This window comes from Nitriliruptor sp. (assembly GCF_040882075.1).
Classification (GTDB): Bacteria; Actinomycetota; Nitriliruptoria; order Nitriliruptorales; family Nitriliruptoraceae; genus Nitriliruptor.
This window is the reverse complement of record NZ_JBBEBZ010000013.1, coordinates 1,578-46,712: the sequence shown is the minus strand read 5'-3', so window position 1 is coordinate 46,712 and position 45,135 is coordinate 1,578. Positions and strand designations below refer to the sequence as shown.

At 71.6% G+C, this 45,135-nt stretch carries 40 protein-coding genes, 1 tRNA gene and 1 other RNA gene; 17 read left to right on the top strand and 25 right to left on the bottom strand.

Annotation, left to right across the window (positions count from 1 at the left end; genetic code table 11):
• Positions 1-128: 128 nt before the first annotated feature.
• Positions 129-1,685, top strand: a complete 1,557-nt coding sequence (gene selA, locus WEB03_RS01030) for an L-seryl-tRNA(Sec) selenium transferase (RefSeq protein ID WP_368069113.1) — start codon at positions 129-131, stop codon at positions 1,683-1,685.
• Positions 1,682-3,634, top strand: coding sequence for a selenocysteine-specific translation elongation factor (gene selB, locus WEB03_RS01025; RefSeq protein WP_368069115.1), 1,953 nt, complete (start codon positions 1,682-1,684; stop codon positions 3,632-3,634). Before selA ends, selB begins: the two co-directional genes overlap by 4 nt.
• A gap of 228 nt (positions 3,635-3,862) precedes the next feature.
• On the opposite strand, the gene WEB03_RS01020 is transcribed toward selB, so the two are convergent.
• The 5 genes from WEB03_RS01020 to WEB03_RS01000 form a co-directional block, all read right to left on the bottom strand.
• On the bottom strand, positions 3,863-4,339 hold the full coding sequence (locus WEB03_RS01020; protein WP_368069112.1) for a hypothetical protein: 477 nt from the start codon (positions 4,337-4,339) through the stop codon (positions 3,863-3,865).
• 25 nt (positions 4,340-4,364) lie between these two features.
• Positions 4,365-4,832 carry a RidA family protein gene (locus WEB03_RS01015; RefSeq protein WP_368069111.1) on the bottom strand — a complete coding sequence of 156 codons (468 nt, stop codon included), beginning with the start codon at positions 4,830-4,832 and terminating at the stop codon, positions 4,365-4,367.
• Between the two features lie 68 nt (positions 4,833-4,900).
• Positions 4,901-5,041 carry a hypothetical protein gene (locus WEB03_RS01010; protein WP_368069110.1) on the bottom strand — a complete coding sequence of 47 codons (141 nt, stop codon included), beginning with the start codon at positions 5,039-5,041 and terminating at the stop codon, positions 4,901-4,903.
• A gap of 63 nt (positions 5,042-5,104) precedes the next feature.
• Complete coding sequence (locus WEB03_RS01005; RefSeq protein WP_368069109.1) at positions 5,105-5,425, bottom strand: WhiB family transcriptional regulator; 321 nt, start codon at positions 5,423-5,425, stop codon at positions 5,105-5,107.
• Between the two features lie 161 nt (positions 5,426-5,586).
• Positions 5,587-6,966: a nodulation protein NfeD gene (locus tag WEB03_RS01000; RefSeq protein WP_368069108.1), complete on the bottom strand. Its 1,380-nt coding sequence runs from the start codon at positions 6,964-6,966 to the stop codon at positions 5,587-5,589.
• 63 nt (positions 6,967-7,029) lie between these two features.
• Here WEB03_RS01000 and WEB03_RS00995 point away from each other — a divergent pair, with 63 nt between their 5' ends.
• From WEB03_RS00995 to WEB03_RS00985, 3 genes are read left to right on the top strand one after another with little or no spacing between them, the layout of a single operon-like run.
• The gene (locus WEB03_RS00995; protein ID WP_368069107.1) at positions 7,030-8,091 is read left to right on the top strand and encodes an ArsA family ATPase; all 1,062 of its coding nucleotides are present in this window, start codon (positions 7,030-7,032) and stop codon (positions 8,089-8,091) included.
• Positions 8,088-9,293: an ArsA family ATPase gene (locus WEB03_RS00990; RefSeq protein ID WP_368069106.1), complete on the top strand. Its 1,206-nt coding sequence runs from the start codon at positions 8,088-8,090 to the stop codon at positions 9,291-9,293. The genes WEB03_RS00995 and WEB03_RS00990 overlap by 4 nt, the downstream gene beginning before the upstream one ends.
• On the top strand, positions 9,290-10,045 hold the full coding sequence (locus WEB03_RS00985; protein ID WP_368069105.1) for a hypothetical protein: 756 nt from the start codon (positions 9,290-9,292) through the stop codon (positions 10,043-10,045). Before WEB03_RS00990 ends, WEB03_RS00985 begins: the two co-directional genes overlap by 4 nt.
• Positions 10,046-10,075: 30 nt before the next feature.
• On the opposite strand, the gene WEB03_RS00980 is transcribed toward WEB03_RS00985, so the two are convergent.
• Entirely contained in the window at positions 10,076-10,315 is a 240-nt protein-coding gene (locus WEB03_RS00980; RefSeq protein WP_368069104.1) for a WhiB family transcriptional regulator, read from the bottom strand.
• 323 nt (positions 10,316-10,638) lie between these two features.
• Between WEB03_RS00980 and WEB03_RS00975 the strand changes: the two genes are divergently transcribed.
• From WEB03_RS00975 to WEB03_RS00960, 4 genes are all read left to right on the top strand, one after another.
• Positions 10,639-13,431: a transglycosylase domain-containing protein gene (locus tag WEB03_RS00975; protein WP_368069103.1), complete on the top strand. Its 2,793-nt coding sequence runs from the start codon at positions 10,639-10,641 to the stop codon at positions 13,429-13,431.
• A complete protein-coding gene (locus WEB03_RS00970; protein ID WP_368069102.1) occupies positions 13,428-14,333 on the top strand; it encodes a metallophosphoesterase in 906 nt (301 codons plus the stop codon). Before WEB03_RS00975 ends, WEB03_RS00970 begins: the two co-directional genes overlap by 4 nt.
• 157 nt (positions 14,334-14,490) lie before the next feature.
• Positions 14,491-14,567 (top strand) — tRNA-Pro (locus tag WEB03_RS00965).
• Between the two features lie 34 nt (positions 14,568-14,601).
• Positions 14,602-14,889: a MazG nucleotide pyrophosphohydrolase domain-containing protein gene (locus WEB03_RS00960; protein ID WP_368069101.1), complete on the top strand. Its 288-nt coding sequence runs from the start codon at positions 14,602-14,604 to the stop codon at positions 14,887-14,889.
• A 39-nt stretch (positions 14,890-14,928) separates the two neighbouring features.
• Here the strand turns inward: WEB03_RS00960 and WEB03_RS00955 are convergent, their stop codons facing one another.
• From WEB03_RS00955 to WEB03_RS00945, 3 genes are all read right to left on the bottom strand, one after another.
• Positions 14,929-16,650: a BCCT family transporter gene (locus WEB03_RS00955; protein ID WP_368069100.1), complete on the bottom strand. Its 1,722-nt coding sequence runs from the start codon at positions 16,648-16,650 to the stop codon at positions 14,929-14,931.
• A gap of 288 nt (positions 16,651-16,938) precedes the next feature.
• A complete protein-coding gene (locus WEB03_RS00950; RefSeq protein ID WP_368069099.1) occupies positions 16,939-17,994 on the bottom strand; it encodes an aspartate-semialdehyde dehydrogenase in 1,056 nt (351 codons plus the stop codon).
• Positions 17,994-19,241 (bottom strand): aspartate kinase, encoded by a 1,248-nt coding sequence (locus tag WEB03_RS00945; RefSeq protein WP_368069114.1) that lies wholly within the window; start codon positions 19,239-19,241, stop codon positions 17,994-17,996. Before WEB03_RS00945 ends, WEB03_RS00950 begins: the two co-directional genes overlap by 1 nt.
• Before the next feature lie 334 nt (positions 19,242-19,575).
• On the opposite strand from WEB03_RS00945, the gene WEB03_RS00940 reads away from it, so the two are divergent.
• A complete protein-coding gene (locus WEB03_RS00940) occupies positions 19,576-19,860 on the top strand; it encodes a hypothetical protein (RefSeq protein ID WP_368069098.1) in 285 nt (94 codons plus the stop codon).
• 136 nt (positions 19,861-19,996) lie between these two features.
• Positions 19,997-20,800: a hypothetical protein gene (locus WEB03_RS00935; RefSeq protein ID WP_368069097.1), complete on the top strand. Its 804-nt coding sequence runs from the start codon at positions 19,997-19,999 to the stop codon at positions 20,798-20,800.
• A gap of 220 nt (positions 20,801-21,020) precedes the next feature.
• Here WEB03_RS00935 and WEB03_RS00930 read toward each other — a convergent pair whose 3' ends face one another.
• From WEB03_RS00930 to ffs, 5 genes are all read right to left on the bottom strand, one after another.
• Complete coding sequence (locus WEB03_RS00930) at positions 21,021-21,926, bottom strand: type IV toxin-antitoxin system AbiEi family antitoxin domain-containing protein (RefSeq protein WP_368069096.1); 906 nt, start codon at positions 21,924-21,926, stop codon at positions 21,021-21,023.
• Positions 21,927-22,141: 215 nt separating this feature from the next.
• The gene (recR, locus tag WEB03_RS00925; protein WP_368069095.1) at positions 22,142-22,738 is read right to left on the bottom strand and encodes a recombination mediator RecR; all 597 of its coding nucleotides are present in this window, start codon (positions 22,736-22,738) and stop codon (positions 22,142-22,144) included.
• A gap of 96 nt (positions 22,739-22,834) precedes the next feature.
• Entirely contained in the window at positions 22,835-24,028 is a 1,194-nt protein-coding gene (locus tag WEB03_RS00920) for an MFS transporter (protein ID WP_368069094.1), read from the bottom strand.
• A 5-nt stretch (positions 24,029-24,033) separates the two neighbouring features.
• Positions 24,034-26,157, bottom strand: coding sequence for a DNA polymerase III subunit gamma/tau (gene dnaX, locus WEB03_RS00915; RefSeq protein ID WP_368069093.1), 2,124 nt, complete (start codon positions 26,155-26,157; stop codon positions 24,034-24,036).
• A 203-nt stretch (positions 26,158-26,360) separates the two neighbouring features.
• Positions 26,361-26,459: signal recognition particle sRNA small type (ffs, locus tag WEB03_RS00910), an RNA gene on the bottom strand.
• Positions 26,460-26,704: 245 nt separating this feature from the next.
• On the opposite strand from ffs, the gene WEB03_RS00905 reads away from it, so the two are divergent.
• The 4 genes from WEB03_RS00905 (at position 26,705) to WEB03_RS00890 (ending at position 30,690) form a co-directional block, all read left to right on the top strand.
• The gene (locus WEB03_RS00905; protein WP_368069092.1) at positions 26,705-27,268 is read left to right on the top strand and encodes a hypothetical protein; all 564 of its coding nucleotides are present in this window, start codon (positions 26,705-26,707) and stop codon (positions 27,266-27,268) included.
• A 12-nt stretch (positions 27,269-27,280) separates the two neighbouring features.
• Positions 27,281-28,681, top strand: a complete 1,401-nt coding sequence (locus WEB03_RS00900) for a flotillin family protein (RefSeq protein ID WP_368069091.1) — start codon at positions 27,281-27,283, stop codon at positions 28,679-28,681.
• Positions 28,682-29,032: 351 nt separating this feature from the next.
• Positions 29,033-30,247 (top strand): serine/threonine-protein kinase, encoded by a 1,215-nt coding sequence (locus WEB03_RS00895; protein WP_368069090.1) that lies wholly within the window; start codon positions 29,033-29,035, stop codon positions 30,245-30,247.
• Positions 30,244-30,690 carry a hypothetical protein gene (locus WEB03_RS00890; RefSeq protein ID WP_368069089.1) on the top strand — a complete coding sequence of 149 codons (447 nt, stop codon included), beginning with the start codon at positions 30,244-30,246 and terminating at the stop codon, positions 30,688-30,690. Before WEB03_RS00895 ends, WEB03_RS00890 begins: the two co-directional genes overlap by 4 nt.
• 11 nt (positions 30,691-30,701) lie before the next feature.
• Here the strand turns inward: WEB03_RS00890 and WEB03_RS00885 are convergent, their stop codons facing one another.
• From WEB03_RS00885 to WEB03_RS00875, 3 genes are all read right to left on the bottom strand, one after another.
• Positions 30,702-31,115, bottom strand: coding sequence for an arsenate reductase ArsC (locus tag WEB03_RS00885; protein WP_368069088.1), 414 nt, complete (start codon positions 31,113-31,115; stop codon positions 30,702-30,704).
• Positions 31,112-32,230 carry an ACR3 family arsenite efflux transporter gene (arsB, locus tag WEB03_RS00880; RefSeq protein ID WP_368069087.1) on the bottom strand — a complete coding sequence of 373 codons (1,119 nt, stop codon included), beginning with the start codon at positions 32,228-32,230 and terminating at the stop codon, positions 31,112-31,114. The genes WEB03_RS00885 and arsB overlap by 4 nt, the downstream gene beginning before the upstream one ends.
• A gap of 69 nt (positions 32,231-32,299) precedes the next feature.
• A complete protein-coding gene (locus WEB03_RS00875) occupies positions 32,300-32,755 on the bottom strand; it encodes an ArsR family transcriptional regulator (RefSeq protein WP_368069086.1) in 456 nt (151 codons plus the stop codon).
• Positions 32,756-33,152: 397 nt separating this feature from the next.
• On the opposite strand from WEB03_RS00875, the gene WEB03_RS00870 reads away from it, so the two are divergent.
• Positions 33,153-35,495, top strand: coding sequence for a choice-of-anchor B family protein (locus tag WEB03_RS00870; RefSeq protein ID WP_368069085.1), 2,343 nt, complete (start codon positions 33,153-33,155; stop codon positions 35,493-35,495).
• 251 nt (positions 35,496-35,746) lie between these two features.
• Here the strand turns inward: WEB03_RS00870 and WEB03_RS00865 are convergent, their stop codons facing one another.
• From WEB03_RS00865 to WEB03_RS00835, 7 genes are all read right to left on the bottom strand, one after another.
• Positions 35,747-36,358, bottom strand: a complete 612-nt coding sequence (locus WEB03_RS00865) for an RES domain-containing protein (protein ID WP_368069084.1) — start codon at positions 36,356-36,358, stop codon at positions 35,747-35,749.
• Entirely contained in the window at positions 36,355-36,885 is a 531-nt protein-coding gene (locus WEB03_RS00860) for a hypothetical protein (RefSeq protein ID WP_368069083.1), read from the bottom strand. Before WEB03_RS00860 ends, WEB03_RS00865 begins: the two co-directional genes overlap by 4 nt.
• A gap of 286 nt (positions 36,886-37,171) precedes the next feature.
• Entirely contained in the window at positions 37,172-37,669 is a 498-nt protein-coding gene (locus tag WEB03_RS00855; protein WP_368069082.1) for a hypothetical protein, read from the bottom strand.
• Positions 37,670-37,818: 149 nt separating this feature from the next.
• Positions 37,819-38,259, bottom strand: coding sequence for a DUF4234 domain-containing protein (locus WEB03_RS00850; protein ID WP_368069081.1), 441 nt, complete (start codon positions 38,257-38,259; stop codon positions 37,819-37,821).
• 355 nt (positions 38,260-38,614) lie between these two features.
• Positions 38,615-39,010 carry a VOC family protein gene (locus WEB03_RS00845; protein WP_368069080.1) on the bottom strand — a complete coding sequence of 132 codons (396 nt, stop codon included), beginning with the start codon at positions 39,008-39,010 and terminating at the stop codon, positions 38,615-38,617.
• The gene (locus tag WEB03_RS00840; protein ID WP_368069079.1) at positions 39,003-39,923 is read right to left on the bottom strand and encodes a carbon-nitrogen hydrolase family protein; all 921 of its coding nucleotides are present in this window, start codon (positions 39,921-39,923) and stop codon (positions 39,003-39,005) included. Before WEB03_RS00840 ends, WEB03_RS00845 begins: the two co-directional genes overlap by 8 nt.
• Positions 39,920-40,768, bottom strand: coding sequence for a class I SAM-dependent methyltransferase (locus WEB03_RS00835; RefSeq protein ID WP_368069078.1), 849 nt, complete (start codon positions 40,766-40,768; stop codon positions 39,920-39,922). Before WEB03_RS00835 ends, WEB03_RS00840 begins: the two co-directional genes overlap by 4 nt.
• A gap of 107 nt (positions 40,769-40,875) precedes the next feature.
• Between WEB03_RS00835 and WEB03_RS00830 the strand changes: the two genes are divergently transcribed.
• Positions 40,876-43,998 carry an AAA family ATPase gene (locus tag WEB03_RS00830; protein WP_368069077.1) on the top strand — a complete coding sequence of 1,041 codons (3,123 nt, stop codon included), beginning with the start codon at positions 40,876-40,878 and terminating at the stop codon, positions 43,996-43,998.
• Positions 43,999-44,729: 731 nt separating this feature from the next.
• Here the strand turns inward: WEB03_RS00830 and WEB03_RS00825 are convergent.
• Positions 44,730-45,135: hypothetical protein (locus tag WEB03_RS00825; RefSeq protein ID WP_368069076.1), on the bottom strand; the 406-nt coding region annotated here is incomplete at its 5' end.

Genomic DNA, 45,135 nt, shown 5'->3' with positions numbered 1-45,135 from the left:
CCGAGCCGTCGCCCGGCGAACGCCCACCACTTGCCGTCATCAGACTGCATCCGCGTCGGTGGGCCGGGGTGGGCCTGCTGGCCGCACTGTGCTCGACTGACGGTCCGCCCGAGGCCCGAAGGTTGCACGTGACCGACCTGCGCTCCGTTCCCGATCCCCGCGCCGACCTGCCGCAGGTCGACGCGGTGGTCCGCGTTCTCGGCGACCTCGTGACGTCGGTCGGCCACGGCCCGGTGACGGGCGCGGTCCGCGCCGAACTCGACGAGCGACGGTCGACGCTGTCGCCGGGCGGTACGGCCCCGACGCTCGCCGAGGTGGCGGACGCCGCCGCCGGACGGGTGCGGGCGGGCCGTGCCGGGAAGCTGGTCGCCGTCGTCAACGCCACCGGGGTGGTGCTCCACACCAACCTCGGGCGTGCCCCGCTGTCGGCCGCGGCCCGCGACGCGGCCATCGCCGCCGCGGGCTACAGCTCGGTCGAGCTCGACCTCGACACCGGTGAGCGCGGATCGCGCACGGCCCACGTGGGGGAGCTGGCCGCGGCGGCGTGCGGCACCGAAGCGGCGACGGTCGTGAACAACGGCGCTGGTGCCCTGCTGCTGGTCCTGGCGGCGTTGGCCGGCGGCCGCGAGGTCATCGTCTCCCGCGGCGAGCTGGTCGAGATCGGCGGGTCCTACCGGCTGCCCGACGTGATGGAGGCAGCCGGCGTCGAGCTCGTCGAGGTGGGGACCACGAACCGGACGCGGCTGGCCGACCACCGCCGAGCCGTCGGCCCCGACACCGGCCTGCTGCTGAAGGTGCACCGGTCCAACTTCGACATCGTCGGCTTCACCGAGGACGCGTCGCTGCCCGACCTGGTCGACCTCGGCCGCGAGGTCGACGTGCCGGTCGTCCACGACCTCGGTTCAGGCCTGCTGGTGGACCCGCCGCACGGGTCGCCGCTGGCGGGCGAGCCGTCGGTCGCTGCCTCCGTCGCGGCCGGCGCCGACCTCGTGGTCATCTCTGGCGACAAGCTGCTCGGCGGCCCGCAGGCAGGGATCATCGCCGGGCGCGCCGACCTCGTCACGGCTTGCCGAGCCCACCCCCTGGCACGCGCGCTGCGGATCGACGCCATGCAGCGCGCCGCCCTCGAGGTGACGCTGGCGACCCACCTCCGTGACCCCGTCCCGCACGAGCTCCCGGCCGTGGCGATGCTCCACGCCGACGTCGAGGTGCTGCGGGAGCGGGCGCTCCGCGTCGCAGCGGCCTGCGGCCCGGACGCCGAGGCCGTCGCGACGACCGGTCGCGTGGGTGGCGGATCGCTGCCCACCAAGGAGCTGCCGTCGTGGGCGGTCGCGATCGGCGGGGGTTCTTCCGCGGAAGAGGGTCGGGGGTCCGCGGAGGGAGAAGGAGGCACTTCTTCCGCGGAAGAAGCCTGTGGTCCGACCGCTTCCGCGGAAGCGCTCGCCGCGGCGCTCCGTGCGGGCGATCCGCCGGTCCTCGGACGGATCAGCGAGGGCCGGTTGCTGCTGGACCTGCGAACGGTGCCGCCGAGCGGCGACGGGCAGCTGGTCGAGCTCGTGGCCATCGCCCGCACGGTCGCCGCCCGCAGCGCCGCCGCCCGGGCCGAGGCTGACCGCGGCGGGGTGCCAGCGGTGCCGGCCCCCGATCCGACCTCGCCTCACCGCGCGGGCTCGGAGGACGTCTGACCGGGCAGCGCGTCCTCGTCACCGCCGGGCACGTCGACCACGGCAAGTCCACCCTGGTCCGCGCCCTCACGGGCACCGATCCCGACCGGCTCGCTGAGGAACAGCGCCGCGGCCTGACGATCGAGCTCGGCTTCGCGTGGTGCGAGCTGCCGCCGAGCCCGGACGGCACCCGCCAGACCGCAGCGTTCGTCGACGTGCCAGGGCACGAGCGCTTCATCGGGACGATGCTCGCCGGCGCCGGGCCGGCGCCCGCCGCGCTCCTGGTGGTCGCCGCGGACGACGGCTGGTCGGCGCAGACCGAGGAACACGTCGAGGTCCTCGACCTGCTCGGTGTCCACGGTCTGGCGGTCGCGGTCACCAAGACCGACACGGTCCCGGCCGAGCGGACCGACGAGGTGGTCGCCGACGTGACCGGGCGCCTCGCCGGTACCAGCCTCGAGGGCGCACCGGTGGTCCGCACCGCCGCCCCCGACCGCGTCGGGATCGACGAGCTCGAGCGGGTGCTCGCCGACCGGTTCGCCCTCCGGCCAGCTCCCACCGACCACGGGCGTCCGCGGCTGTGGGTCGACCGGGTGTTCCCCGTCCGCGGCGCCGGCACGGTCGTGACCGGCACGCTCGCTGGCGGCGTCGTCCGGGCGGGCGACGCGCTCCGGGTGTTCCCGGGAGACCACGACGTGCGGGTCCGGGGCATCCAGACCCTCGGCCGCGACGTCGAGATCGCGGCGCCTGGGACCCGGGTGGCCCTGAACCTCGTCGGCATCGACCGTGACGGCATCTCACGCGGCGACGCGGTCGTCGGTGGTGGACCGTGGCGGTCGACGACCCGCCTGAACGCCGTGGTCCGGGCCTTGCCAGGACGGACCGTGGACCGGGCCGGCGCGTGGGTCGTCCACGCCGGGTCGGCGTCGGTCCCGGCACGGGTGCTGCCGCTGACCGACCCGATCGTCGGCGAACGGACCGGCCGAGGTGGTGCCTGGAGCACCACCGCGCTCGCGAAGGATGCTGGAGCGGACGACGGTCCGACGTACCTGGCCAACGTGGGGGCGGTGCGCCTGCTGCTGGACGCACCCCTGCCGCTGGTCGCCGGCGACCGGCTGGTGCTCCGCGAATCGGGCCGCCGCGAGACGACCGCAGGCGGGCAGGTCGTCGACCCCGATCCGGGGCCGCCACCGCGCGGGCGTGCGGCGCGGGAAGCGCAGGTGCTGGCGCTCGGACGCATCGCGGCAGCGGAGGGACCCGCCGGGCGCCTCGCCGCGCTGCTCGAGCTGCACGGTGGTGTGCTCCCGGGGACCGCGGCCCTCGCGGCCGCGGGCGTGCCAACCGGCGGGCCTCGACCGGCCGGCATCCTCGCGGTGGGTGGCCACGCCGTGCTCGAGTCGGTGTGGCTCGGCTGGACCGAAACCGTCGTCGCGGCCGCGGGTGGGGACAGCACGACCCGCGAACGGCTGACCGTTGCGGCCGCCGCAGCTGGCGCACCGCCCGACGTCGCGGCCGAGCTCCCCGACCGGTTGGTCACCGACGGTCAGCTCGTCCGGACCCCGACCGGGTTCGCCGTCGCCGGCGCCGAGGTGACCGACACCCGGTCGGCCCTCGACGAGCAGCTGCTGGCGGCCCTGCGCGCCGAACCGTTCTCGCCGCCGGACCTCACCGCCACGGCCAAGGCGCTCGGGATCGATCACCGCGGGGTGAACCGCCTGGTCCAGGCAGGTGCGATCGTCCGCGCCGGCAAGGTGGCGTTCGCCGCCGACGCGGTCACGCGAGCCGTCGACCTGCTCGAGGACCTCGAGGCCGCCACGGGAGCGTTCGCCGCGGCCCAGGCCAAGGACGCGTGGGGAACCACCCGCCGCTACGCGATCCCGCTCCTCGAGCACCTCGACCGCACGCGCGTCACCGACTTCGACGGCCAACTCCGCACCCTCACCGACCGCCGCCCCACCTCTCCGGCCTAGAGAACACGCGCGGACGCGGGTTCCCTCGGCCCACCGCCGACCTCGGACCGGCCACCCGCCCAGAGAACAGGCGCGGACGCGGGTTCCCTCGGACCAGCGCCGACCTCGGACCGGCCACCCGCCCAGAGAACAGGCGCGGACGCGGGTTCCCTCGGACCAGCGCCGACCTCGGACCGGCCACCCGCCCAGAGAACAGGCGCGGACGCGGGTTCCCTCGGACGCGGACCCTCAGACGGGGGCGGGGCCGGCCTGACCGGGGGTGTCCTCAACGTCGTCGGTGGGGCCGGGCAGGGAGCCCTCGTCGCTGCCGTCGCGCCGACTGGCCTTCATCTGCGACTCGTGCACGTGGCGCCGGCCGCCGAGCAGCGCGTCACGGACCTCGCGTTCGAGCTCGACCGCGACCCGCCAGTAGGTGTCGTCGAAAGCCTCGACGATCTCGAAGGTCCAGCGGTCGGGGAGGGCGTTGCGCCCGACCCACTCGGTGGACAGGCGGTCGGCCAGCTCGGTGTGCCCTGCCGCACGCAGCTGCTGCACGCCCTCGCCGAGGACGAGGTCGGCGCGACCCATCTGCTGGTGGAAGGTGTAGAGGGCCCCGCGGGCGCGGATCATCCACTCGAACGCCTCGCTGACCTTGCCCACCGCCTCGACCGTAGCGTCGTCGGTGCCGTCGGGACGGGCGTGGTCCGGGTCCGGCTGCTCGGGCACGCCCGGCTCCTGTCTCGAGATCGCGTCAGGCGAGGTGGAGGATCGCCTCCACCTCGACGGGGCTGTCGAGCGGCAGCGAGGCGACACCGACCGCGGACCGGGCGTGCACCCCGGCATCGCCGAGCACCTCGGCGACCAGCGTCGATGCGCCGTTGGCGACGAGGTGCTGTTCGGTGAAGTCCGGTGTCGAGGCCACGAACACGGTGAGCTTGACCACGCGGACCCGGTCGAGGTCCGCGTCGGCGCCCCCGGCAGCTGCCCGCGCGACCGCCAGGACGTTGATGGCGGCGCTGCGGGCGAGGTCCGCCGCCTGCTCGGTGGTGACCTGGTCACCGCACCGGCCGGTCGCTGGCAGCGCACCGTCGACCAACGGCAGCTGCCCGGCCGTCAGCACGAGATCACCGACCGTGGCCCACGGCTGGTAGGCCGCGGCGGGCGCGGGCGGGTCGGGCAACGTCAGCCCGAGCTCGGACAGGCGGTCGGCAGCTCCCACGGCGCGCTCCTTGCTTCTTGCGAGATCGGCGTCCGCCCCTGGTGGGTCGGACGGGCGGATACCGCCGCTCAGTCCGCGAGCGGACGCTTGAAGTAGGCGACGTTGTCGACCACGCAGACCAGCTCCCACCCGTCGCCGCCCCACTGGTTCAGGATCTGTTGGAGGGCGTGGCTGATCAGGGGGGCGGTGGCGTACTCCCAGCGCGTCACGGGGCACCTCGGCTCGTCGACCTGGCGCGGCCGGAGATGACCGCGGGCCGCGAACCTACGCCGTCAGGCGCTGCGCGGCATGGGCCGCTGCTCGCGAGCGACCAGCGTCCGCCGGTCCGCCTCGCCGAGCCCGCCCCACACGCCGTACAGCTCGCCCTCGGCGATGGCGTGCTCGCGGCAGGCCTCGAGCGCGGGGCAACCGGCGCAGACGGCCTTGGCCCGGGCTTCGCGGGCGAGACGCTCCCGCTTGGGCTCGAACCGGTTGGGCCCGAAGAAGAGCACCGGGTCCTCGGTTCGGCAGCGCGCGCCGCGCTCCCACGCATCCTCCGCCCGGGCCGCCACCAGCTCGGCGATCCGGTCCATCATCTCGTTCCGCTCACGCAACGCCCATCCCCCTCGGTGCTGGCCGACGCGCCGACGGGGACACTACGTCCGGGTGGTAGGGGTTGACTAGACCCAGACCGCTCGCGGTCGTTACTCACCCGCTCACCACCGCAAGCACCAGAGGTCGCCGCTCGAGCCGACGAGGGCCAGGCGGCGAGGGATCAGGCGCTGGCGGGACCGCTGGCGCCGGTCGGGGCCGTCTCCACACGCTCAGGATCGAACGCTTCGACCAGCACCACGGGGCCATCGACGGCGTGGACGCGCACCGGCGTGCCGACCTTGGCGCGCTTCGCGTCACCGGTCCAGCGGGCCCGCCAGAGGGCGCCGTCGAGGTAGACGTGCCCCTCCGGGTTGAGCACCGAGCGCACGATCCCGACCTTGCCCACCAGGTCGTCGACGGTCACGCCCTCGGGACCGGCCTGGGCACGCAGGATCGAGGTCATGACGAGGACGAAGAACGCGAAGACGGTGACGGTGGTCGCGATCACCAGCCACACCGGCAACGCCAGCACCTCGGCGTCGTAGAAGTTGAGCGAGCCGACGACGAAGGCGACGGTCGCGGCCAGCGTCACCGGTCCGAAGCCGGCGACGGCCGTATCGACCGCGTACAGCAGCAGGCCGAGCACCACGAGCGCGACCGCCCACCAGGTCACGGGAAGCACCGTCAGCCCGAAGGCGCCGATGGCGGTGGTGATGAGCCCGGCCAGCCCGGCGACGCCGAAGCCGGGTTGGAAGACCTCGAACAGCAGCATGCCGAGGCCGACGGTGAGAAGCAGGTAGATGAAGGGTGCGGTGGTCGCTGCGTGCAGCAGGCGACGCAGCAGGCCGAGCGAGTGGAAGCGGACACCCACCTCGTCGCCCTGGATGGTCAGCACCTGGCCGCCCACCTCGGTGCCGTCGAGTTCCAGCAGGAGCGAGTCGAGCCCGGCGACGGTGAGGTCGGAGAGGCCGAGCGACTCGAGCTCCTCGGCGGGGACCATCCGCGTGAGGAGGGCGTCGAGGTCGGCGCCGGCATCCGGGGCCAGCTCGTCAGCGCGGTCCCGGACCGGGTAGGCGTCGGCCTCGTCGGTGAGGTCGGCGGGCGTCAGCGGCCCCACGGTCGCGTCGAGAGCGACCGCACGGACGTCGGCGGCCAGCCACAGCAACCCGGCGGCTCCGGCCGCGCGGGGCGCCGACCCGAGCGGGCCGACCAGGACGGCGACCGGGACCGGGGAGTCCTGGATGGCGGCGAGCAGCTCGTCGGTGTCGACCGAGACGCCGCCACCCGCGTCGAGCTGCAGCACCACCAGGACCGACCCCTCGTCGGCAGCCAGCTCGAGGACCTCGAGGATCTGCGCGGAGGTCGGGGGGTCGAGGAAGCCGTCGAGGGGCAGGATCTCGACCAGCCGGTCGGCGGACTTGGCTTCGGTGGTCGGCAGCCCACCGGCCCCGTCCTGGCCCTCGGTCTGCGCCGTCGCGAGCGTGGCCGTGAGGCCGAGCAGCAGCCCGGCGAGCACGACGAGGAGGAGGGTCCGGCGGAGCGCCGGTGCGAGGGAGCTCATGGGCGCGGAGGGTACCGGCGGACGGCCGGGGTCCCGGTCCCCGCCTGAGTAGGCTCGCGGTCTATGCCTCCACCGCTACCCGACGGCTTCGATGGCCTCCTCCCAGCCAACGTGGTGATCGTCACCGGGAAGGGCGGCGTCGGGAAGACCACCGTCGCCGCCTCGCTCGCGCTCGCCGCAGCGTCCTCCGGACGACGGACGCTCCTGGTCGAGGTCGAGGGGCGTCAAGGGTTCCACCGCACCTTCGGCACCCACCCCTGGGACTACGCCGAGCGCGAGTTCCGGTCCGGTCTCTGGGGTGCGGCGCTCGACCCGGCGGACTCGGTCTACGAGTACCTCGAGATGTTCTACGGCCTCAAGCGCGTCCAGTGGCTGATGGAACGCTCGAACGCGCTCGATTTCGTCACGACCGCCGCCCCCGGCCTGCGTGACCTCCTGCTCATCGGCAAGATCTACGAGATCGAGGCGCGCCGGCGCGAGGACGGCCGCCGCCAGTACGACCTCATCGTGGTCGACGCCCCACCGACCGGCCGGATCGTGCCGTTCCTCGAGGCACCGGAGGGTGTCACCGAGATCGTGCGGGTCGGACCGATCAAGCGACAGGCGGGCCAGATCCGCGACATGCTGCAGAACCCCCGCCGGGTCCAGGCGATCATCGTCACCCTGCTCGAGGAGATGCCGGTCCAGGAGACGGTCGAGGCTGTCGCCGCCCTGACCGCCGCCGGCGTCGCCGTCGGACCGATCGTCGCCAACCAGGTGGTCCGTCCACGGCTCGACGACGCCGCGACCACGGCGTTGGTCGCGCTCGGCGCCGAGGGACTGCAGCGTCGCGCCGAGGAAGTCGGGGCGACGATGTCCGGCCGCACGGCGGAGCTGGCGCTGCAGGTCGCCACCGAGCACCACTCCCGGGTCGACATGCAGCGACGGCTCCGGGGCGAGCTCGAGACCCGCACCGGGCACGGTGTCCTGAACCTGCCCCTGCTCACCGGGGCGAGCTTCGACCTGCGCGACATCGAGGTGCTCGCCGACACCCTCGCGGTGCAGGTCGGCGAACCTGGCCCCCGCGCGGCCGACCTTCTCGACGGCATCGTCGACCTCGACGCCGACCGTGGAGGTCACGCGTGAGCCCCGGACGGGTGGGCCCCGGGAAGACCGACGGACGGGTGGGCCCCGAGAAGACCGACGGACGGGTGGGCCCCGGGAAGACCCACGGCCTCGAGGACTCGATCCGCGACGCGCACGTGCTGGTCACGACCGGCGCCGGCGGGGTCGGCAAGACCACGACCGCGGCTGCGCTCGGCGTCGCCGCGGCGCGGCAGGGTCGCCGGGTGCTGGTGCTGACCATCGACCCGGCCCGCCGCCTCGCGCAGGCGATGGGGCTCGACGGGCTCGACGACACCCCCGCTCGGGTCCCGCTGCCCGACGAGGTGACGGGTGAACTGCACGCGATGATGCTGGACATGCAGACCACCTTCGACCGGCTCATCGACACCCACGCGACCTCGCCCGCCAACGCCCGCGCGATCAAGTCCAACCGCATCTACCGGACCCTGTCGTCGACCCTGTCGGGCACCCAGGAGTACATGGCGATGGAGCGGCTCCACGAGCTCCACGAGACCGGCGAGTGGGACCTGCTGGTGGTCGACACCCCGCCGACCCGCAGCGCGCTCGACTTCCTCGACGCCCCGAAGCGCATGACCTCGTTCCTCGACGGCAAGCTGCTGCGCCTGCTGCTCAAGCCGTCGGTGGCTGCGGGTCGCGGCGTCGGCAAGGCCATCGGGTTCGGCGCGACGGCGTTCATCCGCGTGGCCGGCAAGGTCACCGGCATGGACCTGCTCGAGGACCTCGCCGACTTCTTCCGCAACTTCGAAGGCATGTACGACGGGTTCAAGGAGCGAGCGGCGCAGGTGCTCGTCCTCCTGCAGCAGCCCTCCTCCCGGTTCGTCGTGGTGACCTCGCCCGAGCCGCCGCCGCTGCGCGAGGCGAGGTTCTTCCTCGAACGGCTCGAGCAGGAGGGCCTCAACGCGGCGGGGCTCGTGGTCAACCGGGTCCGCCCCGAGGTCCCGCGCGATCCCTCCGATGCCGCGCTCGCCCGCGCCGCCGAGGCACAACCGGACGACGACCTCGGCCGCGGGGTCGCCGGGGCGCTGTTCCTGCTCGGCGACGTCCGCGGCCTGGCCGCCCGGCAGCGCCGCGACGTCGACGCCGCCCGGTACGGGCTCCGGGTCGACCCGGTCGTCCACGTGCCGCTGCTCGGGGACGACGTGCACGACCTCGATGGCCTCAGCGCCATCGCGACCACCCTGACGACGGGGAGCACCAGGTGAGCGAGTCAGACGCGGGACACGACACGGACCAGGACGGGGACGGGGACGGGACCGCCACCGACCAGGAGCTCGGAGACCTCCCTGGCGTGGCCCCTGGCGACCCGACGGAGGCCGCCGGCGCGGGTGACGACGCCTCGGCTACCACGGCCGACAGCGCGGACGAGGAGGACGGGGACGAACCACACGTCTCATCCGCACTCGCGGCCGTCGCGCAGGCGTCGACCCCTCCCCGACCACCCCGCCGCACCGGGGTCTTCCTCGATCCCGAGGACCTGCGGACCCACGTGGGCGCGCTGCTGCGGGCGATCCTCGGCGGCTACGAGGTCGACACCTTCGGCAACTACACCTTCACCCACGAGGGCGCACGCATCTTCGTGACCGTCAACGGGTCGCCGATCGGCCCGCAGGTGGGCGTGTTCTCGGTGACCAACCTCGAGCTCGACCTGAGCCCCGAACTCGCGACCTTCCTGCTCGTCACCAACCACACGCTCGGGTTCGGCGCCTTCAGCTACGACACCGGCAACCGCGCGGTGTGGCTGCGCCACACCCTGCTCGGCACGACGCTCGATGGCCCGGAGCTGCAGAGCGCCGTCGCGGCCGTCGCGACGACCGCCGCTCGGCTCGATCACCCGATCCGGGACCGCTTCGGTGGCCGGACCTTCGCGGACGCGCCCGACGACGTGCAACGGGGCGTGGAACCTCCCCAGGTCGATCCCGAACCGTCGGCACCGAACGCGTCCGGATACCTGTAGCCGCCGTGCCCAGCGCGATGCGGGTGGCGACTAGCTGACGCGCGCCAACGCGCTGCGGCGCGCGAAGGCACGACGCTGGCGCTCGGTCAGACCGCCCCAGACACCGTGATCGATGTCGTGGCTGATGGCGTAGGTGAGGCACTGGTCCTTGACCGGACAGCGGGCGCAGACCTTGAGAGCCGGGCGCGCCTCGTGGAGGCCACGGGCGAAGAACAGCTCCGGGTCGACCCCTCGACAGCGGGCCTGATCCGCCCAGTCCTGGTCCTCCACGACCCCTCCTCCCACGTGCGGCCGCGTCCCAACGGTCGAGACCGCACGGCCCACATGTGGACGCTACGGACCGTCGAGCCGATGCTCCATAGCTCCGATGGGGGGTCTTGATCCGCCGAGGCGACTAGTCACAAGGCCCGGATCGAGGTGCCGCGGCGTGCCCGGCCGGGGCCTCCCGACGGCTGGGACGCGCCGCCGACCTCGGCGCACGCTCGGACGACCACGGACACCGTCCGTCGGTACCCTCCGGGCTCGCCAACGTCGCGGCCGAAGCGGCACACCGCGCGACGGCGCCACCGTCCCGTCCGAGGAGCACCCCCGTCGTGACCGCCGCGGCACCGTCCGGACGCTACGGCCCCATCGTCGCCCGTTTGAGCCTGGTGCTCGCGGTCGCGGCCGGGGTCGGTGTCCTGCTCGGCGTACTGGTGCTGCCCGCCGCCCTCGCCGCGTCGGACGTGCTGACCAGCTTCGAGCGGGACGTGCTCGACCTGCCACCGCTCGGCGAGGCGGACACGCCGCCGCAGAACTCCTACGTCTACGCCGCTGACGGCGACGAGCTCGCGGAGCTGACCTTCGAGGAGAACCGCGTCCCGGTCACCTTGGAGCAGATCCCCCCGGACGCGGTCAACGCCGTGCTCGCCACCGAGGACGCCGACTTCTACACCCACAACGGTGTCAACCACACCGCGATCGTCCGGGCCGCCCTCACCAACCTCCGGTCCGGCGGCATCGAGTCGGGCGCGTCCACCATCACCCAGCAGTACGTCAAGCTCGCGTTCCTCAGCCCGGAGCAGACCTTCGCGCGCAAGATCCAGGAGGGCATCTACGCCGTCGAGCTCGAGGAGCAGCTCCCCAAGGACGAGATCCTCGAGCGCTACCTCAACCGGTCCTACTACGGCTCGGGTGTCTACGGCATCGGCACGGCAGCGCAGCGGTACTTCTCCAAGCCGGTCGGCGAGCTGAGCCTCGGTGAAGCCGCGACCCTCGCAGGGATCCTGCGCAGCCCCGAGCGCAACAACCCGATCGCGGACCCGGACAACGCCCGCAACCGGCGCGACATCGTGCTCCGCCAGATGGCCGTCCACGGCTTCGTCAGCGACGCCCAGGCCCGCGCGGCGATCGACGCCCCGCTCGAGCCGACCATCTCCGAGCCACCTCCGCCGGAGAACCCGTACTGGGTCGAGTGGGTGTCGCGGCTGCTGACCAACGACGACGTCGCCCGTGCCCTCGGCAGCCAGACCGACGCGCTCGACGCGATGGGGTCGTCCTTCGAGGAACGTCGCCGCACGGTCTTCCAGTCGGGGTTGCGGATCCACACGACCCTCGAACCCGAGCTCCAGGCCGCGGCCGAGGCCTCGCTCCGCGACCACCTCAGCTACGAGGACGAGCCCGCCGAGGAGATCGCCCGCGAACCGTCGGGGGCCATCGTCTCGATCGAGCCGTCGACCGGCGCGATCGTGGCCATGGCCGTCGGCCCGCGGGCGTACGGCAGCTGCAGCGAGGACGGCAGCTGGGTCGGCACCGGCCCCCGTGGCGAACTGCTGTGCGACCGGACCAAGGTCAACCCGGCCGTCCCGACCAACCCGGGCGCGGACCAGGGTGCGCCGGAGGGCCGCCAGCCGGGGTCGGCGATGAAGCCGCTGCTCATCGCGGCCGCGCTCGAGGACGGTGTCTCGCCCGCGCTGACGGTCGACGCGACCGGACCGCAGGACATCGAGGGCTGCGCGAACCAGGGTCGGCCCTACACCGTCAGGAACTCGGGCGGCAACGGCGTGCTCGACATGTACGAGGCGGTCAAGCAGTCCTCGAACGTCTACCACGCCCTGCTGATCGCCGACATCGGTCCCGACAAGCTCCTCGACGTGGCCGGCCGGTTCGGCATCGACACCACCGACCACGTGCCCGGCTGCTCGCTCGCGCTCGGCACGGGGCCGACGACCCCGCTCGAGATGGCGTCCGCGTACGCGACGTTCGCCAACCGCGGCGTCCACTGCGCCCCCTTCCCGATCACCCGCATCGAGGACGCCGAGGGGCGGGTCATCTGGGAGCACCAGCCCGACTGCACCCAGGTCATCGACACCGAGGTCGTCGATCGCGTCGTCGACATCATGGTCGGCTCGGTCCAGCCAGGCGGGACCGCCCCCGGCGCGAACCTCGGCCGGTGGCCGACGCGCGGCAAGACCGGGACCACCAACAGCTACGTCGACGCCTGGTTCGTCGGCTACATCAAGCAGCTCGCGACGGCGGCCTGGATCGGGTACGACAACGGGACGCTGTCGTTCGAGACCGAGGACGCCGCGCGTGCGGTCTGCGGTTCCGGCGAGGGCGCGACCTTCCAGAGCGGCGAGGTGTGGGTCTGCCCCGAGCCGACGGCACAGACGCTCGAGAACGTCCGCATCGCCGGTCAGCAGCGGGCGCGCGTGTTCGGATCCACCATCCCCGCCCCGATGTGGGCGCAGTACATGCGTCAGGCCGTCCAGCGCTTCGATCCCGAGGGCTTCCCCGACCCCGGTCCGCTCCCGACGGGATCCGTCCCGAACGTCCTGCGCGCCGGTTCGGTCGCCGAGGCGGAGCGGATCGCGATGGCCGCGGGCTTCCGGTTGCGCACCGCCGAGGTCGACGATCACCGCCCCGCCGGCACCTTCGTGGAGCAGCGTCCAGGGAGCGGGGCCCGTGCCCCGCTCGGTACCCAGATCATCCTCGAGATCTCCAACGGTGAGGGCACACCACCGACGGTCCCATCGGTGGTGGGGATGACGCTCGCCGACGCCACCGGCGTGCTGACCGGCGCGGGTTACGGGGTCCGCCGCGTCGACGTCGAGGTGAACGACGCCGGGTCGGTGGGGCGTGTCCTCCGCCAGTCGCCGGGCGCGGGGTCGGCCCTCGTCCCCTACGACCCGGACGTCTCCATCGTCGTCGTCGAGGTCGGGATCGAGTCGACCACGCCGGAGCCGGCCCCGACCACCCCGACCGTTCCGCCGGGTGGCGGTGACGGCGACGGTGGTGACGGCGGTGGTGACGGCGGCGACGGTGGTGACGGAGGCGCCGACGGGCAGGGCGGCTCCGACGGAGGAGGCGGGCGCGGTGGCGGCCCGCCGTCGGACCGGGATCCGTGATCGGCCGCCTCGCTGCCAGCGCGATCGGTGCGGGTGCCGCGACGGCTGCCTACGCGACGCTCGTCGAGCCGCGTTGGTACCGGGTCCGTCACCGCCGCTTCGAGCGGGCGCTGCGCCACCCCGGTCGCCTCCGGATCCTGCACATCGCCGACACCCACCTCGCCCCCTGGCAGGACCACCGGGTGCGGTTCCTGGCGTCGCTCGCCGACCTCGACCACGACCTGGTCATCGCCACCGGTGACCTGCTCGGGTGGGCCGACCACGAGGACGCCACCGCCAGGGCGCTGGCACCGCTGACCTCGGGCGGACGACCCGGCATCGTCGTGCTCGGGTCGAACGACCGCTTCGGGCCGGTGGCCAAGTCCCCGCTGGCGTACTTCACCGCACCGGAGCGGCGGGTCCACGGTCGGCGGCTCGACACCGCTCGGTTCGTCGGAGCGCTCGAGCATCACGGCTACCAGGTCCTGGTGGACGCGACCGCGGAGGTGGCGACGCCGGCGGGCACCGTGGCCGTCGGCGGGATCGACGACCCCCACCTCGCCTTCGGTCGGGGCCGCAGCCCCGACGAGGTCCTGCCGCCGGCCACCCAGGTCGCGCCGACCGACCTCGATGCCACGCTGCGGCTCGGCCTGGTGCACGCCCCCTACCAGGCGGCGCTCGACCGGCTCGTCGACGCTGGCCACGACGTGCTGCTGGCCGGGCACACCCACGGCGGGCAGGTGCGTCTGCCGGGGGTCGGTGCGTTGACCGCCAACTGCGACATCCCACTCGACCAGGCCCGCGGAGCGTCCCGGTGGCGCGGTCGGTTCCTGCACGTCTCACCGGGGCTCGGCCACTCGGCGTACGCGCCGGTGCGGTTCGCGTGCCGCCCCGAAGCGACGCTGATCGAGCTGACCGGCTGACGCCCGGACCAGCGTCCCGGACGCGCCGAACGTCGGTTCCCGCGGCCGATCGGCTCGTCGCATCCCGCCCGTGCGCGCCGTTCGGGGGATGTTTCGCACCCCCTCACGGGCAGGTGTACGCTCCCGCCCGCTCCTGTTCGGGGGCGCCCTCGTACGACGGGATGTGGCGCAGCTTGGTAGCGCGCCTCGTTCGGGACGAGGAGGTCGTGGGTTCGAATCCCGCCATCCCGACCACACCGAGGGTCGTCCCCGAGCAGGAGCGTTCGCGTTGGACCTCGCCGAGCTGCAGGCCACCATCCGCGCCACCTACGGCGAGGCAGATCGTGCCCGCGGTGTCGACGCGACCTTCGGCTGGTTCGTCGAGGAGGTCGGCGAGCTGTCCCGTGCGATCCGGCGCGAGGGCCACGGCCGGCAGGTCGAGGAGTTCGGTGACGTCCTGGCCTGGCTCGTGACCCTGGCCGATCTGTGCGACGTCGACATCACCGAGGCAGCCCGCCGCTACGGACACGGGTGCCCGAAGTGCGACGCGTCGCCGTGCACCTGCGTCCACGGCTGAAGCGTCGCCGTCCGGCCAGCGCCGTCCCGTGATCCGGGATCAGGTGCGGTCCCTCAACCCGGCGCCGCCGCCGTCCGTCGACGCCTTCGCCTCGGTCAGGTCGAGCTCGCGTTCTCGCAGGTCGAGCTCACGCTCGCGCTGCGCGAGCTCCTGCTGGCGCAGCTCCAAGTCACGCTGCGCGCGCTCACGGCGGACCGCGTCCTCGACCGTCAGCGGGGGAGCGGGGGCCCGGCGAGTTGGCGCCGCACCTCGCTCCTGACGCAGACCTCTGAGCAACGACCAGGTCGCCAGCAGCAGCACGATCGCGAACGGGAAGCCGGCCGAGACGGCACCGGCTTGCAGGCCGGTCAACGCTTCCTCGCCCGCCAGCAGCAGCGCCGCGGCGACGAGTCCCTCGGTGATGGCCCAGAACACCCGGGTCTCGACGGCCGGGTGTAGGTCCCCGCCGGATGTGAGCATGTCGACGACGAACGACCCGGAGTCCGACGAGGTCACGAAGAACACCACGACCACGAAGATGACCAGCAGCGACAGCGCGGTGACCACGCCGCCCGGCAGACCGAGGTTCTCGATGAGGGCGAACATCGCGACGTCCTCGCCGGCTTCGGTGACCTCGTCGATCACCGCCGGGAGGCCGAGGGCGGTGTTGCCGAAGATGGTGAACCACGCGAACGAGGCGATGGTCGGGGCCAGCAGGACACCGAGGACGAACTCGCGGATGGTCCGGCCGCGGGAGACGCGGGCGATGAACATGCCGACGAACGGCGACCAGCTGATCCACCACGCCCAGTAGAAGATCGTCCAGTCCCCGAGGAACGCTTCGGCCTCCTCACCCGCGTAGGTGCCCGTGAAGGCCAGTGTCCGGAAGATGCCCTGGATGTAGTTGCCGGTGTTCTCCACGAACGCGAACAGCAGGAAGACCGTCGGCCCGACCAGCAGCACGATCACCGCCAGGGTCGTCGCCGCCACGATGTTGACCTGCGACAGCCGCTTGATGCCCTTGTCGAGACCGCTCACGACCGAGATGGTCGCGAAGGCGGTGATCACCCCGATGATCAGCAGCAGACCGCCGTCGCCACCGTCCCAGCCGAAGACCCGTTCGAGGCCTGCGGCGACCTGGGTCGCACCGAGCCCGAGCGAGGTGGCGATCCCGAACATGGTCGCCACGACCGCGAGCACGTCGATGGCGTGACCGATCGGGCCGTTGATGCGGTCGCCGAGCAACGGGTGGAACAGCGACCGGATCGTCATCGGCAGGCCCTTGCGGAACCCGAAGTAGGCCAAGCCGAGCCCGATGATCGCGTAGATGGCCCACGGGCTGAAGCCCCAGTGGTGGAAGGCGAAGTTCATCGCCTCCTGCGCCGCCTCGGGGGTACCGGCCTCCGCCCGTGGTGGTGAACCGGCCATGTAGATCGGCTCGGCGACCCCCCAGAAGACCAGCCCGATGCCCATCCCGGCGCTGAACAGCATCGCGAACCACGCGCCGGTCGAGTAGTCGGGCGTGCTGTCGTCGGGCCCGAGCTTGATCCGGCCGTAGGAGCTGATGGCCAGGAAGATGGCGACACCGAGCAGGATCGCCACGGTCGCGATCAGGAACCACCCGAAGGTGTCCTGGATGAACCCCTGGGTGGCGGCGAACGCCGACCCTGCGGCCTCCGTGGCGACCATGGTGAAGACCACGATCGCCAGGATGATCCCGGCCGAGGCCGGGAAGACGACGGGGTGGACGCTGGCACGGATGGCAGCGAGGCGGTCAGACACGGGGCAGCTCCAGCGTCGACGACGAGGGTCGACGGCGCGACGAGGTGCTGGCCCCGCTGCGGCGTCGACTCGACCCTACGCAGCTGGATGAGGTCGTCCCGAGCCCGAGGCGTCCGTACGGCCGCACCCGTGCGGTTCGAGGGACGTTCGGCCGGTCGGGGGCGAGGCGGGGCCTCAGCCTCGGCAGATCCTGGCTCTCAGGCGCCAGCAACCGCGGCCCCAACCGCCGGGCGACGACCCGCCGTCGGCAGTTCCTGGCTGCCAGGCGCCAGGATCCGCCGGGAAGGGTCAGCCGCGGACGACGAGCTCGGCGATCTGCACGGCGTTGAGCGCGGCGCCCTTCAGCAGGTTGTCCCCGACCACGAAGATGTTGGCGCTGTGCGGGTCGGTGAGGTCCTCACGGATCCGTCCCACCAGCACCTCGTCGCGTCCCGCCGAGCCGAGCGGTGTCGGGTAGGCGAGCGGTTCACCGTCGAGCCCGGTGCCGTCCTCGACCAGCAGCCCCGGGGCGCCGTCGAAGGCCTCGAGCAGGCCGTCGCGGGTGACGGGCTCGGCGAAGGTCAACCGGGCGGCGATGCCGTGACCGACCACCACCGGGACGCGCACGCACGTCGGCGAGATCCGCAGCGCGGGCAGGTGGAGGATCTTGCGCGACTCGTTGACGAGCTTCCACTCCTCGTCGGTGTAACGCTCGTCGGTGAAGTTGCCGCAGTGCGCCAGGACGTTGAACGCGATCGGCTTGCTGAAGGTCTCCGCCTCCACGGCCGCTTCGGCGTCGAGCCCGCGGGTGCGCAGACGTTCCTCGTCGCCGATCAGTTCGGCGCTCTGCTCGAGCAGCTCGGAGATCCCGCCCTGCCCGGCGCCACCGGCAGCTTGGTAGCTGGTGGCGACCACGTCGGTGAGGCCGAACGCGTCGTGCAACGGCTTGGCCGCGACCATCAGCACCATCGTGGTGCAGTTCGGGTTCGCGATGATGCCCTTCGGACGCGTACGAACCGCGTCCGGGTTCACCTCGCTCACGACCAGCGGCACCTCGTCGTCCATGCGGAACGCCGAGCTGTTGTCGATCACGACCGCGCCCTGCTCGGCGGCGACGGGTGCCCACTGCTTCGAGCGTGCACCGCCGGCGGAGAACAGCGCGATGTCGACGCCGGCGAAGGCGTCCTCGGAGACGGCGCGGACCTCGACCTCGCCGTCCCGCCAGGGCAGCTTCGACCCCGCGGATCGTTCCGAGGCGAGGAAGACCGGCTCGCCGTCGAGATCGAAGGAACGGTCGGCGAGCAGGCGGCGCATCTCGCGTCCGACCGCGCCGGTGGCCCCGACGATGGCGACCTTGGCACCCATCAGGACACCTCCTCGGTCACGACGAGCTCCTCGGAGAGCCCGAACGCTTCGTGGACGGCCTTCACCGCGGGCTCGACCTGGTCCTTGGCGACGACGACCGACACACGGATGGTGGAGGTCGAGATCATCTCGATGTTGACGCCGGCATCCGACAGCGCGCTGAACATCTTGGCAGCGACCCCGGGGTGGGTCTTCATGCCGGCCCCGACGAGCGACACCTTCGCGACGTCCTCGTCGACGATCACCCCTGCGGCCCCGATGCTCTCGGTGAAGGGCTCGAGGATGGCACGGGCCTGGCTGGTGTCGCCTCGTGGCAGGGTGAAGGAGATGTCCGTGCGCCCGTCCGCCGCGACGTTCTGGACGATCATGTCGATGTTGATGTTCGCGTCGGCCAGCGTCGAGAACAGCTTGGCGGCGATGCCGGGCTGGTCGGACACCTGTGTCACGGTGACCTTGGCCTCGGAGGTGTCGTGCGCGACACCTGAGATGATCGCGTCCTCCACGGTGGACTCCTCCTTCGGCCCGACCCACGTGCCGGGCGTGTAACTGAACGACGAACGGACGTGGATCCGCACGCCGTGGTTGCGACCGAACTCGACCGAGCGGGTCTGGAGGACCCCGGCGCCGTGCGCGGTCAGCTCGAGCGCTTCCTCGTAGGAGAGGTAACGGAGCTTGCGGGCTGACGACACGAGACGGGGGTCGGCGGTGAAGACCCCGTCGACGTCGGTGTAGATCTCGCACACGTCGGCGCCGAGTGCCGCGGCGAGCGCGACGGCCGTCGTGTCGGAGCCGCCCCGGCCGAGGGTGGTGATGTCCTTGGTGTCCTGGCTCACCCCCTGGAAACCGGCGACGATGACCACGTTGCCCTCGTCGAGAGCCTCCTGCACGCGGCCCGGGGTGATCTCGAGGATGCGCGCCTTGCCGTGCACCGCGTCGGTGATGATCCCGGCCTGCGACCCGGTGAAGGACTTGGCGGGCACGCCGCGTTCGGCGAGCGCCATGGCCAGCAGCGACATCGAGATGCGCTCGCCGGAGGTGAGCAGGATGTCGAGCTCGCGCTGCGGCGGGGCGTCGGAGATCCGCTGCGCCATCGCGACGAGATCGTCGGTGGTCTTGCCCATGGCCGAGACCACGACGACGGTCTGGTTGCCGTCGCGGTGGGTGCGTGACACACGGTCCGCGACGCGCTTCATGCGGTCGGTGTCACCGACCGACGTCCCGCCGTACTTCTGCACCACGATGCTCACGGCTGCGACCGCCTCGCCACCCACGTCGTCGGGAGCACCCGCGGGGCGGGACGCGGGACGCTCCGACACGGGTCGACCGCCCGAGCTCCGGGGCGGTCGCCCCGAGGGTAGCTGCCAGCTCGGGAGGTCCCGTGCGGCTGGGGCGCGACCGTCCCGTCGACCGGTCCCGACGCCGGGTCCGTCGTGACTACCCTCCGGCCGGTCGGCCGAGCCCGAGGACCCCTACGCCATCCCCGACGAGATCGACGTCGCCTACGTCCAGTCCGTCGTCGACGCCATCCTCGACGCCCCCGAAGACCCACTGCTCGAGGCCTACCGCACGGGTCCGCACGACATGCCGCCGCAGGACCTCATCGACGCGCTCCGCGCCACCCGGACCCCCGACGTCGCGGCGACCACCTTCGCGCGCCACGCAACGAATCTGAGCGACGAGACGGTGATCGCGGAGCAGTTGGCGTTCCTCGAGGACGCGCCAGCGCTCCGTTGGGAGGTGCAGGAACTCGAGGTGGGTCAGGCCGACTGCGTCATCGTCCGGTTCGAGTACCCAGAGGGTGCAGCCACGCCAGAGGGCAGGACCGCGCTCGTCCCCAAACAGGGGCAGCGTGACCCGGGGGCTTGAACCCGACCCCGTGGCTGATCGACCTGAGCGGTTCGACGGACACCTACAGCCTCGCTGATCTCGAGGCGCGATGCGCCATGGACCACTTCGCTGAAGAGACCGAGGGAGAGGCCGGGGCAAGAGGCGGACCCTGAGCGTGATCGCGGTGACCGCGATGCTGACCATGCCGAGCTCGGGTGCAGCAGCGCAGACGTGCAACCTCCCTGAGTTCGACGATCGCGGGAACCTCACCGGCAGGTGCCTCGACCCGGAGCCGGGACAGTCCGGGAACGGCAACGGCAACGGGCAGGGTGTCTCCTGGACGCCCCCGCCAGGCTGGGAGCGTGTCGAGTACCGCATCCCCGACTACGAGGACGACGGCACGCCCTGCATCCGCATCGTGTACGAATGGATGCCCGGGGAGCAGGCGGCCAACCACACCACGATGACGAACTACGCCTGGTTCCGGTGGTACGACCGGCTGACAGCTGACGGTTCCACGATGGAAGCCTGCACGGTGGAGGCTGGCGCACCAGCGATCGACCCGGCGATGGTCCGGCAGATGATCGTCTCGCAGCTGCCGCTGCCCGCGCCGAGCATCGACCCAGGTCGTGCCATCACGGGGCTGCGCAGCTACCTCGACGTCGGCGCTCCGACCACCTTCAACGATGGAATCACCGGAGACGTCCTGCCGATCCAGGTCACCATCGACGGGACCGCGCAGTACCGCGTCGACTGGGGCGACGGGACGGTCGAGACCTACCCCTCCTCCGGGGGCCCCTACCCGGACGGGGACATCACCCACGTCTACACCGACGCGGGCGACCACACCGTCACCGTCACGCCGGTGTGGACGGTCAGGTGGCAGGGCGGTGGGCTGGACGTCTCCTTCACGGCGGAGCTCGTGCCCTCGACCGTCGACCTGCCGGTCGGCGAGGTGCAATCGGTCCGCACCGACTGACTCGGAGCGGGACCGGTCGGGGAGTCCCGTCGACCGGATGGTTGAGCTGGAGGCTGACCCGTAGGGCTCCCGCGGTTGCAGTCATCAGGCTGCAACCGCGCGACGGGTCCCGGTCTCGGGGGCGAAGCAGCTCGCCCCCCGCCCGGATGCAGTCACCAGACTGCAACCGGAGCCGACCTCGGGTCCGGTAGGCGCAGCGGGCGGAGGGCGCCACCGACCATCAGGCGGAACGGCGGTCTTCGAGTCGGTCCGCGCGCAGGCGTCGCAGACGACGACGGAGTTCCTCGGGGTGTCGTCGATCCGCGGCCGTGACGTGGACGACGAGGTAGCCGAGCGCTTCGAGGCGGCGGTCGCGCTCAGCGTCGCGGGCGCGGTCTCGTTCGTCCTCGTGGGTCGGACCATCCGATTCGATGACGATGCTGCAGTCCCGGAGGAGGGCGTCCACCCGCAGGTCGGGGGCGACCCACACCTGCCACTCCACGGGGCAGCCGATGCCCGCGAACAGCACATCGAGGTCCCGCTCACCGGGCGACTCCGGACGGGCTGCATCGAGGAGGCCCAACCGTTCGAGACGTGGCACGCCCGGGTGGTCGGGTAGATCGGCCGCGAGCCGAGCCAGGTCAGCAGCGCCTCGCCGGGTCCGCCAGCGCAGCCGATCCGCCGCGAGCACCAGGGCGTCGTCGTCCTCGAGGTCCACCGCGAGTTCGAGGAGGTTGCGCACCGGGGTGACCGAGGGGAGCGACCCGATCGTGGCGCTGTTCTCCTGCGGTGCCGGATCGGGCCGCCAGTCGAAGGGCACCGGCGCGAGCCGGCGTCCGGGCGGCACCAGCACGGTGAACCCGCACTCCTCGACCTCGTAGCCCTCGCAGCCGATGAGCGCGAGCAGCAGCGGCCCGCTGACTCGTGCCTCGCCGTGACAGCGACGTAGAGCGACCATGGCGTCCTGAGCGCGAGTCCGAGGGGTGCCGGTTCGTCGGTACACGCCGCGGGCCGCCCACTCGAGCTGGCCGCGCCGGACCATGGCGTCGACCTGCGCTCGCCGGTAGCCCAGCGAGAACAGCTGACGCCGGCCGATCACCCCGAGCTGGGCGCGGAGCAGGGCCAGTGCAACATCGTCGAGAGCCATGTCCTGAGCATCTCGTAAGGACCGCTCCGCCCGTCGACGACGTGACGGGACCTGTGGAGAACCCATCCGGCCGTGTTCGGTTGCAGTCACCAGACTGCAAGCGGGGCCGAGCGCCGAGCGCCGAGCGCCGGGGCAGCCCACCCGGCGGCCGTGTTCGGTTGCAGTCACCAGACTGCAAGTGGGGCGGGACGCCTGCCGCTGGACGAGGTGTGTCTTCAGTCGACGTCGCGGCGGCCGGAGAAGGCTCGCCCGAGGGTCACCTCGTCGGCGTAGTCGAGGTCGCCACCGACGGGCAGCCCGCTCGCCAGGCGCGTCACCCGGATCCCGAGGGGGCTCAGCAGCCTGGAGAGGTACGAGGAGGTCGCCTCACCCTCGATGTTCGGGTTCAGGGCGAGGATGATCTCCGACACCGGTTCGCCGTCGAGCCGGCCGATGAGCTCCTCGACGTGGAGGTCGTCGGGCCCGATGCCGTCGATGGGCGAGATGGCCCCACCGAGCACGTGGTAGCGCCCGCGGTACTCACGGGTGCGTTCGATAGCCACGACGTCGCGGGGTTCGCCGACGACGCACAGCACGCTGGCGTCGCGGCGGGGATCGCGACAGATCCGGCACTCCTCCTGCTCGCTGACGTTCCAGCAGCGGGCGCAGAACCGGACGGTGTCCTTGACCTTGGTGATCGCTGCAGTGAGGCGGCGTGCGTCGGCCGGGTCGACCTGGAGGATGTGAAAGGCGATCCGCTGCGCGCTCTTCGGCCCGATGCCGGGCAACCGGCCGAGCTCGTCGATGAGGTCCTGGACGGCACCCTCGTACACGCGTGGACCTCGAGGTGGGAGCGGGCAGAGCCGAACGACGAGCGTACCGAGGTGCCCCGCGGCGCCCACGGATGCGGAGCGGCCACAACGGTGAGGTCAGCTGCTCGTCGACACGCGTTCGGGGCGGGCCATCGGCACCAGGGCAGCCGCGATGACCGCGAGGACGGCGATGATGAGCAACGCCGGTGTCCGGGTCCCGGAGAGGGTCGTCAGTGCCCCGCCGACGACGGGTCCGATCGCGGCCCCGACACCCCTCGTCACCGACGACAGCCCGAGGACGATCCCGAGCGAGCTGCCCGGGAGCGCGTCCGCGCTGAAGATGCTCTCGGCCGGGACGAGCGCACCGATCCCGACCCCAGCCACGACCGCGAACAGGACCGCCATCCCGAGCTCACCGGCGAACGGCAGGACCAGACACGACGCGCCGACGAGGAGGTGCGACAGCCGAAGGGTGGTCCGCGACCCGAGACGGCGAACGAGCCAGGGCATCGGGATCCGGCCGGCGAGCTGCAGGAACCCCCTGGCGCCAGCGAGCCCCGAGGCCAGCGCGAGCGTCAGCCCGGCCCCCATCATGACCGGGACCTGGTAGAGGATCAGCAGCGAGGTGACGACACCGCTGGCGAAGGTCGTGGCCAGCAGCGCCACCACCGTCCGGTCACGGCGGGCAGCGGCGAGCACCCGACGCAACGGCGGCTGGCTCTCGTCCGGGCCACGGCCGTCCGGGACGGCAACGGCCGCCAGGAGGAACGTGAGCGCGACCACGACACCGATCAACCGCAGGGTCGGGCGCCACCCGAGCCCGAGCACCACCCAGGCGACCAGCGGGAGGAAGATCGGGCTCGCGAACGCGCCCCACAGGGTGTTGGTGGTGATGGCACCGGCGCGAGCATCGGCTGAGACCAGCTGCGCGATGACGGTGTGCACCGCCGCGTAGTACCCGAGCGCGCCGGTCACGCTGCCGGCGGCGACCGCGGCCACGGCGAACACCCACCCGCCATCGGCGGCAGCAGCCACGAGGTAGGCGCCCAGCGCGAGGACGGCGCCCACGGCGTACACCCGGCGCGAACCGTGGCGGTGCAGCAGCCGGCCGGCCAGCGTCGCCAGCAGGCCGGCCCCGAACAGCGACAGGCCGTAGGCAGACGACAGGGTCGCCTCGGGCCAACCCGTGTCGGTACGGATCGGTTCGAGCAGGACCCCGTAGCCGTAGAACCAGACCCCGAAACCGACGATGGTGACCACGCCGAGAACGACGGTGGCGCGGACCGGGAGTCCTCTGGCGTCGGTCGGCACGGCTCTCAGTCGGCCGAGGGCGGCGGGCGGTGCTCGAGGAGCTCGGCACCGAGTTCCTCGACGAGCAGCGCATCGGTCGCCGAGGCATCGGGGACCGTCGGCGCCACGTGTTCGGCCTCGCGGACGTCGGCGACCTCGTCGGCGGTCGGCTCGCCGTCCATCACCGGCGTGCGGGCGTCCGCGGGGGTGAGCGTCGGTGGCTGCGGGCGACGGCGATCATCGTCGCCCTCGATGACCACGTCGACCCGGACCTTCAGGCCCGTCGAGCGTTCGACGGCGTCACCGAGCGACTCGCTGAACTCGCCCTTGGTCGCGTTCGCCGCGTGGAACGACGCGTACCGCTTCGGGTAGCGCAGCGTCAGGATGCGGTTGCGGACGCGCAGCGGGGTCGCGGGTTCGAAGACAGCGTGGTGGCGACGCGAGCGCTGCTTGACCAGCTCGAGGATCGAGTCCCACCGGGCGAGCACGAGCGCATCCGGATCCTCGTCGGCCGCGTCCGACGTTCCGTCGGCCGGTGCATCCTCGGACGGCGCAGCGTCGATCGTGGCTCCCTCAGCGGTGACGGCGCTCGGCTCGGCTGGCGCAGGTTCAAGGACCGCAGGTTCGGGGACCGCAGGTTCGGGGACCACAGGTTCGGCAGCCGCCTCCGCAGACTCATCCGGTTCCGAGGGTGTCGGGGTCGGGTCAGGCGCGGAGGGATCCGATGCAGCAACGGCGGGAGCGGGCGACCCGGGAGCGGGCGACCCGGGAGCCGGCGACCCAAGAGCGGGCGACCCGGGAGCGGGCGACCCGGGGACCGGCTCGGCGGGAGCCGACCTCTTGGAGGAGGCCGCAGCGGCCGCAGCGCGGGCGGCGGCCCGCGCGTCCCCTGGCGCCGGACGGGCGGCAGCAGCCGGAGCTTCGGAGGCGGCCGCGGGCGACTCCGGGGCGGCGACCGCCGGGACGGTCACTCGCGGGGCGGTCGGCCCTCCAGCTTCGAGGCGTCCGACGCGGTCGGCGAGCTCGGCGACGTCCCCGTCAGCGCCCGGGGTCGCGAGCGTCGCGAGGGCGAGCTCGAGCGGCAGCCGGGGCGACCCCTGGCGCTGCTCGGCGAGGGTCTCGGCGAACGTCGCGACGGCGCGCAGCAGCGACTCCTGCGGCAGCGCGGCCGTCTGCGCCTGGAGTCGGCGACGGCGGTCGTCGGTCGCGTCGACCAGGTCGGGACGGTCCGGCGCGACCTGCAGGACCAGCAGGTCACGCAGGTGCTGGACGAGGTCGAGGGTGAAGCGACGCAGGTCGTGGCCGTCGTCGGACAGGGACTGGACGAGCCCGAGCAGCCCGGCGAGGTCGCGCTCGCCGAGGAGGTCGACCGCCTCGACGACCCGTTCGAGGGGGGTGTGGCCGAGGACCGCGGCGACCGACTCCGCCGTCACCTCGCCACCGTGGGCCTGATCGGTGTCGGCGCCGGAGTACGCCAGGACCTGCTCGAGCACGGACAGGGTGTCTCGGACCGAGCCATCACCGGCGCGCACGACCGCCTCGACGGCGCCGTCCTCGATCGCGTACCCCTCGTCGTCGCAGACGCGGCGGACGTGGTCGCCGACCTCGTCGGCGGCGACGCGACGCAGGTCGAGCCGCTGGACGCGCGACAGGATGGTCGGCAGGACCTTCTGGGGGTCGGTGGTCGCCATCGCGAACATCACGTGCCCCGGCGGTTCCTCGATGAGCTTGAGCAGCGCGTTGAACGCCGCCGCCGACGCCATGTGCACCTCGTCGAGGATGTACACCTTGCGACGCGCGCTCGCGGGGGCGAACAGGGCGCGGTCACGCAGCTCGCGGGCGTCGTCGACACCGCCGTGCGAGGCCATGTCGAGCTCGATGACGTCGACCGACGACCCCTCGGTGATCGCGGTGCACTGCCCGCAGGTCCCGCACGGTGTGGGCGTCGGCCCGTCCTCGCAGTTGATGGCCTTGGCCAGGATGCGCGCGGTCGAGGTCTTGCCCGTCCCGCGCGGCCCGGTGAACAGGTAGGCGTGGTGGAGGCGGTCCTCCTCGAGCGCGTGGACCAACGTCTGGATCACGTGCTTCTGCCCGACGATGTCGCCGAAGGTCGCGGGGCGGTAACGGCGGTACAGCGAGACGTAGGCCACGTTGGTGAGCTCCGGAGGACGGGCGTGAGGACGTGCCGCGGGCACGCACCCGCGCATCGTACGGCCGGGTGCGACCCGGGCTCCCGGCGTGCACGGCTGCCGCCGCGCCTGAGCGCGAGCGCCCGGCTCGTGACGCCCGCCGACGCGCTCGGGCGCCCAGCCCGGACGAGCAGCAGCGGGGCCGCGCACTCGGTGGGGTCCGGCGACGGGCGCCCGGCTCGGCACCCGTCCGAGAACGGCTTAGGGCTGCTGCCTCTCGGCCCTGACCCGGTTCACCGGGGGACGTCACCGACGGACGCCCGTCACCGCACTCCACCGCAGGCGCGACCCCGCGAGGAGCCGACCGTACCCGGCGGCTCGCGCTCTCGTCGAACACCGACGGGTTCTCCACCCAGATGCAGTCATCAGACTGCAACCGATCCACCGCGCCACCGCCTCTCCCACCGCCAGCCCGTGCGCGTCCCCAGTTGCAGTCATCAGACTGCAACTGGTCCACCGCGGACTTCCCGAGCCCCGCCGGGGTCCAGCCGACTACGGTGCGGTCATGGTGGATCTCGTCCTGGGGGGCAACGCGGTGACCGCGTTCATCGTCATCGGCGCGATCGGGCTGCTGTTGCTGTTGGCCTCGCTCGTGCTCGGCGAGGTGTTCGACGGCCTGTTCGGCGCGTTCGATGTCGACGCCGGGGGCGGGGTGTTCTCCGGCCCGGTGCTCGGCGCCTTCCTCGCCGCCTTCGGGTTCGGCGCGGCACTCATCATGTTCTCGACCGGCGTGGGCGCGACCGCCGGCGCGCTCGGTGGTCTGGCCAGCGGCCTGGTGCTCGGCGGCCTGTCGCTGCTGATGATGCGGTCGCTGGTGAACATGCCCACCGACGAGACCGCGACGACCCAGGGCCTGGAGGGTTCGCCGGCCATCGTCATCACCACCATCCCCGACGAGGGCTACGGCGAGGTGACGGTCCGCCACCACGGCGAGCAGCGCAAGTACAACGCCCGCGCCGCCGAGCGGATCACCGCCGGCACGCAGGTCTGGGTGACCGCCGTGCTCTCCACCTCGGCGCTGCTCGTGTCCGCCTCGCCACCGAACTCGCCAGCGACACCCACCGACGCCTGACCGGAGCTGCCCGTGTTCGACTTCATCACCTCGTCGCCGTTGATCACGGGCATCATCGGTGCCGGGATCCTGCTGATCCTCGTCGCCTACCTGATCGTGTCGCGCATCAAGGTCGCGGGTCCGAACGAGGCGTACATCATCACCGGGCGCAAGGGATCGCCGGTCAAGAACCCCGAGACCGGTGAGGTCTCGCACGACATGAGCGGCCAGAAGGTCGTCATGGGTGCCAGCGTTTTCGTGCTGCCGTTCGTCCAGCGGCTGCACGTGATGGATCTCTCCAGCCGCCGCATCTCGGTCAGCATCCGGGGGGCGGTCTCCTCCCAGGGCATCAAGGCCGACCTCGACGGCGTCGCGGTGGTGAAGGTCGGAGGCAACGAGGACGCCATCCGTGCCGCGTCGCAGCGCTTCCTCACCCAGCAGTCCGAGGTCGACACCTTCACCACCGAGGTGCTGGCCGGGTCCCTGCGCGCGATCGTCGGTCGGTTGACGGTCGAGGAGATCATCAAGGACCGGGCCACCTTCGCCTCGGCGGTCGCCGAGGAGGCCGAGACCTCGCTGACCAACCAGGGCCTCACGCTCGACACCTTCCAGCTCCAGGACATCCAGGCCGAGGGCGACTACCTCAACGACCTCGGTCGCCCCGAGGCAGCCCGGGTCGAGCAGGCCGCCAAGATCGCCGAGGCGCGCGCGAACCAGGCCGCCGAGGAGGAGCGTCTCCGCGCCGAGGAGGCGGTCGCGATCCAGCAGCGCCAGCTCGAGCTGAAGCAGGCCGAGATCAAGGCCGAGACCGACGAGGCCCAGGCCCAGGCCGCAGCCGCCGGACCGCTCCGCGAGGCCGCCCGCAACCGTGAGGTCATCCAGGAGCAGGAGCTGGTCGCCGAGCGCGCGGCGGCCCTGCGCGACCGTCAGCTCGATGCCGAGGTCAGGAAGCCCGCGGACGCCGAGCGCTACCGCATCGAGCAGGAGGCCGAGGCGCGCAAGAACTCGGCCATCTTCGACGCCGAGGCGGAGAAGGCCCGCCGTGCCCGCATGGCCGAGGCGGTCGAGCTCGAGGGCCGCGCCGAGGCCGAGGCGACCCGCGCCAAGGGTGAGGCCGAAGCGGAAGCTCGCCGGAAGAACGCCGAGGCGTTCAGCCACTACGGCCAGGCCGCCACCCTCGACCTGATCACCGCGGTCCTGCCCGAGCTGGTCAGCGCCGCCAGCGAGCCCTTGAGCGCCGTCGAACGGATGACGGTCATCTCCACCGACGGTGCCTCGTCGCTGGCCAAGACGGTGGCGAGCAACGTCGAACAGGGCATGCAGATCGGCTCGGATCTGACCGGTATCGACCTGCGCGCCCTGCTCGCGCGTCACGGGTCGACCCGTGACGACGGGCCGCTCGACGACGACCTGTCACCGGACCCGCTCGACTGAGAACGGCCGGACCGCGGTCGCGGGAGCGGCAGCGGTCGACCGGCGCGTCGCCGACCCTCAGCGGCCGAGGATCCGGTCCAGGACCGACCGGCCACGGGCGGCCTCAGCGCGTTCCTCGAGCGTGCACGAGCACCGCTGCTCAGCGGGCACGCCGGCGAGGGCCTGTTCGACGTGCTGGCCGCACCCGGCCCACGTCGTCTTCGCGCAGGCACGGCAGGTGGTTCGGTGGCACACGGTGAGCTGCTCCGGGTCGGGTCGGGTCGGGCCGCCATCGCAGCCCCGTCGGCCGCAGCATGGAACCCGACCGGGCGCATGGTCGCTCGGCCCGGACGGCCGGTTAGGTTCGTGGCCATGAGCCTCCCGAGCGGCACGGTCCTCGCCGACCGGTACGACCTCACCGACCGCATCGCCAGCGGCGGGATGGGCGACGTCTACCGCGCGGTCGACCGACGCTTGTCCCGGACCGTCGCGATCAAGCTCCTGCGGACCGACGACTCCGTGGCCGAGCAGCGGTTCGCCACCGAGGTCGCCACGCACGCCGGGCTGCAGCACCCCGACATCGTGGTCCTCTTCGACGCCGACGACCACGAGGGCAGGCCGTTCCTGGTCATGGAGTACGTGGGGGGTCCCTCCCTGACCGAGCTGCTCCGGTCCGGGCCGTTGCCCATCGACCAGGTCCGCGACACCGGCCGGCGCATCGCGTCGGCGCTCGCGTACGCCCACGAGCGCGGGATCATCCACCGCGACGTGAAGCCGAGCAACGTGCTCCACGACAGCGCCGGGTGCGCCAAGCTCGCGGACTTCGGCATCGTCCGCCTCGCCGACGCGGCCGGGTTGACCGCCACGGGCACAGCCCTCGGGAGCGTCGGGTACGTCGCACCGGAGCAGCTCACCGACGGCGACAACGTCGGGCCGGGCGCCGACGTCTACGCGCTCGGACTGCTCCTCCTCGAGGCGGCGACCGGTGAGCGCGCCTTCGACGGGCCCGGTACCGAAGCGGCGTTCCAGCGGCTGTCGCGCGACCCCGAGGTCCCCGAACACCTGCCAACCGACCTCGCCGAGCTGCTGCGCGCCATGACCCAGCGTGAGCCGAGCGCTCGGCCCTCGGCGGCGGAGGTCGCGACGCGGATCGCGGGTGACGCGCCTCGAGTGGACGCGACGGCGGTCCTGCCCGAGTCGCCCGAGATGGAGACCACCACACCGGTCACCACCGCCACGGCGGGAGGATCAGCCACGGGGGGGCCGGCCATGGCCGGGGCGACCGAGGAGCCGACCGAGGCGATCGACGCTCCCATCACGACGCCGTCCGGCCCGCCCGTGCGCAGCATCGATGACCTGGTCCGGTCGCGACCCTGGGCTCCGTACGCCATCGCCGCGGCGCTCGGCATCCTCGTGCTCGTTGGCATCACCTCGCTCGTCGGCAACGCGGGCGAGGACGCGCCGGACGGCAACGAGGCCACAGCGGACGACGCCAGCGGCGAGGGGGACGGTTCGGACCCCGAGGTACAGCTCGACCCCGACCTGGTCGACGCCTTCGACCGGCTGGATGAGGTGGTGCGACCGTGACCACGTTCCGTACGCGCGCCGCCGCAGTGCTCACCGGCGCGGCGCTGATCACCGCCGGCTGCGGTGGGTCGAGCGACCTGTCGGACAACGCCACCACGCAGCTGCAGGAGGTCGCTGCCGCAGCCCGTTCCGCGGTCGAAGCCGGCGACGATGCGGGCGCGGCGGCGCACCTCGATGACCTCCGCGCCCGGGTGGACCGTCTGCGGGACAGCGGCGAGATCAGCGAGGAACGCGCCGCGGCCATCCTCGAGACCGCCGACGAGGTCGCGACCCTCCTCGCCGTCGACGACGCCGAGCCCGAGCCCGAGCCCGAGCCCGAGCCCGAGCCCGTGGAGCCGGAGCCGACCGATCCACCGCCGCCGCCGGACGACGACGACGACGACGAGAAGGGCCGCGGCAAGGGAGAGGACCGCGGGGAGAAGCGCGGCAAGAAGGACGACTGAGCTGGCAGGTCTCAGTCCGTGTCGGTCACGCCGAGCTCACTCATGAGTCCCTCGACCCGAGCGCGGATCTGGTCCCGGATGGGGCGAACCGCGTCGACGCCCTTGCCCGCGGGGTCCTCGAGCGGCCAGTCGACGTAGCGCTTGCCCGGCAGGACCGGGCAGGTGTCACCGCAACCCATGGTGACCACGACGTCGGTGGCTTCGAGCGTCTCCTCGGTCCACCGCTCGGGCCGTGCATCGGCGATGTCGATGCCGACCTCGGCCATCGCCTCGACCGCCGCGGGGTTGACGTGTTCGGCGGGCTCGGAGCCGGCGGACAGGACCTGGACGCGATCCTGCGCGAGGTGCTGCAGCCAGCCGGCGGCCATCTGCGAGCGGCCAGCGTTGTGGACGCAGAGGAACAGGACGATGGGGGTGTCGCTCACGGTGTGCCTTCCGTTCTCGCTTGGTCGTCGGGGCCGTAGAACCTGCGGCGAGCCCAGAGGGCGACGTAGACCAGGCCCACCAGGACGGGGACCTCGATCAGCGGCCCCACCACGCCGGCCAGGGCCTGGCCCGAGGTGGCCCCGAACACGCCGATGGCGACCGCGATCGCGAGCTCGAAGTTGTTGCCCGCGGCCGTGAACGACAGCGTGGCGTTGCGCTCATAGCCGAGGCCGATCCGCTTCCCGATCACGAACGAGACGCCGAACATCAGCGCGAAGTAGACCAGCAGTGGCACCGCGATCCGGCCGACGTCGAGCGGACGGTTGGTGATCTGCTCGCCCTGCAGCGCGAACAGCATCACGACGGTGGCGAGCAGCCCGTACAGCGCCCACGGGCCGATGCGGGGCAGGAACGTGCCCTCGTACCACTCCCGACCCTTGCGCTTCTCGCCCAGGGTGCGGGACAGGTAGCCGGCCAACAGAGGGATCCCGAGGAACACCAACACCGCCTGAGTGATCTGCCACAGCGAGACGTCCAGGGTCTGCTGCTCGAGACCGAGCCAGCCCGGCAGGACCGACAGGTAGAAGTAGCCGAGCAGCGAGTACGCCACGATCTGGAACACCGAGTTGATCGCGACCAGGACCGCGGCCGCATCCCGGTCGCCACAGGCGAGGTCGTTCCAGATCAGCACCATCGCGATGCACCGGGCCAGCCCGACGATGATCAGACCGGTGCGGTACTCGGGCAGGTCCGGCAGGAACGTCCACGCCAGGGCGAACATCAACGCCGGGCCGACGACCCAGTTCAGCACCAGCGAGGTGACGACCAGGCGCCGATCGGCGACCACCTCGCCGAGCTGCCCGTACCGCACCTTGGCCAGCGGTGGGTACATCATCACCAGCAGGCCGACCGCGATCGGCAGCGACACCGTGTCGATCTTGAACGCCTCGAGCGCGTCGCCGACCCCCGGGATCAGCCGTCCGAGCAGGATGCCGGCGAGCATGGCGGCCCCGATCCACACCGGCAGGAAGCGGTCCAGCAGCGACAGCTTCTCCATCACCGCGGCGTCGCGGGCGTCCACGGTCGCCTGGACCGAGGGTTGCGAGGGTTCCATGGTCGCTCCGGTGAGGCGCAGGTCGTGACCCAGCCCGGTTCGACGGGGTCGGTGGGGGTGGGGGATGGGTCAGTCGAGGACGGGCAGGCTGGTCGCGGTCTCGAGCGCGGCGATGACCTCCGGGTCACCCACGCCGAGGACGCAGCCGGCGCGTTCACGGAACTCGAGCCGTAGGCCGAGGCGATCACGGACCGGGCGCTCGAGCGGGAGGCCGGCGACCACCGCGAGCAGCCGCTCGAGGGTCGGATCGGGCTGGTCGACACGCCCGTAGTGCACCCAGGTCCCGATGCGCTCCTGGGTCGTGACGAGCCCCGCTCGCCTCAGGGCCGCCAGATCACGGGAGACCTGGTAGTCCTCGAGCTCGAGGACGTCGGCGATCTCGCACCCACACAGGGTGTCGTCGACCTCGAGGAACAGGCGCAGGATCCGCAGACGCCGCGACATCCCGAGGACACCGAGGACATCAGCGAACCCGTCGAGGGTGGAGCCGTCGGGGAACGGGGCCCCATCGGACGCCCGTGGCATCGCGCTCGCTCCGACCTCGGTGCTGCTCGGCAGACTGTTTGCACCTCGTTGGAGGCAACATACGCCCACTTGCGCTCACGTGCAAGCAACGCCGGAGTCCGTACGAACCGAGCCGCCTGACCAGGGCAGACCGGGGATCGATCGTGCGCCTGCTGGAGGAGGCTCCCATGAGTTCGCCCACACCTGAGCCGCGGCGAGCTCCGAGGATGCGGGACTTCGAGGTCAGTGCACCGCGTGGAACGTTCGACCACCGCATCCGTCCTCGGACGAGGCAGGAACTTCGCCCGTCCACGTCCAAGCCCTGACCAGTGCGGTCTCGCTGTGTTGCCAGCGCAACGGCGTCCGGTCCACCGAGGATCGAACGCCCCGAGGCCCCGTCCGGTCGAGGGAGACGATCATGGTCGAGGTTCCGAGCACCCTCCGGCGGTCCGCCGCCATCCTGGTGGCGGCGCTGCTCGCCGCCCTGATGGTGGCGCCGGCGGCATCCGCCCATCCCGGCGAGACCCACGCGATGTCGGAGGCGGGAGGGCTCGGGGTGGAGATCCTCGCTCCCGACGGCCTCAGCGGCTTCCTCGGGGCCGTCCAGTGGGGCGACACCGGGGAGGTCGCCGACCAGAGGGCCGAGCTGGTGTACGTGGGCTCCGGCTGCAGCCCGGTGAGCTACGCCGGCAAGGACGTGGAGGACAAGATCGCCTTCGCCGACGCGGAGGCGCGCAACACCGCCGGGGATCCCTGCCCGGCCTCCACGTTCGCCCAGTTGGTGCAGTCGGCCGAACGAGCCGGGGCCATCGGGTTCGTCCACCTCCCCGCCGAGGGTGCAGAGCCGAACGGCAACGCCACCGCGGTGCAGGCGTCCATCCCCGCGCTCGACCTGTTCCGCACCGACGACGCCGTCGCCGTGCGTGACGCGATCCGCGGCGGCGCGAGCGTCGAGGCGATGCTCACGGACACGACCGAGCCGATCGCCTCGATGTCCGACGTCCCCTGCGTCGACGGGCAGGCCGGTCCGTTCGCCTGCGACGGCGTCGACCTCCTCTCGCTCACCGCAGCGGACGAGATCGACAGCGCCGGCATCAGCGACCTGTGGGGCTGGACCGACGCCGACGAGGGCGGCGAGTACGTCATCATGGGCAAGACCAACGGGGTCGCGTTCTTCCGCATCACCGACCCGTTGAACCCCGAGTACCTCGGCGAGCTCCCGAACCCGGGCCTGACGCACGAGACCTGGCACGACATCAAGGTGTACGACGACCACGCCTTCATCGTCAGTGAGTCCCAGGGTCACGGCATGACGATCTTCGACCTCACGCGCTTGCGTGACGTCCGCGACGGCGACCGTGAAGGCGACCCCTGGGACAACGACGCCGTCTACCGCCTGGCCACGGCGGCACACAACCTCGAGATCAACACCGAGACCGGTTTCGCCTACATCGTCGGTGGCAACGCCGGGATCGCGGTCCCGGACCAGTGCTTGTCCGGTCTGCACATGGTCGACATCAACGAACCGAAGAACCCGACGTTCGCCGGCTGCTACCTGTTCGAAGGCGGGCCCGGCACCGCGGCCCGCGTGGTCGGCCCGCCCGTCACCGAGGTTTCGCCGGCCGCCTACGTCCACGACGCGCAATGCGTCATCTACCGCGGCCCCGACGAGGAGCACCACGGCAAGGAGATCTGCCTCAACGCTGCCGAGGACAAGATCGTCATCGTCGACGTCACGAACAAGCTCGCGCCGGTCACCCTCGGGGTCACCGACTACGAGCACGTCGCCTACGCCCACCAGAACTGGCTCGACGAGGACCAGGAGTTCCTGTTCGTCAACGACGAGCTGGACGAGCAGACCCACGACGAGGTGACGACCTCCCGGACGGTGGTGCTCGACGTCCGTGACCTCGACAACCCGAAGCCGCACCACTACTACGAGCACGAGTACACCGAGTCGATCACGCACAACAACTACGTGGTCGGCGACCACCTCTACCAGTCGAACTACTCGTCCGGCCTCCGGGTCGCCGACATCAGCGGCATCGCCGACGGGCACATGGAGGAGGTCGGGTTCTTCGACACGTACCCGACGAACGACGACACCAACTTCGACGGCACCTGGTCGAACTACCCGTTCTTCGAGTCCGGCACCATCGCCGTCAGCGGCCGGGCAGAGGGACTGTTCCTCCTGCGCCTCACCGAGGAGACGACGGTCGAGGAGCGGGGTGTCGACATCGCCTGCGTCGACTGTCCGGTCGAGATCCGCTCGGGCGAGCGCGGGACCGCAGCGATGACGGTCACCAACACCGGCAACGTCGGTGACACCTACGTGGTGACGGTCGATGGCCTACCCGACGGGTGGACCGCGACCGCCGACCCCGACACGGTCGCCGTGGACGCGGGAGCGACCGAGGGCGTGGACGTGACGATCGACGTCCCGCGCAAGGCCCGCGCCGGGTCGTACGTGCTCACGGTCACCGCTACGTCGGCGCAGGACCCCGGCGTCAGCGATGCGGCCGAGGTCGACGTCGAGGTCGTCAAGGGTCGACCCTCGGACGCGGGCCGATCGGGTGGCTCCGCGGGATCCGCGGGCTCCGACGGTGACGGTCGGGTCACCGCGGCTGGCCAGGACGATGCGGTCCTCGCCGCGGGATCGACACCCGGGTCCGGTGCACCGATCACGCTGGCCACGGTGCTGTTGGCCGTCGCCGTCGCGATGCTGACGCGCACCACGATGCGTCGGCACCTGACCACCTGAACGATCACGTGGAAGCACCCCGGGGGCGGCGGGAACCTGCCGCCCCCGGCCAGCGGAGCCAGATCAGCCGTTCCGCCGCAACACCTGTCGTTCGCCACGCTGATGGGACCACCCGGTTGCCACGAGCTAGGGACCACCTCGGGCGGGACGGTTCCCGACGCTTCAGCAGACGCGACCGCCGAGTTCCGCGCACCTACGCGTTCAGCGCGCGGTCGGCAGCAGCGGCTGCTCCTGCCGCCACGGTTGTCCGGTCAGGCCAGCCAGGAGACGGGCACCGAGAATCCGTCACCGATAACGGCTGTGACCAGCACGTCGGTCGCGGCAGCCAGCGGGACGGCGTCGGGCTCGAGGTCGGCATGCTGACAGAACGCGACGTTGGTCTGTGACGGGGTGGTCCGCGACCGGTAGCGGATCGCGTGCACGTCGTCCCACCAGCCCGCGACCAGGTCGGTGAGCCGGCCGCAGGCGGCGAGGAACGGGTCGGGCCGCTCGCGGGTGCGGATCTGGGGCAGGCGGCCGGTCGAGATCCGGTCATCGATGCCGAGCGCGTCCAGCACCGTCTCGGACGTCAGGTCGAGCATGCGGACGCGGCCGCGGAGGGTGACCAGGCGCAGGTGGGCGTCGCCTTCCGGGATGCGCCGTTCGGGGAAACGTTCGCGCAGTGCGGTCCGCGGCGTCCAGCCCGCGTAACGGACACGGAAGCTGCCCGACACCGGGTCGAACCGGTGGTAGGGCTGGGCGAACCCGTCCCACGACCATGTAGGCGGGTCGGTGGTGTCGACGCGGGCGAGGGTCACCTCGACCGCCCGTGGCCGCCTCAGTCCTGCCGGGCGCTTGTCCGGCAGGTCGAAGACGACGGTCACGTGGCGTATCCGTCGCGGTAGTGGGCCAGCAGTGTGAGCACTTCGTCCGTACGGCGGCTAATGAGCAGGTCAACCAGCGACCTTCCGTCGAGCTCGGGCCGAGGGGTGCGCATGATCTGGTCGGCCAGAACAGGGTCGCCGGCTGCGGCGTCCAGCAACGGGCCGATGACGGCGCTGAGATCGTGGCGTAGCCCAGAGCGGGTGAACTGCCAGTCGGGATGGTAGGTCTCACGGCCGATGGCCAGGCCGAGCAGTTGGCGGCGCCGGCGGGCGGACGCGAGGGTGCGCCGGTCGTTCCAACTTCGGACAGTGTCGATCACCTCGCTGGTAGCGAGCGCGTTGGCGAGGAACGTCTCGGCGGCGGCGGTTTCGCGCTGGTCGGCGAGGGTGGCCGCCATGCGCCGCATGTCGTCGGTGACCGCGCCTTCGTGGTCGGGGTCGGCGAGCAGGGCGAGGACGGGTTCGACCACGTCAGGTTCGCGCTGCTGGCGGTCCCGTACGGCCTGGTAGGTCGTCTCGGCCAGCATCCCATCTCCTGTCCGCACCGTCTGCACCCGAAAGCCTATCGTGCGTCTGCATCGTCTGCAGGCCAGGGGTGGCGCCGTCGTGTCACCCGCCGATCACATGTTTGGTCGCGAGGCTCGCCACGTCGGCGGCGCCATCCGACTCGCGACCGCGTGGAGGCCATAGCCACGTTTCGAGAACTGCGCGCAACGCCCGTTGCAGCTACATCACCGCCCGCGCTCAGGTGAGTGACTCGACTCGTGGGCGCCTCAAGGACATGGGCCGAGGCCAGCGCGCATAGCTGGTGCGTCAGCCCTGATGGCCGGTGGCGACGGCGAGCTCTCGGAAGAACGTCACGCACTGGGCGGCGTGCCGATACGTGAGGGAGCCGTGACCTCCCTTGGTGCGCCCGAGCACCTCGGCGGTCGGCAGATGACGGTGGCCGTGTGCGATCGCATGGCGGACCTTCACCCAACTATTGAGACGGCCGACCACCTCGTCGGAGCTGCGTCGTCCACCGGTTCCCGCCGATGACCACCTGGGACGAGGATCATCGCCAAGGAGCCGCAGCAGCCGACAGACCTCGCCCGCGTCGGGTGTGCTGAAACGACCGACCTCCCGGGTTGCCAGTTCGATCAATGGACCGGTCGCATTCAGCAGACGCAGATACTCGGTGTCGTCCGAGCGGTTCGCAGGAGGCTCGGTCACCGTGGCGAGTGCCGTGCCGACGTACGTCTCGACCCACGCCTGCCACGCGGCGACCGTCAGCACGACCACAGATCGGTTCAGCGCCACGTCGCGGGACACCCATTGCTTGGGGGGCAGCTCATCGCGAAGCGCGAGCAAGGCCTCAGGGCACGGCCATCGCGCGAGCGAAGTCCGAGCCGGCACGAGTAGCCGCAGCAGGATTCAGGCCGGTACGCGTCACAGCGGGACCGCTGGGAAGCCTGCGGCTATCAGTCGGTCGCCAGTGCTGCCGGTGTCGGCGCTGCAACCGCGAGGGCAGTCACACCTGCCGACCGTTCCCATGCTGCGTTGAGCGCGCTCTGCATGTAGGCCGTCTGGAACATATTGATCAGCGGGATGAACATCAGCACCAGAGCCAGGACCGGACTGATCGTCGAGGTCACGCCGGCCCTCTCCTGCACCCGCCGGATGCGCTCGGCGGTGTTGTAGAGCGAGACGAACGGCGGAACGATCAGCACGAGCCCCAGCGACACGGCCAGCAGCGCCACGCCTGGGCTGACATCTTCGCCCTGCGACCGCAGCTCTGCGTTGATCTTGTAGTACCAGACGAGTTGGTAGATCCCCAATGTGACGATCGCCAGCCCCAGCGGAGCTAGTGGGTGGCGCACCTTGACGGTGGCGCCGTTGTCGAGCGTGTGCGTGGAAGCCATGCAGTCCCCTGAGAGTCCCTGAGCCGCGCGTACCGCCGCCCCGTCACCCAGTCGGCCGCTTCCCCTGATTGCTTGAGCGCTCTCGCACCACATGCGATGTGACGGCAGGCATGTTGACGCGGACTCTCAGTCGTTCATGACGGATCTCGACGGGAGGGATCGATCCGGCACTCGAGGCCACCGAACGATCAAGGAGCGATCGTCGGGCGTTGTCCGTGGTCCTGGACCAGGATCGCGGTAATCGCACCCCGCTCGAGACCTGACTTCGGGCGGGGCGCGCCGACGAGCGGGCCGCCGAAACGGTCATCGTTCAGCCGCACGCGGGCCCTCAGCCAACTTGCCCCTCCGACCCTGATCAAGCGGTTGGGGCGAAGAACTCGAGTGCGATGCCGTCGGGGTCTCTGAAGCTGAGTCCTGAGCCGTAGTGCGCATCGATGATGCCGCCGTGGGGGATGCCGAGGTCGTCGAGGTGGGTCTCCCATGAGGCGAGAGCTGCCCGATCGGCGCAGCCGAAGGCGATGTGGTCGAGCCCGGTGCGGAGCTCGGTGAACGTGTCGTCGGCGTCGGTGCCCGGGTGTTCGTGCAGCCCGAGGAGCGTGCCGCCGACCATGAACACCGTGTGATGGAAGCCGCCATCGGTCGGTTCGTCGAGCACCGGGTCAGCACCGATGAGACGGCGGTACCAGGGGCGGCTCACGGCCAGGTCCTTGACGGTCACGGCGACGTGGCCGATCGCGGGGAAGTCAGTCATCGTTGTCTCCAGTCGTGTTGATGGTCAGTGCGAGGACGTCGGGTCGGGCGTAGTGCCCGACGGGGTCGAAGAGCCGGCGTCCAGCGGCGATCCGGTCGAGGTCGAGGGTGGCGGTCAGCGTCCCCTCGGCGCCGATCAGTGGCCCCTCGAGGACTTCGCCGCCCGGGGCGACGATGGTGGTGTTGCCGCGGGAGAGGAAGTCCTCGGTGTCGCCGTAGATCTTGTCGGCGCCGGCGAGGTCCCGAGGGATGTCGCAGCCGCGGAGGTAGGCGGTGACGCCGACGACGAACACCTGGCCTTCCTTGGCGATGTGCTGCAACGTCGGCCCCCAGACATCGCTGTTGTCCCAGGTCGGGACGAGGAGGACGTCGATGCCCTTCTGGTAGAGCGCCGCGCGAGCGAGCGGCATGTAGGCCTCCCAGCAGATGAGCGAGGCAACCTTGACACCTCCGATGTCCACGACGGTCAGCAGCGGACCCTGCCCGTTGGACCAGACGAGCCGTTCCGCCCCGGTGGGGACGAGCTTGCGATGGAGACCCGCGATGTCGCCAGAACTGTCGATGTAGACCACAGCGTTGTAGAGCGTGCCCGAACTGCTCCGCTCGGTGATGGCCAGTGCAACCCACACGCCGGCCGCTGCCGCCGCGGCGCGGGCTTCGTCGAGGGCGGGCCCGTCGACCTCGACCGCCTGCTCCTGGAACCGCGCGTACCAGTCTGTGTCGTCCATGGGGGTGCGGCGCCACACCCAGTCGGGGTAGCCGGGCACGAACGACTCGGGAAACACGACGAGGTCCGCACCATCGGCGCCTGCCCGGGTGACGTGCTCCGCGACGATGCCCAGGGTGGCGTCGCGGTCCAGGTAGGCCGGGGTGGCCTGTACGGCAGCGACGCGGAACGATCCCCGCCCGCTCATCGGGTGGCTCCCGCGATGACGAGCTCGCACGGTCCGACGAACCCGTCGGCGGTGTCGTACTGGCTGAGCGTGGTCTCGATCTCGTTCCAGACGTCGTCCTGCTCGTCGCTGCCCATGGCGCCGAGCATCTGGTGCAGTGCGCCGAACGACTCACGTTCGAACCGGACGCATTCGGCGGCAGACGGGAGGCGGACGGGCGCGTCGATGACCTCGACGACGACGTCGTGGAACCTGGCCTGTGTGAGGTCGTGCGTGAGGACCTCGGGGTCCGCGAGGCTGAACGGACCGGGCTGGCCGGGTGCTGGTGCGGGCAGTCCGGCCCGTTCACGGATGATCGAGACGGGCAGCGAGAAGAACCCGTTGGTGGCGGCGGTGGAGTAGGTCACGGTCGCGAACCGGCCGCCGTCACGGAGGACGTGGTGGATCCCGCTCAGCGCCTGGTGGCGATCCGGGAAGTAGATGAGTCCGACCCGGGAGATGGCAGCGTCGAAGCTCGCGGCGGGGAGGTGGTGGAGGTGTTCGCCGTCGAGCTCGCGCGTGGAGATGTTCTCCACTCCGGCCGCTGCCGCTGCTCGCGCCGCGTGCTGCAGGATCACCGGTGACAGGTCGGTCGCCAGCACCGTGCCGTTCGGGCCGACACGCTGGGCTGCGGCGATGCTCTGGCCACCGGCGCCTGCAGCCACATCGAGCACGCGGCCCGCTGTCTCCACGCCGGCGAGCTCGAGCATGCGATCGGTCGCAGGTCCGAGCCAGGACTCGAGGAGTTGGGCCCAGTCGTTCCAGCCGGCGGCGTAGTCCTGCCACTGCTGACGGGTCGCGAGCTTGTACTGATCGGCATCAAACATGATCTGTTCGCCTTCCCGGGCGTGAGGTGTCAACCTGTAGGCGCCAGAAGCCGTCGCTTTCCGCCAGGTTCCATCTGGCGATCCTCCGGCTCGACGGAAGACGTGCGATGCCGGACGTAGGCCAGGTTGGGATCGTCGGTCGATCGGGGCCGCTGCAACGCCTCGGTGAAGCGATGGCGGCGTCGGCCCAGGGCCGCCGGTCGGCGACCCTGGTGAGTGGCGAGGCCGGCATCGGGAAGACGTCGTTGGTCCGGTCAGCGATCGAGGCATCCACGGTCGAGCTGGTCGTGGGCTGGGGCACGTGTTGGCCTGGCGGCGGGGCGCCGGGGTTCTGGCCATGGATGCAGGTGTTCGCGGACCTCGCCCGGTCCGTCGGGTCGCAGGCCGTCCGGGAGGCTGCGGGCCCCGACCGCGACCTGCTCTCGGTGCTTGTGCGTGACCTGGGACCGGTAGGGGAGGCTTCCGGCGACCCCGAGGGGAACCGCTTGCTCCTGCTCGATGCCGCGGTCCGTTGGCTGGAGGCACTCACGGTGGACCGCCACATCGGGGTCGTGCTCGACGACCTGCAGTGGGCCGACCCGTCCACCTTGGACCTGTTCGACCACGTGCTCGCCTCGCCGGTGACGGCTCGTCTGATGCTCGTCGGTGCCTACCGCCACAACGAGCTCGATGGCGAGACCCGGCCGAGGGTCGCGCGGCTCGCGTCGCGCGCCGACCACGTCCACCTTGACGGGTTGACGGTGGAGGCGGTCGAGGAGCTGGTCGGAGCCATCGGTGGCCCCGCCGTCTCCGCCGCCGCGCTCCATCGGCGCACCGGCGGCCACCCGCTGTTCGTGAGCGAGCTGGCCAGACTGTCCGACGAGGACGGCGACCGCCGTCTGCCCTCGGTGGTCACCGATGCGGTTGGGCGACGGATCGACGCGTTACCCGAGGAGACCCGCCGCACGCTCGAGTCGGCCAGCGTGCTCGGGAACCGTCTCCTCCCGGACGTCCTCGCGACGGTGGATGGCGAAGCCCTGGCCGTCATCATCGACCGACTGTCGCCCGCCATCGACGCCGGCGTGCTGCGAACCACCGCTCAGGACGGAACGTGGTTCGCCCACGACCTGTTCCGAGAAGCCCTCTACGACCGTCTCGACGCTACCCAGCGATCGCTGCTCCATGGGCTGGTCGCGGACGCGTTGGCGGAGCGCAGCAGACGGGGCGGGGATGTCCCGCCGAGCGACCTGGCGCGGCACTACGCCAAGGCGGCGACGTCACGCGGCGGGAAGGGCGCGATCCACTGGGCTCGCCAGGCGGCCGCCGACGAACGTCGCCGTTCCGCGTTCACGGAGGCGGCAGGTCACCTGCTCCGCGCACGCCAGAGCGTGGTCGACGCCGGATGCAGCATCGAGCCCGACGTCCTCGTCCGGCTCCTGATCGAGGAGGCCGGCGACCGGGCACGGTCCGGCGATCCAGACGGTGCCCGGTCGCTGCTTGCCGGCGCGGCCAAGGCCGCACCCGACCCGGCACGCCAGGCCGACGTGGCGCTCGCGGTGCAGCGGCTCGGCGCGAAGTTCGCTGCGCCCCGCGACGCGATCATCGGCCAGCTCGAGACGGCGCTCGAAGCCGTGACGGGGCTCGACCTCGCCAGGGAGGCTCGGCTGACGGCCGCCCTGGCCCGGGAGTTGCAGCATTCGGTGTCCGGGGACCGGGCGCGCGCCGGTCCTCTCAGCGAACGAGCGATCGTCCTCGGCCGCCGCTCGAACGACGACGAGACGCTCGCCGCTTGCCTCCTCGCGCGTCATGACGGGCTCTGGGGACCGGGCACCGGAGCCGAACGGGCACAGCTCGGGCACGAGATCGCGACGGTGGGGAGCCGACTCGGCGCCACGGACTGCGTCGCGGAGGGTCTGCTCCTGGAAGCCAACGGGCTGCTCGAGTCCGGCTCAGCGGGCTTCCGGCCGGTGCTCGCACGGTGGCTCGCACTCCTCGACGCGCGCGACGAGCCTCGCGACCGCTACATGACCGCGACCCGCCGTGCCGCGCTCGCCCTCCTCGATGGCGACACCGGCCGAGCCGAAACCCTGATGGAAGAGGCCGCCCGGATCGGTGAACGCATCCACGAACCCGACACCGGCAACGTGCTCATGTCCCAACGGGTCGCCCTCGCCCGCGCACGCGACGATCCCGATGAACTGCGTGCCCTGGCAGGCGACGCCGTCCGGTGGTGGACCGGGTCGCCCGTCCTCGCATATGGGGTCGCGGCCGGCGCCTACACCGCCGCCGGCGACCTCGTCGCGGCCGGCCGAGCGGTCGCCACGGTGGCGGCGTGCGGAGGGTGGCAGAGCGAAGGTTCGTACCTCCGCTCGGTCCTGGTGTCCCACCTCGCCGAGGCCGCCACCGCGCTGGGTGACCATGAGCTGTGCCGCGACCTGCTCACCGACATCGAACACCTGACCGACAGCTGCGGTGTCAACGGCGCGATCGTGGCCTTCGCGGGCCCCTTCGCCCACACCGCCGGCATCCTCGCTGGCGGACTCGGGGACCTCCGCACCGCCGACGCGATGCTGCGCCAATCGGTCGCCACCGCCCGGCGGCTCGGCGCCGAGGTCTGGGTTCGACAGGGCACGGCCGCGCTGGAGACGCTCAGCACCGATGAACCCGAGCCAGCCAACCGGTCCGCTACGCGTCCTACGGCTGCCGTCGCCTCGCTGACGAGATCCAACGGGGTGTGGAGCATCTCCTGGCGTGCCGAGCATGCCCACCTCCCACATCTCAAAGGCCTCGCAGACATCGCCACCCTCGTCCGCCTCCGCGGCCAGGAAGTGCCGGCCCTGCAGCTCGCCGGTGGCGCCTCAGCGAGCGCTGGCGCGAGCGACCAACTCATCGACCGCGACGCGCTGCACGCCTACCGGCAACGGCTCAACGAGCTTGCCGTCGAGATCGACCGAGCTGCCGATGACGCCGATCTGGGACGAGTCCAGCGTCTCCAAGACGAACGCGAGCATCTCCTGGCCGAGGTGGGTCGCGCCACGGGCCTCGGCGGCCGTCTCCGCAACAGCCCCAACGACCCCGCCGAACGCGCAAGAAAAGCCGTCACTGCCCGGATCCGGGACGTGATCGGTCGCCTGGCCACCACAGCTCCGGTGCTCGCCGCACATCTCGATCGGTCCATCCGCACCGGCCTGCGATGCTCGTACGTTCCCCTCGGCGAGGACGCCGAGATCACCTGGGAAGTCCACACCTGAAGCCCGTCGCCACGCGCCGATCTCGGTCGAGGACGCAATGGCCGATCTTCATCTGTAGACGCGACCCGTTCCTGCCCAGTGACCAGGACGTCCCCGACGAGCTCGTGACGCGCCGAGGCGAGGACCGTCGCTGGGTGCGTGCCACGGTCGTAACACGGTCCCCGTGCACGTTGATTCAGACCCCGACCATGCTCAGCCATGCGAAGTCCACGAAGTACAGAAACAATCCGGTGCAGGACCGCGCGGGATGCCCAGTACATGACGGCGCGTGCCGCTGCCCAGGGGCCAGTCCTTGAACCCCACTGCGGCGTCCCATCGGCGGGGCTTCACGTAACGAGGCATCATCGAGGGCTCACTGGCGTTCACCCTTCCGGTCTTCGCCTTCACCTGTGGCCACTGGATGGAACAGCAGCCCTTGGGCTTGGTCACCTGAGCTTCGCACCCACCGTTACCAGCGACGCACGTCAGGTCGGGGACAGGCCATCGAGCACAGGCCCCGGCTACACCTTCGACATCGTCGACCTCCAGTTGATGTATCCACTCAACACGTGCGACCTCGTGTCGCACCGAGACTTTGCGCGTGCGGGTCAACGGCTGGAACCGCGCACAACGCTGATGCATGAAGGCGAAGCTGGGCATCTGCAGCACGTTCGACAAGGTGAGGCAGATCGGTCACTACCGGCGGGTGGCCAAGCTCAGCGGATGGATCGCGGCTCGACGCGCCCCGGAGATCAGGTGAGGGATTCCAGTGCCTCCAGCGCAGTCTGGGCGAGGCCGCCGCGGGTCAACGCCCGGCCCGTAGCGGCGGCACGGTTGTGGCGCTCGGCGGGCATCCACTCGGCGAGGATGGCCGCCACCTCATCGAGGCGCTGCCGCTGAGTCCCGTAGGCCTCGGCAGCGCCCTCCGGGTCGGCGTGGAGCAGCGTCACGGCGTGCTCGTCCGCGCCCTCCTCACAGAGCAGCTCGATGAGGTTGTGCACGGCGACGTACAGATGCGTCCACGCGCCCTGCTGCCAGCAGCGTCGGATGAGCTCTGTGAAGTCCTCGATCGCCTCGGCCCCGGCCCCGTGACGTGACGACACGCTGACGATGGTGACGCGGGCGACGTTGCCGATCACGCTGGCGCCGGTCCTCCGG

Coding starts and splice junctions, on each gene's coding strand:
- WEB03_RS01000 (WP_368069108.1), bottom strand. CDS start 6,966: ATGAGCTCCCTCGCACCGGCGCTCCGCCGGACCCTCCTCCTCGTCGTG.
- WEB03_RS00995 (WP_368069107.1), top strand. CDS start 7,030: ATGCCTCCACCGCTACCCGACGGCTTCGATGGCCTCCTCCCAGCCAAC.
- WEB03_RS00950 (WP_368069099.1), bottom strand. CDS start 17,994: ATGGGTGCCAAGGTCGCCATCGTCGGGGCCACCGGCGCGGTCGGACGC.
- WEB03_RS00940 (WP_368069098.1), top strand. CDS start 19,576: ATGCCGCCGCAGGACCTCATCGACGCGCTCCGCGCCACCCGGACCCCC.
- WEB03_RS00930 (WP_368069096.1), bottom strand. CDS start 21,926: ATGGCTCTCGACGATGTTGCACTGGCCCTGCTCCGCGCCCAGCTCGGG.
- WEB03_RS00895 (WP_368069090.1), top strand. CDS start 29,033: ATGAGCCTCCCGAGCGGCACGGTCCTCGCCGACCGGTACGACCTCACC.
- arsB (WP_368069087.1), bottom strand. CDS start 32,230: ATGGAACCCTCGCAACCCTCGGTCCAGGCGACCGTGGACGCCCGCGAC.
- WEB03_RS00875 (WP_368069086.1), bottom strand. CDS start 32,755: ATGCCACGGGCGTCCGATGGGGCCCCGTTCCCCGACGGCTCCACCCTC.
- WEB03_RS00870 (WP_368069085.1), top strand. CDS start 33,153: ATGGTCGAGGTTCCGAGCACCCTCCGGCGGTCCGCCGCCATCCTGGTG.
- WEB03_RS00860 (WP_368069083.1), bottom strand. CDS start 36,885: ATGCTGGCCGAGACGACCTACCAGGCCGTACGGGACCGCCAGCAGCGC.
- WEB03_RS00850 (WP_368069081.1), bottom strand. CDS start 38,259: ATGGCTTCCACGCACACGCTCGACAACGGCGCCACCGTCAAGGTGCGC.
- WEB03_RS00845 (WP_368069080.1), bottom strand. CDS start 39,010: ATGACTGACTTCCCCGCGATCGGCCACGTCGCCGTGACCGTCAAGGAC.
- WEB03_RS00840 (WP_368069079.1), bottom strand. CDS start 39,923: ATGAGCGGGCGGGGATCGTTCCGCGTCGCTGCCGTACAGGCCACCCCG.
- WEB03_RS00835 (WP_368069078.1), bottom strand. CDS start 40,768: ATGTTTGATGCCGATCAGTACAAGCTCGCGACCCGTCAGCAGTGGCAG.
- WEB03_RS00830 (WP_368069077.1), top strand. CDS start 40,876: ATGCCGGACGTAGGCCAGGTTGGGATCGTCGGTCGATCGGGGCCGCTG.